The organism is Candidatus Electronema sp. JC, from assembly GCF_048287365.2.
Taxonomy (GTDB): domain Bacteria; phylum Desulfobacterota; class Desulfobulbia; order Desulfobulbales; family Desulfobulbaceae; genus Electronema.
In genome coordinates this window covers 1-54,969 of the sequence record NZ_JBLWEM020000044.1, presented here as the reverse complement: position 1 = coordinate 54,969, position 54,969 = coordinate 1, and the positions used below count along the sequence as shown (strand labels likewise).

53 protein-coding genes, 1 tRNA gene and 2 pseudogenes (1 of these 56 only partly in view) are annotated in these 54,969 nt (G+C 59.4%); 34 read left to right on the top strand and 22 right to left on the bottom strand.

Annotated features, from left to right (window positions below):
• Together ACNKH3_RS07445 and ACNKH3_RS07440 are read left to right on the top strand one after the other, a co-directional pair.
• Positions 1–2,112 carry the 3' portion of a PAS domain S-box protein gene (locus ACNKH3_RS07445; protein ID WP_420208770.1) on the top strand. Its footprint begins 1,545 nt before the window's first position, so only the last 2,112 of its 3,657 coding nucleotides appear in the window; the start codon falls outside the window, past its left edge; it ends in the stop codon at positions 2,110–2,112.
• Positions 2,109–4,415 carry a response regulator gene (locus ACNKH3_RS07440; protein ID WP_420208769.1) on the top strand — a complete coding sequence of 769 codons (2,307 nt, stop codon included), beginning with the start codon at positions 2,109–2,111 and terminating at the stop codon, positions 4,413–4,415. The genes ACNKH3_RS07445 and ACNKH3_RS07440 overlap by 4 nt, the downstream gene beginning before the upstream one ends.
• A 30-nt stretch (positions 4,416–4,445) precedes the next feature.
• Here ACNKH3_RS07440 and ACNKH3_RS07435 read toward each other — a convergent pair whose 3' ends face one another.
• The 3 genes from ACNKH3_RS07435 to ACNKH3_RS07425 are packed head-to-tail and all read right to left on the bottom strand — an operon-like array spanning position 4,446 to position 6,704.
• The gene (locus tag ACNKH3_RS07435; RefSeq protein ID WP_420208768.1) at positions 4,446–5,333 is read right to left on the bottom strand and encodes a damage-control phosphatase ARMT1 family protein; all 888 of its coding nucleotides are present in this window, start codon (positions 5,331–5,333) and stop codon (positions 4,446–4,448) included.
• A complete protein-coding gene (locus ACNKH3_RS07430) occupies positions 5,317–6,087 on the bottom strand; it encodes a tRNA lysidine(34) synthetase (protein ID WP_417915971.1) in 771 nt (256 codons plus the stop codon). The genes ACNKH3_RS07435 and ACNKH3_RS07430 overlap by 17 nt, the downstream gene beginning before the upstream one ends.
• Positions 6,088–6,092: 5 nt before the next feature.
• Positions 6,093–6,704 (bottom strand): hypothetical protein, encoded by a 612-nt coding sequence (locus ACNKH3_RS07425; RefSeq protein ID WP_417915972.1) that lies wholly within the window; start codon positions 6,702–6,704, stop codon positions 6,093–6,095.
• Between the two features lie 194 nt (positions 6,705–6,898).
• Between ACNKH3_RS07425 and ACNKH3_RS07420 the strand changes: the two genes are divergently transcribed.
• The 6 genes and pseudogenes from ACNKH3_RS07420 (at position 6,899) to ACNKH3_RS07395 (ending at position 12,083) form a co-directional block, all read left to right on the top strand.
• Positions 6,899–6,973, top strand: a tRNA-Gly gene (locus tag ACNKH3_RS07420).
• A 71-nt stretch (positions 6,974–7,044) separates the two neighbouring features.
• A complete protein-coding gene (rplM, locus tag ACNKH3_RS07415; protein ID WP_417916035.1) occupies positions 7,045–7,476 on the top strand; it encodes a 50S ribosomal protein L13 in 432 nt (143 codons plus the stop codon).
• 9 nt (positions 7,477–7,485) lie between these two features.
• Positions 7,486–7,878 (top strand): 30S ribosomal protein S9, encoded by a 393-nt coding sequence (gene rpsI, locus ACNKH3_RS07410; protein ID WP_417916034.1) that lies wholly within the window; start codon positions 7,486–7,488, stop codon positions 7,876–7,878.
• 103 nt (positions 7,879–7,981) lie between these two features.
• A complete protein-coding gene (gene argC / locus ACNKH3_RS07405; protein ID WP_417916033.1) occupies positions 7,982–9,022 on the top strand; it encodes an N-acetyl-gamma-glutamyl-phosphate reductase in 1,041 nt (346 codons plus the stop codon).
• A 112-nt stretch (positions 9,023–9,134) separates the two neighbouring features.
• Positions 9,135–9,311 (top strand): annotated as a pseudogene (locus tag ACNKH3_RS07400) (DUF4372 domain-containing protein); the annotation flags it as partial.
• An 87-nt stretch (positions 9,312–9,398) separates the two neighbouring features.
• Complete coding sequence (locus tag ACNKH3_RS07395) at positions 9,399–12,083, top strand: valine--tRNA ligase (RefSeq protein ID WP_417916032.1); 2,685 nt, start codon at positions 9,399–9,401, stop codon at positions 12,081–12,083.
• Positions 12,084–12,135: 52 nt separating this feature from the next.
• Here ACNKH3_RS07395 and ACNKH3_RS07390 read toward each other — a convergent pair whose 3' ends face one another.
• Positions 12,136–13,152, bottom strand: coding sequence for a S8 family peptidase (locus tag ACNKH3_RS07390; protein WP_417916037.1), 1,017 nt, complete (start codon positions 13,150–13,152; stop codon positions 12,136–12,138).
• A gap of 351 nt (positions 13,153–13,503) precedes the next feature.
• Between ACNKH3_RS07390 and ACNKH3_RS07385 the strand changes: the two genes are divergently transcribed.
• Complete coding sequence (locus ACNKH3_RS07385) at positions 13,504–13,749, top strand: hypothetical protein (protein WP_420208767.1); 246 nt, start codon at positions 13,504–13,506, stop codon at positions 13,747–13,749.
• Between the two features lie 41 nt (positions 13,750–13,790).
• On the opposite strand, the gene ACNKH3_RS07380 is transcribed toward ACNKH3_RS07385, so the two are convergent.
• Complete coding sequence (locus ACNKH3_RS07380) at positions 13,791–14,042, bottom strand: YkvA family protein (protein ID WP_417916030.1); 252 nt, start codon at positions 14,040–14,042, stop codon at positions 13,791–13,793.
• 122 nt (positions 14,043–14,164) lie between these two features.
• On the opposite strand from ACNKH3_RS07380, the gene ACNKH3_RS07375 reads away from it, so the two are divergent.
• Positions 14,165–14,494: a hypothetical protein gene (locus ACNKH3_RS07375; protein WP_417916029.1), complete on the top strand. Its 330-nt coding sequence runs from the start codon at positions 14,165–14,167 to the stop codon at positions 14,492–14,494.
• Positions 14,495–14,555: 61 nt separating this feature from the next.
• Here ACNKH3_RS07375 and ACNKH3_RS07370 read toward each other — a convergent pair whose 3' ends face one another.
• The 7 genes from ACNKH3_RS07370 to ACNKH3_RS07340 form a co-directional block, all read right to left on the bottom strand.
• Positions 14,556–15,362 (bottom strand): enoyl-ACP reductase FabI, encoded by an 807-nt coding sequence (locus ACNKH3_RS07370; protein ID WP_417916036.1) that lies wholly within the window; start codon positions 15,360–15,362, stop codon positions 14,556–14,558.
• Complete coding sequence (locus ACNKH3_RS07365) at positions 15,362–15,796, bottom strand: 3-hydroxyacyl-ACP dehydratase FabZ family protein (protein WP_417916028.1); 435 nt, start codon at positions 15,794–15,796, stop codon at positions 15,362–15,364. Before ACNKH3_RS07365 ends, ACNKH3_RS07370 begins: the two co-directional genes overlap by 1 nt.
• Positions 15,796–16,536 carry a 3-oxoacyl-ACP reductase FabG gene (gene fabG, locus ACNKH3_RS07360; RefSeq protein WP_417916027.1) on the bottom strand — a complete coding sequence of 247 codons (741 nt, stop codon included), beginning with the start codon at positions 16,534–16,536 and terminating at the stop codon, positions 15,796–15,798. Before fabG ends, ACNKH3_RS07365 begins: the two co-directional genes overlap by 1 nt.
• Positions 16,537–16,626: 90 nt before the next feature.
• Positions 16,627–17,790 (bottom strand): pyridoxine 5'-phosphate synthase, encoded by a 1,164-nt coding sequence (locus tag ACNKH3_RS07355; protein WP_420208766.1) that lies wholly within the window; start codon positions 17,788–17,790, stop codon positions 16,627–16,629.
• A 12-nt stretch (positions 17,791–17,802) separates the two neighbouring features.
• Complete coding sequence (locus ACNKH3_RS07350) at positions 17,803–18,804, bottom strand: PhoH family protein (protein ID WP_420208773.1); 1,002 nt, start codon at positions 18,802–18,804, stop codon at positions 17,803–17,805.
• A gap of 5 nt (positions 18,805–18,809) precedes the next feature.
• On the bottom strand, positions 18,810–19,685 hold the full coding sequence (locus ACNKH3_RS07345; RefSeq protein ID WP_417916635.1) for a thioredoxin domain-containing protein: 876 nt from the start codon (positions 19,683–19,685) through the stop codon (positions 18,810–18,812).
• Positions 19,686–19,801: 116 nt separating this feature from the next.
• Entirely contained in the window at positions 19,802–20,395 is a 594-nt protein-coding gene (locus ACNKH3_RS07340; protein ID WP_417916634.1) for a YncE family protein, read from the bottom strand.
• A gap of 323 nt (positions 20,396–20,718) precedes the next feature.
• Between ACNKH3_RS07340 and ACNKH3_RS07335 the strand changes: the two genes are divergently transcribed.
• From ACNKH3_RS07335 to ACNKH3_RS07305, 7 genes are all read left to right on the top strand, one after another.
• Positions 20,719–21,168, top strand: a complete 450-nt coding sequence (locus ACNKH3_RS07335; protein WP_417916633.1) for a hypothetical protein — start codon at positions 20,719–20,721, stop codon at positions 21,166–21,168.
• 174 nt (positions 21,169–21,342) lie between these two features.
• On the top strand, positions 21,343–21,765 hold the full coding sequence (locus ACNKH3_RS07330) for a hypothetical protein (RefSeq protein ID WP_417916632.1): 423 nt from the start codon (positions 21,343–21,345) through the stop codon (positions 21,763–21,765).
• A 145-nt stretch (positions 21,766–21,910) separates the two neighbouring features.
• Positions 21,911–22,132, top strand: a complete 222-nt coding sequence (locus ACNKH3_RS07325) for a hypothetical protein (RefSeq protein WP_417916631.1) — start codon at positions 21,911–21,913, stop codon at positions 22,130–22,132.
• Between the two features lie 84 nt (positions 22,133–22,216).
• A complete protein-coding gene (locus tag ACNKH3_RS07320; RefSeq protein WP_417916630.1) occupies positions 22,217–23,359 on the top strand; it encodes a hypothetical protein in 1,143 nt (380 codons plus the stop codon).
• 33 nt (positions 23,360–23,392) lie between these two features.
• Positions 23,393–24,559, top strand: coding sequence for an MBL fold metallo-hydrolase (locus ACNKH3_RS07315; RefSeq protein WP_417916629.1), 1,167 nt, complete (start codon positions 23,393–23,395; stop codon positions 24,557–24,559).
• Positions 24,560–24,584: 25 nt separating this feature from the next.
• Positions 24,585–25,397 (top strand): L,D-transpeptidase family protein, encoded by an 813-nt coding sequence (locus ACNKH3_RS07310; protein WP_417916628.1) that lies wholly within the window; start codon positions 24,585–24,587, stop codon positions 25,395–25,397.
• A 150-nt stretch (positions 25,398–25,547) separates the two neighbouring features.
• A complete protein-coding gene (locus ACNKH3_RS07305; RefSeq protein WP_420208765.1) occupies positions 25,548–26,324 on the top strand; it encodes a class I SAM-dependent methyltransferase in 777 nt (258 codons plus the stop codon).
• On the opposite strand, the gene ACNKH3_RS07300 is transcribed toward ACNKH3_RS07305, so the two are convergent.
• Positions 26,279–26,683, bottom strand: coding sequence for a hypothetical protein (locus tag ACNKH3_RS07300; RefSeq protein WP_420208764.1), 405 nt, complete (start codon positions 26,681–26,683; stop codon positions 26,279–26,281). The genes ACNKH3_RS07305 and ACNKH3_RS07300 overlap by 46 nt on opposite strands.
• Between ACNKH3_RS07300 and ACNKH3_RS07295 the strand changes: the two genes are divergently transcribed.
• Positions 26,682–27,629, top strand: a complete 948-nt coding sequence (locus ACNKH3_RS07295) for a hypothetical protein (RefSeq protein ID WP_420208763.1) — start codon at positions 26,682–26,684, stop codon at positions 27,627–27,629. The two genes, ACNKH3_RS07300 and ACNKH3_RS07295, sit on opposite strands and share 2 nt — an antisense overlap.
• On the opposite strand, the gene ACNKH3_RS07290 is transcribed toward ACNKH3_RS07295, so the two are convergent.
• Genes ACNKH3_RS07290 through ACNKH3_RS07280 form a run of 3 tightly spaced genes read right to left on the bottom strand, consistent with a single transcriptional unit; the run spans position 27,620 to position 29,206 of the window.
• A complete protein-coding gene (locus ACNKH3_RS07290; RefSeq protein ID WP_420208762.1) occupies positions 27,620–28,450 on the bottom strand; it encodes a M48 family metallopeptidase in 831 nt (276 codons plus the stop codon). The genes ACNKH3_RS07295 and ACNKH3_RS07290 overlap by 10 nt on opposite strands.
• Positions 28,447–28,881 carry a YbjQ family protein gene (locus tag ACNKH3_RS07285; protein WP_420208761.1) on the bottom strand — a complete coding sequence of 145 codons (435 nt, stop codon included), beginning with the start codon at positions 28,879–28,881 and terminating at the stop codon, positions 28,447–28,449. Before ACNKH3_RS07285 ends, ACNKH3_RS07290 begins: the two co-directional genes overlap by 4 nt.
• A gap of 10 nt (positions 28,882–28,891) precedes the next feature.
• Positions 28,892–29,206 (bottom strand): YbjQ family protein, encoded by a 315-nt coding sequence (locus ACNKH3_RS07280; protein WP_420208760.1) that lies wholly within the window; start codon positions 29,204–29,206, stop codon positions 28,892–28,894.
• A 230-nt stretch (positions 29,207–29,436) separates the two neighbouring features.
• Here ACNKH3_RS07280 and pilB point away from each other — a divergent pair, with 230 nt between their 5' ends.
• The 4 genes from pilB to ACNKH3_RS07260 all read left to right on the top strand — a co-directional run bounded on the left by pilB (position 29,437) and on the right by ACNKH3_RS07260 (position 34,925).
• On the top strand, positions 29,437–31,737 hold the full coding sequence (pilB, locus tag ACNKH3_RS07275; protein ID WP_420208759.1) for a type IV-A pilus assembly ATPase PilB: 2,301 nt from the start codon (positions 29,437–29,439) through the stop codon (positions 31,735–31,737).
• A complete protein-coding gene (locus ACNKH3_RS07270) occupies positions 31,734–32,528 on the top strand; it encodes a glycosyltransferase family 2 protein (RefSeq protein ID WP_420208758.1) in 795 nt (264 codons plus the stop codon). Before pilB ends, ACNKH3_RS07270 begins: the two co-directional genes overlap by 4 nt.
• Before the next feature lie 313 nt (positions 32,529–32,841).
• Positions 32,842–34,554, top strand: a complete 1,713-nt coding sequence (locus tag ACNKH3_RS07265) for a bifunctional sulfate adenylyltransferase/adenylylsulfate kinase (protein ID WP_420208757.1) — start codon at positions 32,842–32,844, stop codon at positions 34,552–34,554.
• 17 nt (positions 34,555–34,571) lie between these two features.
• On the top strand, positions 34,572–34,925 hold the full coding sequence (locus ACNKH3_RS07260) for a diacylglycerol kinase (protein ID WP_417916427.1): 354 nt from the start codon (positions 34,572–34,574) through the stop codon (positions 34,923–34,925).
• On the opposite strand, the gene ACNKH3_RS07255 is transcribed toward ACNKH3_RS07260, so the two are convergent.
• From ACNKH3_RS07255 to aroC, 4 genes are read right to left on the bottom strand one after another with little or no spacing between them, the layout of a single operon-like run.
• Positions 34,909–36,024, bottom strand: a complete 1,116-nt coding sequence (locus ACNKH3_RS07255; protein ID WP_417916428.1) for an adenylosuccinate synthetase — start codon at positions 36,022–36,024, stop codon at positions 34,909–34,911. The genes ACNKH3_RS07260 and ACNKH3_RS07255 overlap by 17 nt on opposite strands.
• A complete protein-coding gene (locus ACNKH3_RS07250) occupies positions 36,021–36,881 on the bottom strand; it encodes a hypothetical protein (RefSeq protein ID WP_420208756.1) in 861 nt (286 codons plus the stop codon). Before ACNKH3_RS07250 ends, ACNKH3_RS07255 begins: the two co-directional genes overlap by 4 nt.
• A 3-nt stretch (positions 36,882–36,884) precedes the next feature.
• Positions 36,885–37,223, bottom strand: a complete 339-nt coding sequence (locus ACNKH3_RS07245) for a hypothetical protein (RefSeq protein WP_417915725.1) — start codon at positions 37,221–37,223, stop codon at positions 36,885–36,887.
• A 21-nt stretch (positions 37,224–37,244) separates the two neighbouring features.
• Positions 37,245–38,318: a chorismate synthase gene (aroC, locus tag ACNKH3_RS07240; RefSeq protein WP_417915726.1), complete on the bottom strand. Its 1,074-nt coding sequence runs from the start codon at positions 38,316–38,318 to the stop codon at positions 37,245–37,247.
• A 230-nt stretch (positions 38,319–38,548) separates the two neighbouring features.
• Here aroC and ACNKH3_RS07235 point away from each other — a divergent pair, with 230 nt between their 5' ends.
• Positions 38,549–38,890, top strand: coding sequence for a hypothetical protein (locus tag ACNKH3_RS07235; protein ID WP_417915727.1), 342 nt, complete (start codon positions 38,549–38,551; stop codon positions 38,888–38,890).
• Positions 38,891–39,056: 166 nt separating this feature from the next.
• Positions 39,057–40,463 (top strand): protoporphyrinogen oxidase, encoded by a 1,407-nt coding sequence (gene hemG, locus ACNKH3_RS07230; RefSeq protein ID WP_420208755.1) that lies wholly within the window; start codon positions 39,057–39,059, stop codon positions 40,461–40,463.
• A gap of 69 nt (positions 40,464–40,532) precedes the next feature.
• Here hemG and ACNKH3_RS07225 read toward each other — a convergent pair whose 3' ends face one another.
• Positions 40,533–41,519, bottom strand: a complete 987-nt coding sequence (locus ACNKH3_RS07225) for a LysR substrate-binding domain-containing protein (RefSeq protein WP_420208754.1) — start codon at positions 41,517–41,519, stop codon at positions 40,533–40,535.
• 416 nt (positions 41,520–41,935) lie between these two features.
• Between ACNKH3_RS07225 and ACNKH3_RS07220 the strand changes: the two genes are divergently transcribed.
• The 10 genes from ACNKH3_RS07220 to ACNKH3_RS07175 all read left to right on the top strand — a co-directional run bounded on the left by ACNKH3_RS07220 (position 41,936) and on the right by ACNKH3_RS07175 (position 54,639).
• The gene (locus ACNKH3_RS07220; RefSeq protein WP_420208753.1) at positions 41,936–42,835 is read left to right on the top strand and encodes a sulfite exporter TauE/SafE family protein; all 900 of its coding nucleotides are present in this window, start codon (positions 41,936–41,938) and stop codon (positions 42,833–42,835) included.
• Positions 42,836–42,897: 62 nt separating this feature from the next.
• The gene (locus ACNKH3_RS07215) at positions 42,898–43,437 is read left to right on the top strand and encodes an FmdE family protein (RefSeq protein ID WP_420208752.1); all 540 of its coding nucleotides are present in this window, start codon (positions 42,898–42,900) and stop codon (positions 43,435–43,437) included.
• Positions 43,438–43,790: 353 nt separating this feature from the next.
• Positions 43,791–45,353, top strand: coding sequence for an ABC transporter substrate-binding protein (locus ACNKH3_RS07210; protein ID WP_420208751.1), 1,563 nt, complete (start codon positions 43,791–43,793; stop codon positions 45,351–45,353).
• Positions 45,353–46,339: an ABC transporter permease gene (locus ACNKH3_RS07205; RefSeq protein ID WP_420208750.1), complete on the top strand. Its 987-nt coding sequence runs from the start codon at positions 45,353–45,355 to the stop codon at positions 46,337–46,339. Before ACNKH3_RS07210 ends, ACNKH3_RS07205 begins: the two co-directional genes overlap by 1 nt.
• 134 nt (positions 46,340–46,473) lie before the next feature.
• Positions 46,474–47,325, top strand: a complete 852-nt coding sequence (locus ACNKH3_RS07200) for an ABC transporter permease (protein ID WP_420208749.1) — start codon at positions 46,474–46,476, stop codon at positions 47,323–47,325.
• Between the two features lie 405 nt (positions 47,326–47,730).
• Entirely contained in the window at positions 47,731–48,714 is a 984-nt protein-coding gene (locus tag ACNKH3_RS07195; RefSeq protein WP_420208748.1) for an NAD-dependent epimerase/dehydratase family protein, read from the top strand.
• Positions 48,715–48,977: 263 nt separating this feature from the next.
• Complete coding sequence (locus tag ACNKH3_RS07190; protein WP_420208747.1) at positions 48,978–49,889, top strand: ABC-three component system protein; 912 nt, start codon at positions 48,978–48,980, stop codon at positions 49,887–49,889.
• A complete protein-coding gene (locus ACNKH3_RS07185; RefSeq protein WP_420208746.1) occupies positions 49,886–50,131 on the top strand; it encodes an ABC-three component system middle component 6 in 246 nt (81 codons plus the stop codon). Before ACNKH3_RS07190 ends, ACNKH3_RS07185 begins: the two co-directional genes overlap by 4 nt.
• Positions 50,128–51,852 carry an ABC-three component system protein gene (locus tag ACNKH3_RS07180; protein WP_420208745.1) on the top strand — a complete coding sequence of 575 codons (1,725 nt, stop codon included), beginning with the start codon at positions 50,128–50,130 and terminating at the stop codon, positions 51,850–51,852. The genes ACNKH3_RS07185 and ACNKH3_RS07180 overlap by 4 nt, the downstream gene beginning before the upstream one ends.
• A 6-nt stretch (positions 51,853–51,858) precedes the next feature.
• Entirely contained in the window at positions 51,859–54,639 is a 2,781-nt protein-coding gene (locus tag ACNKH3_RS07175) for a DNA methyltransferase (RefSeq protein WP_420208744.1), read from the top strand.
• A gap of 173 nt (positions 54,640–54,812) precedes the next feature.
• Here ACNKH3_RS07175 and ACNKH3_RS07170 read toward each other — a convergent pair.
• Positions 54,813–54,969, bottom strand: a pseudogene (locus ACNKH3_RS07170) (transcriptional regulator); the annotation flags it as partial.

Genomic DNA, 54,969 nt, shown 5'->3' with positions numbered 1-54,969 from the left:
ATCATCGATCCCCTTGACGGGGCGATTGTCGAGGCCAACGAGGCCGCCTGCCGCTACTACGGCTACGAGCTGGAGGAGCTGACCGCGATGAGCATCACTGAAATCAACCAGCGGCCTTGGGAGGAGGTGCAGGCGGCCATGACCCGCGCGGCGGAGAAAAAGCAGCTCTGCTTCCACTTCCGCCACCGGCTGGCCAGCGGCGAGCTGCGCGACGTGGAGGTCTATTCCGGCCCGCTGCGCTGCGGCGGGCGGACATTGCTCTACTCCATCATCCATGATATAACGGACAGAAGAAGGGCGGAGGAAGCTCTGCGCGAAAGCACGGAGCGGCTGGAGCTGGCTGTCAGAGGCGCGAACCTCGGCACTTGGGACTGGAATATCGAAACTGGCGAGATGGTTTTCAATGAGCGCTGGGCGGAAATCCTCGGCTGCCAGCCGGATGAGGTCAAACCTCATGTCTCGTCGTGGGAGAATGCCGTGCATCCGCTGGAGAAGGCGCAGCTCATGGCCAAGCTGACCGAGCATCTGGAAGGCCGCTCGCCACTCTTCATGGCCGAGCAGTGTCTGCGCCACAAATCCGGCCAGTGGATTTGGGCGCTGGCCGCAGGCCGGGTCTCGCGCCGCGACGCGGCAGGCAGGCCGCTGCGGGCCTCCGGCATCATGCAGGACATCAACGCCCGCAAAATAGCCGAGCAGCAGCTTCTCAACGCCAAAGAGCTGGCCGAGTCGGCCAACCACGCCAAATCGGTCTTTCTCGCCAGCATGAGCCATGAGCTGCGCACCCCGCTCAATGCCGTGCTCGGCTACACCCAGATTCTCGCCAGCGAACCCGGCCTCAGCCCGCGCCAGCTCAACAGCGTCCGCACCATCCACAAATCGGGCGAGCACCTGCTGATGCTGATCAACGACATTCTCGATCTTTCGCGCATTGAGGCGGGCCGGATGGAGCTGGTGACACGGGAGTTCCGCCTGCCGCCCTTCCTCAACGGCATCGCTGAAATCTGCCGGGGCCGGGCGCAGCTCAAGGGCATCGAGCTGCTCTATGAGCCGGAGACTTGGCTGCCTGCGGTGATTGAGGCGGACGAGCTGCGCCTGCGCCAAGTGCTGCTCAACCTGCTTTCCAACGCGGTCAAATTCACCCGGCAGGGAAGCTGTCTGCTCAAAGTGCGGGCTGAGAAAAGCGGCAGGGACAAGGCCGTGCTTTCTGTCAGCATCGAGGATACCGGGCTTGGCATCGCGCCGGAGCTGCAGCAGAAAATTTTCGAGCCGTTCCGGCACAACGGCGAGCGGCTGCGGACGGACGGCGGCACCGGCCTCGGCTTGGCCATCAGCCGCACATTGATCCGCCTGATGGGCGGTGAGCTGCAAGTGGCCAGCCCGCTCCGCAGCGCGCCGCCGCCGGGCGAGGGGCCGGGCAGCCGCTTCTTCTTCAGCGTCGAGGTGAAGGTGCTGCGCGGCGATGACGGAGGCGGAATGCCGCCCCTGCTCGGCGACGGCAAAAAAATTCTCATCGCCGACGAAAAGGCTGTTCACCGCGAGGTGCTGCGGAAGATACTTGAAGACGCGGCTTTTCAGGTGCAGGAGCTGGACGACCTCAGCCTGCTGGCTGAAGCCTGCGCCAAACACCGGCCCGACGCGGTGCTGCTCGACTACCCGCCGCCGGAGGCGGAGGCCGCGCCGCTCACCGCCGCCCTGCGCGGACAGCCTGAGCTGGAAGCGATTCCGGTGATCGCTCTGGCCGCGCCGGAGGACGCGGAGCGCGGCCAGCACCGCGAAGGCTTCGCCGCCTGCGTCCTCCGGCCTTTTTCAGCTGTTGACCTGCTGGCGGTGCTGGCAAGTCAGCTTGGCATCCCCATGCCTTGGCCGGAGGAGGACGACCCGGACAGCTTCCCTGACTGGGCCTGCCCGCCGGAGCAGGAGCTGGAGGAGCTGGCCCGGCTGGCCCGCACCGGCGACATCGCCGGAGTGGCCCGCAAAGCCGCCGAGCTGGCGGCAGTCGACGCAGGCCGCTGCCGCCAGTTCGCCGCCCGGATCGAGGAGCTGGCGGACAATTTTCAGCTCGGTCAGATCGCCAGTCTGGCTGATCAACACAAGCCCCGCAGAGCATCATGAGCGACCGCGCCAAAGACCTCGTCCTGATAGTGGACGATCAGCCCGCCAGCCTGAAAGTGCTGCTTTCCTTTCTTCAGGAGCAGGACTTTGAACTCCGCATCCTGCAAAGCGGTCGTCAGACGCTGGAGATGATCGGGCAGATTCAGCCGGACATCATCCTGCTCGACGTGCTGATGCCGGATATGGACGGCTTGGAGACCTGCCGCCGGATCAAAGCCGATCCGGCCTGGGCGGAAATTCCGGTGATCTTCATGACCGCTTTGCACAGCGCGGAGGACAAGGTCGCGGGCTTTGCGGCGGGCGGGGTGGATTACATCACCAAGCCCTTCCAGCAGGACGAGGTGCTGGCGCGGATCAGCACGCAGCTCAGTCTGCGGCGGCAGACCCTCCGGCTCAAGGCGGCCAAGGAGGAGCTGCAATGCCGCCAGACCATGCTGGAAGCCCTGCTCGACTCCATCCCGGACTCGATCTATTTCAAGGACATGAGCAACCGCTACCTTGGCTGCAACCGGGCTTTCGAGCAGTTCAGCGGCAGAACGGCGGCGGAGCTGGTCGGCAGGACTGACGAGGAAGTGCTGCCGCCGGGCTTGGCCGCCGTTTTCAGCCGTCAAGATCAGGCTCTGCTGGCCGCCTGCGCGGCGGAGCGGCGCGAGGAACTGCTTGTCCGCCCGGACGGCGGCAGCGCGCTCTTCGATGTCCTGAAAAGCCCCTACATCGGCGAGGACGGCGCGCCGCTGGGCCTGATCGGCATCTGGCGGAACATCACCGGGGAGAAGGAGGCGGAGCGGCGGGCCGAGGCCGAGCGCGAGCGGCTGGCTGTCACCCTGCATTCCATTGGCGACGGGGTGATCGCCACAGACGTGGCGGGCCGGGTCAGCTATCTCAACAAAGTGGCCGAGCAGCTGACCGGCTGGACTGCCGCCGAGGCGGCGGGCAAGTCCTCGGCGGAGGTGTTCAAAATAGTGCATGAGGAGACCGGCGCAGCCTGCGCCGATCCGGTGCGGCGGGTGCTGGAGCTGGGCGAGCTGGTGCTGCTGGAAGCGCAGACCGCGCTGATCCGACGCGACAGCCGCCCCCTCAGCGTCGCTGACAGCTGCGCTCCGGTCCGCGACCGCGAGGGCCGGATCATCGGCACGGTGATTGTCTTCCGCGACGTGACGGTAGAGCGGCGGAAAACCGAGGAGCTGATCCGGGTGAAAAAACTGGAGTCGCTCAGTCTGCTGGCCGCAGGCATCGCCCACGATTTCAACAACATCCTTTTCGCCATTCTCGGCAACATTGAGCTGGCCGCCACCCTTGCCGGAGCGTCTCCGGCGGCCCCGCTGCTCGCTGATGCCCGCAAGGCCACGGAGCGGGCGGCCAAGCTCACGCAGCAGCTCCTGATTTTCGCCAAAGGAGGCGAGCCTATGAAGGAGATCACCTCGCTCGCCGACCTGATCCGGGACTCGGCGGAATTCGTCCTGCACGGCTCGCCGGTCTCCTGCGCCTTTGATTTCGCCGAAGACCTGCGCCTGATCAACGCGGACAGCGGCCAGATCAGCCAGGTGATTCAGAACATAATTCTCAACGCCAGGGACGCGATGCCTGGCGGCGGTTCGATCCGCATCGCCTGCGCCAACGCCGACGGAGAGGAGCGGAGCCTGCCGCCCGGCCTGCGCCGCCGCAGCTTGGTGCGGATCACCATTCAGGACAGCGGCCCCGGCATTGTCCCGGAGATCATGGACAAAATTTTTGATCCTTATTTCACCACCAAGCCGGAGGGCAACGGTCTCGGCCTGGCTATCTGCCACACTGTGGTGAAAAAGCATGACGGCCATATTGCCGTGCGGTCGGAGCCGGGGCAAGGCGCGGTCTTTTCAATCTGGCTGCCAGCCGAGGCCGCTGCGGCGCAGGCCGTCCTGACTGAGGAGCAGGAGACTGCCCCGCCGCTGCCCCGGCGAGTTTTAGTCATGGACGACGACGAGATGCTGCGCAAGCTGGTGCAGGCCCAGCTCCGCGCTCTTGGCCATGAGGCGGTGCTGGCGGCGGACGGCGAGGAGGCGGTGCGGCTTTTCCGCCAGCTGCGCGAGGAAGGCCGTCCGGCGGATTTTGTGATCATGGATTTGACCATTCCCGGCGGCATGGGCGGCAAGGAGACGGCCCGGCTGCTGCTGGCGGAAGACCCTGATGCCCGGCTGATCGTGGCCAGCGGCTATTCCAACGATCCGGTGCTGGCGGAATATCGGAACTACGGTTTCCGGGCGGCGGTGGCCAAACCTTTTAATTTGCAGGAGCTGCGCCAAGCCATTGCCGCCGCGCTTTAAGTCGGCAGAGTTTTTTCATGCTGACCGTTCTCACCTGCGCTGCCGCAGCAGCGCCATCTCGCCGCCGCCTTTCAGGCTGCCCGGCGCAAGGCCCAGCCGCTCGGTGAGATGCCGGGCCACCTGCCCGCATTTGACGGTGAAGAGGAAATAAATCGGCGCGGCGGTTTCGGACAAAGTCTCAAAGTTGCCCATGCCTTTGCTGATGATCAACTCCGCCGCCTGAAACTGCGCCCTGAATTCCTTGCTGCACAGGGCCAGCGGCGTGCCGGGGCAGGCGATGCCGCTGCTGATCACCGGGCAGAGCTGGTCCATGCCGCAGAGGCGAGCATCGTCCAGCGTCGCGTCGTTGATGATCGGGCCGCCGCGCACCGCCGCCGTGACCTGGCAGCCGAGCCGCCGCAGCTGCTCAATCAGCAGGCAGTCAAAAACGATTTCGCCGCAGTTGTCGCAGAGATAGAGCACCCTTTGCCCTGCTTTGCTCACTGCCTCGCGCAGGGCTGTATAGTCGTCAACCACGAAATCCCGCGCAAAGCAGTCCTGCATGGTCTGCGCTGCGTCAAAGCTGTGCTGGGCCGCGTAATCAATGATGTTGCCGCCGATGGCGGCCCGCACTGCCGCCCGCAGCGGATCGTCCGCCGCCTCGATTTTCCGCCTGATTTCCTCGCGCAGGGACAGGGCCAGCTCGTTGCTTTCTTGTTTGACCCGCGCAAAAGGATCGTCGCTGCCAAGCACTCGGCCAAAGGCGGCGTAGAGGGCGATGGCGTTTTCCGGCGGGGAAAGCTCGGCATCAACCGTTGCGACAAACCGCCCGGCCTCGTCGCAGAGCCGCCGCTGCGCCGCCGCGTCGGCCTCCGCCAAATGGCCGATGGAGCGGGCCTGCTTCATGTAACAGACCAAGCAGTCAAGGCTGGTGCGCATGATTGTTTTTCCTTTCCTGCAAAAGCAGATACTCGCTGCGCACATTGCCCAAGGCGGCGAATATCTGCTCGCGGCTGCCGGGAATCTGCCCGTAAATATGCTGCAATAAGTCTCTGATGTCTTTCCGGCGGGTCTGCTCGGCCAGCGGACAGGTCGCGGGCACAGGCTCCAGTCTCAGCCGCCGGCCAATAGCCCGGATTTCCTCTTTTTCTAAATACGCCAAAGGCCGGATCAGGGCTAGTCTGCCGGAGAACAGCTCCTGTTTGGGCCGCATGGTGCTGATGTTGCCGCCGGAAGTCAGGTTGATGAAAAAAGTTTCGACAATGTCGTCGCGGTGATGGCCAAAGGCCAGCTTGCCGCAGCCGCCCTGCCGCGCCCGCTCGAAGAGCTGCCGCCGCCGGTTGCGGGCGCAGCGGTGGCAGAGGCCCGTCGGATCTGCGCCTTCCTCCAGCACCACCGGCTGCTCGGCAGGAAAAATTTCGCAAACAATGCCCAGCGCGGCGAGCTGGGCTGCTGTTGCGACCGCTCTGCCGCCGGGCTGCCCGTTTTCAGGCTGCATGTCAATATGCACCGCCTGCACTTCGTAGCTGATCGGGGCTTTCCGCCGCCAATCATGCAGCAGCCACGCCAGCACCAAGGAGTCAATGCCGCCGGAGACAGCGATCAGCACCCGATCGCCCTCGGCCAGCATCCCGTAATCAAGCATGGCCTGAGCCACGCGCCGGTTCTCCGCCGCAGTGAGGACAGCTTGCACGCCCGCTATTTTTTGCCGCTCAGAAACGAGCAGCTGTCGAGCCGCTCATGCAGGCCCTGCTCCAAAAGCCGCTCCGCAGTCACCCAAGCAAAGCCGTTCTCCGCGCTTTGCCGGAACTTGAACAGATTGTTCATCAGCGGCTCCTGCTCCTCGTCAAAGCGGCCCCGGCAGAGCGCGGCACCGTCCGGCAGGGCCAGCAGGCGGTAGGAAAAACCGATCGCCGCAGGCTCCTTGGCCGTGTACTCGCCGCCGAGCCGCTCCTTGTAGCGGTGCAGCGTGGTCTCCAAGATGGCGTTGCAGCCGACTTTCTCCGCCGCCGCCTTGGCTGCGGCCAGCGATGTTCTCGGCCCGCCAGCGTCTCCCGCCTCGTCCGCGCTGATCAGGCGGATATCCGTTCTGTTGCCGAAGTAGCCCCGCAGCTGCTGGTTCAAGACCGCCGCGCCCTCGGCCAACGCTTGCTGGCCTGCTTCAGCGGCTTGCGCCACAGGCAGCACCGCCGCGCAGCTCAGACGGAAATCCGGCAGTTTTTCTTTGTCCGGCCCGCCGTTCTTTCCGGCGCAACCCCCTGCGGCCAAGGCCAGCAGCCCAGCAGCGGCAACACGTAGCATTCTCTTCATCCCCTTCCTCCTGTGCGGCGCAACTCCTTCTTCCTTCGCTTTTGCCGAAACATAATATTCCGGCAGCCCGCGCTTGGCAAGAACTGCCTGCCCGGTCAGCGTTTTTTCCGGCCCGGAACAAAAAAGAACAGCCCTGTTTTTTTCCGCTTGACAGCCAGTCCGCTTTTTTGCTATAGTGCCAGCGTTTCGCAAGAGCGGGAATAACTCAGTGGTAGAGTGCAACCTTGCCAAGGTTGAAGTCGCGAGTTCGAATCTCGTTTCCCGCTCCACTTCCAGAACAGATCAAGGTTCGGACCGTTCCTGTTCGAACCTTTTTTTATTACACACTGAGGCGCGTGCAATGAAAACGTATTATACGCCGGTCAACGAGATCAGCCGCAAATGGTATGTTGTGGACGCGGACGGCAAGGTGCTTGGCCGTCTCGCCACAGAGATAGCCGACCGGCTGCGCGGCAAGCATAAGCCGACCTTCTGCAATTTCCAAGACAACGGCGACTTCATCGTTGTTGTCAACGCCGAGCGGGTGCATCTGACCGGCAACAAGTGGAACGACAAGATCTACTGGCGCCACAGCGGCTGGCCAGGCGGCATCAAAAGCCGCACCGCCAAAGTGGTGCGTGAGAAGTCGCCGACGGATCTGATCATGATGGCGGTCAAAGGAATGCTGCCGCACAACAAGATCGGCGCGGCCCAGCTGACCAAGCTCAAAGTCTATGCAGGTGCCGAGCATCCGCATCAGGCCCAGCAGCCCGAACTCCTCGACATCAAATAAGAGAGCATCATGGCAAACGAGCAGACATACGCCACCGGCAAACGGAAAAGCGCGATCGCCAGAGTGTGGATCACACGCGGCACAGGCAGCGTGGCGGTCAACAAGATGACCCCGATGGAATATTTCGGCAACATCTTCTTTGAGCCGAAAGTAGCCCAGCCCTTCGCGGTCACGGAGACAGCGGAGCAGTTCGATGTCAAGGCCACCGTCCAAGGCGGCGGCAAGGCGGCTCAGGTGGACGCGCTGGTGCATGGCATCTCCAGAGCACTCCAGACCTTGAATCCTGAACTGCGCGACGCGCTGAAGAAGGCTGGTCTGCTGACCCGTGACTCACGAGTGAAAGAGCGGAAGAAGTACGGCCAGCGCGGCGCACGCGCACGCTTCCAGTTCTCCAAACGGTAACAGGCGGAACTGCGGCGCAGATTGCAGTAACTACACATTGCAGGGGAATAACGATCAGCTTCGTTATTCCCCTTTCTTTATTTGTTGAATAAGGAGCATCACCATGCTGAACGTTGGCATCATCGGGGCATCCGGCTACACCGGCGCGGAACTTGCCCGTATCCTCTCCACTCATCCTGAAGTCCGCCTGACCGTGGCCACCTCGCGCCAGTATGCGGGCAAGCCGCTTTCCGCCGTCTTTCCCAACCTGCGCAAGCGGGTGGACTTGCTCTGCGAGGACTTGACCCCAGAGCAGCTCGTTGACCGCGCCGATTTCTTCTTCGCCGCTGTGCCGCATAAGACGGCGATGGCCCTTGTGCCGACGCTTCTGGCTGCTGGCAAGAAGGTGGTTGACCTGAGCGCAGACTTTCGCATCCGCGACGCGGCAGTGTATGAGCAGTGGTATCAGCCGCACACATGCCCGGAGCTGATCGCCGAGGCTGCCTACGGCCTGCCGGAGCTGTACCGCGAGCAGGTGAAGCAGGCCCGGCTGGTCGCCAATCCTGGCTGCTATCCTACCTCGATCATCCTTGGTCTAGCCCCGCTGCTGCGCGAAAAGCTGATTGACCCATCCACGCTGATCATTGACTCCAAATCAGGCACGTCCGGCGCAGGACGCTCGGCCAGCGTGGACACCCTGTATTGTGAAGTGGCGGACGGCTTCCGGGCTTACAAGGTCGGCGGAACACATCGCCACATCCCGGAGATTGAGCAGGAGCTGTCCGTGCTGGCCGGAAGCGCGGTGACGATCTCCTTCACCCCGCATTTGCTGCCGATTTCACGCGGCATTCTCAGCACCATCTATGCCACGTTGAGCAGCGCAGTCAGCGAGCAGGATATTCAGGCGTTGTACGAAAGCACGTACAAGGACGAGAGCTTTGTCCGCGTCTGCCCTGCCGGAATCTTCCCGGCCACCCAGCATGTGCGCGGCAGCAACTGCTGCGACATCGGCGTGAAATGCGACCCAAGAACCGGGCGGGTGATTATCATGTCTGCGATTGACAACATCGCCAAGGGCGCGTCCGGGCAGGCAGTGCAGAATATGAACCTGATGAACGGCTTTGCCGAAGACTGCGCCATCCGGGGAGCCGCCTTTTTTCCGTGAGCCCAGTGCTGTCTCATAAAAAATGCCAATAAGCTCCTGCAAGTGAAGGCTCGGATGACTCCCTGTGTTATAATGAGGTTGAAAAAAATATATCCACAGGGAGTTCCGAGCCATGACGCATTATAACACAATTCTGCATCAGATCATCGCACTTATTCCGAGACATGTTTTCGACCGGCAAGCCGCTCTGCATCACTCAGGGCAGAAATTTCGCTCGTATAACCGCTGGAGCCAGTTCATGGCCATGCTGATCGGGCAGCTTTCCGAGAGAAAAAGTCTGCGCGACATCACTGCGCTCCCCCCCCATGCTGCGGTATAATAGCATCTCGATCTTCAACCGCCTTTCCTTCAATAAAGTTATCCCTTTTCCGCTGCCATGAACGACACAACCACGCCCGCCGCCGTCAAATACGACCTGCCCAAAGCCTATGAGTCCACCGAAGTCGAGCAGCGGTGGTATGAATACTGGCTCAATCACAAGACCTTCAGCGCGCAAATGGAGGAAGGCCGCCCGGCCTTTTCCATCGTCATTCCGCCGCCGAACGTGACCGGCGTACTGCATATCGGCCACGCCCTGAACAACACGCTTCAGGATTTGCTGACGCGCTATCACCGCATGAAGGGGGACAACACCCTCTGGGTGCCGGGCACCGATCACGCGGGCATTGCTACACAGAACGTGGTCGAGCGGCAGCTTGCCACTGAGAAGACCACCCGCCACGAGCTGGGGCGCGATAAGTTCATCGAGCGGGTCTGGCAGTGGCGGGCGGAAAAAGGCGGAACAATCATTCAGCAGCTCAAGCGCATGGGCGCGTCCTGCGATTGGGACCGGGAACGCTTCACGATGGATGAGGGCCTGTCCAAGGCGGTGCGCGAGGTCTTTGTCCGCCTCTACAACGAGGGCCTGATTTACAAGGGCGATTACATCGTCAACTGGTGCCCGCGTTGCCTGACAGCTTTGGCGGATGACGAGGTGGAGCACGACCCGACCGCTGGCAAGCTCTACCACATCCGCTACCATTATGCGGACGGCAGCGGCTCAGTGGTGATTGCCACCACTCGGCCCGAGACCCTGCTCGGCGACACGGCAGTAGCCGTTCACCCGGAGGACGAACGCTACGCCGGGCTGGACAAGATCGGCATCCGCCTGCCCATTGTTGACCGCATCATCCCGGTGGTGCTTGATCATCACGTGCAGCGCGACTTCGGCACGGGCGCGCTCAAGGTCACGCCGTCGCACGACCGCGACGACTACGAGATCGGCCTGCGCCATAATCTGGAGCGCGTCAAGGTGATGGATGAGCGCGGCTTCATGAACGAGAACGCTGGTAAATACGCTGGTCTTGACCGCTTCGCCTGCCGGACGCAGATCGTCAAGGACTTGGACAGCCTCGGTCTGCTGGTGAAGATTGACGACTACGAGCACGCAGTGGGCAAGTGCTACCGCTGCGCCACGGTCATCGAGCCGACGACCTCCAAGCAGTGGTTTGTCTCCGTGCGCCCGCTGGCAGACAAGGCGGTTGCGGCGGTGCGCGAAGGCCGCATTAAGCTCTATCCCGACACCTGGTACAACACCTTTTATGCTTGGATGGACAACATCCGCGACTGGTGCATATCGCGGCAGATTTGGTGGGGCCACCGCATCCCGGCGTGGAACTGCCTCGAATGCGGCCATCTCATCGTCGCCAGCGAGGATCCGGGTTTTTGCCCGCGCTGCGGCAAGATTCATCTGGCGCAAGAGCATGACGTGCTCGACACCTGGTTTAGCTCCGCCCTCTGGCCCTTCTCCACCCTTGGCTGGCCGGAGAATACCAAGGAATTGCAGACCTTTTACCCCACCTCGGTGCTGATCACCAGCTTCGACATCCTCTTCTTCTGGGTGGCGCGGATGATGATGATGGGCCTGCACTTCATGGACGAAGTGCCGTTCCGCGACGTGTATTTGCACGCCTTGGTGCGCGACAAGCAGGGCAAGAAGATGTCCAAGTCCACCGGCAACGTCATTGACCCGCTGGACATGATCAAGCAGTACGGCACCGATGCCTTCCGCTTCACGCTGACCGCCTTTGCCGCGCAAGGCCGCGAGATCAGGATGGATGAGGAGCGCATTGACGGCTACAGGCGTTTCATCAACAAGCTCTGGAACGCAGCCCGCTTTGCCCAGATGCACATCAAGGAGAGCAAGCCAAGCATTGTTGCGGTAGCCGATGCACCAGCTACGCTCGCCCTGCCCCATCGCTGGATATTGAGCCGCACCAACGCCACCATCCGCGACGTGCGCAAGGCACTCGACGGCTACGACTTTAACCTGATCGCCTCGGCCATCTACCAGTTTACGTGGCACGAGTTCTGCGATTGGTACGTGGAGTGGATCAAGGCTGATTTGTTCAGCGAGAACGCAGCGGCGCGGGAGCAGGCACGCGGCGTGCTCCTCTGTGTCATAGAGCATATTCTGAAGATGCTGCACCCGATCTGCCCCTTTGTCACGGAGGAAATCTGGAGCCAGCTGCCTGGCCAGCGCGGCACCATCATGCTGGAGCCGTTCCCGGTCGAGCAGCCGCTCTGGGAGAACGCGGAAGCAGAGCAGTCCATGCAGCTGCTGATGGAGGTCATCACCGCGATTCGCACCATCCGCAGCGAGGCCGATGTGCATCCGAGCGCGAAGGTGCAGGCTGTGCTGATCTGCCCCGACGCGGCCAAGCGCGAGCTGCTGCGCTCTTTCAGCGGATCCATCTGCGCCATGACCCGCGCCGAGAGCCTCGACATTGCCGAGTCCGGCGCGGTGCCTGATGATGCCGCTCATGCGCTGGTGAGCGGCGTTGAGGTGGTGGTGCCGCTCAAGGAGCTGATTGACGTGGAGGCAGAGTTGGACAAGCTGGCCCGCGAGCGCAGCAAGATCGAGCAGGACTTACAGCGGGTCAACGGTAAACTGGGCAATGAAAATTTCCTCAGCAATGCCCCGCCTGATGTGGTGGCCAAGGAGCAGGCCAAGCTGGAGGAGCTGGAGAGCAGGCTGGCAAAGAACGAGGAGTCGAGGGAGCGGTTGGGGAAGGGGAGGTAGAGTGCATTTTAAGGATGGGCGAGAATTATTCGCCCATCCTTGTCTATTTTCACTATGTTGGCGACTGCACCATTCCGGCACCTATTGAAACTGTATCTGTATTGGCAAGAGGATGCTTTGTAGCGTTTGCCATCAGTGCAGAATGCAAGGAACTTGGAATGGTCAGTTCTCCAGTGCCGCGCAGTTTTTCCACCCAAAGTGCCGCAACACCTGCAACGTGCGGCGTTGCCATGGATGTGCCGCTCATAGTTGCCCATCCTCCTCCAACCGCAGCGGATACGACATCAATGCCCGGCGCGACAAGCTGGGCGCGGGCGTTTGAGAATGATGCCACTTCCCATTTACCTGCTTTTAAACCGACTGCACCCACGGAAAATAACTCTGCCGCTGGCAATCCAGAGTCGAGTACGAATGCTGGACGCTCACTTTCGTTGCCGCTCGCTGCAACAAATAAGACATTCTTCCGTTGTGATTCAAGAAACGCGCGCAGTGTAGCTATGCCTTTTATGATGTCGTTCTGTTGACGCATAGCTTGCTGCGTGGCAAGGGCTGGACTCATGCCAGACCGGATCAGCCGTTCAGTGTTCCCTGGCAAGTCATAGCCAAGCGACATGGACACAACTGATGCTTTTTCGTCCATCACCGCCCAATACATACCTTTAAGCATCATTTCGAGTGTGCCGCCATCCTTCCCGATAACCTTGCCTATACAAAGTTTGGTGACACCTGGAGCAACCCCTACACGCACATCACCCACAACCGCGCCACATGCTGTTCCTGCGCAGTGCGTGCCATGTCCATCTTTATCTGTCACATCCTTTTCGTCAACACCATCGCCAGTGAAATCACGCACTGCGAGTCGCTTTCCTTTGAACGCAAGATGATTGATATCAATTCCTGTATCAAGCACCGCTACAGTGACTCCCTGTCCTGTAAATGGGCATGTGTCAGCATTCACGGCCAACAAACCTTCAGGCATGCGGAGAGTGCCTGCTGTTTTCAACGATATCGCATCTGATACACCACGTGCCTTAGGTTGAATGAGAGAGAAGACAGCCTCTGCATCCATCACCGCAACATTCTCTGGGGCGGCACGCAACTCCTCGGCATCAGTTTCATGTCCATCTATTGTTTTTATAGAAACGGTAGCAGACGCACCAGTATCGCCTCCTCATCCGTTACCCTCGACACTCTTTATCGCAGATCGCCACGAACTAGGCTGAGAGTAATAAGATGCTCTCCTGCTATAGTCAACGTGTTTAATATCCACATTGGTGCTAATAACTAAATATTTTGTTGCCATTGCGCTCCTCCTTTGGAGTAGGGATGATAGCCTCAGCCTCATTTCTATAGAGTATCACAATATAAAGAAAATAGAAGGAAAAAATTAGTTGGCCTTACCATCCGCAGCGAGGCGGACGTGCATCCGAGCGCGAAGGTGCATGCTGTGCTGATTTGTCCCGACGCAGACAAGCGCGAGCTGCTGCGCTCCTTCAGCGGCTCCCTCTGCGCCATGACCCGCGCCGAGAGCCTCGACATTGCCGAGTCCGGCTCAGTGCCGGATGATGCGGCTCACGCGATGGTGAACGGCATTGAGGTGGTCGTGCCGCTGAAGGAGCTTGAAGGCAGAGCTGGACAAGCTGGCCGCGCGGATGGCGAAGAATGAACTGTCCATTTAATCACAATAAGTTCGCCGATAATAATCGGTTAATGCGAACTGTTTATTTTGAACCCGCCCGCCCAAGAGATCAACAGCGCGGCCAAGGCGAAATCATCCAGCACGCCAATCACCGGCAGCCATTCCGGGACGAGGTCCCACGGCGAAACAATGTAGGCCAAGCCCAGCGCGAGAATCAGCTTGACATAACGCGGCGTTTCCTTGGCGCGGAAGACCGCCCAAGCATGTTTCGCCATCAGAACGGCGCGGGTGAAGGGATTCAGCTGCTTAGTCGCCATCATTGAACCGCCTTGGCAATGCTTGCCTGCTTAACTTTTTAATTGTTTGCGCTTGCTTTTTTTTTGGGGGGGGTATAATCATTTTTGTCAATCTGTTTTTCATTTTAACTGATACGGAGAAAAGTATGAATCAGATCTGCAAAAAATTTGTGTTCGCTGGTGCGTTTCTTACAGTTGGGCTGTCAAGCGTGGCATACGCAGACAGTATATTCATAAAAACCGAATTAGATGTTGTTGGCAATAAAATATCAGAGGTAAAAGAAGTTCATTTCACCCCAACGACAAATGTCCTTGTCGTTGATGTAGCAGGCAAGAAGTGCAGCTTTGGTTCATCCACGCAAGGCTCTGTCCCCAAGGGATGCAACTATACGATTACCATTGACGGTGCTGGGGTTATACCTTCTGCTCGTGAAGCTGATGACACCTGTATGAAGACACCTATGGTCTGCAAGTAAGCAGTTTCCACTGGTATTGAAAAAGGGCCGCAGCTTATGCTGTGGCCCTTTCTTTTTATAGTCATACACAACGCACCGCCTTGGCGATAATGTCCTTGTCGAAATAGTTGAAGCTCATGCCTGCGTCCACCACGAGGGTTTGGCCGTTGATGCCGGAGGAGCGCGGCGACAGCAGGAAGGCGGCGGCATCAGCCACCTCTTCGGTGCGCAAGGCTTGCTTGCGGGGAATCGCCTGTTCGGCGAAAATGTAGGAGTCAATGTAGCCGGGAATGCCTGCCGAAGCCGAGGTTTTTAGCAGACTGGCCCCGACCGCGTTAAAGCGCACCCGCGAGAAGGCGGAGAAGGATTTGGCGAGAAAGCAGAGCGAGGAATCCAAGGCCGCTTTGACCGGAGCCATGTAGCCGTAGTTCTCCGAAGCCATGCGTGTGGTGGAAATGGAGATCGTGACCATCGCGCCGTCCTGGTCAAGCAGCTCTTTGAAGTGATTGGCAATGGCGATGAAGGAGAAACAGGAGATGTCTATCGCTTGCAGGAAATCACGCTTCACCGTGCCGTGAAAAGGCTGCATTCCTTCAGAGTAATTGGCAAAGGCGATGGAATGCACAATGCCCGCAATCGGCCCGCCGATCTGCGCGGCGATCTCATCCCGCACCCGGATGATGTTTGCCTCGTCCTCCACGTCGCAGCAGAAAACCGGGCTGGCTGGAAAGAGCTTGCGGCAGGTCGCGGCCCGCTCTTCGCTGCGCACGACATGAATCACTTCGGCTCCGGCCTCGGCCAGCACCTTGGCAATGGCGCAGGCCACAGATTTTTTATTCGCCAAGCCGAAGATGACGACTTTCGTGCCCGCCAGCTTGAGAAAATCCATCATTCGCCTCCTTTTAAGGCGCAGGCGAATTCCACCTGCACCGCCGTCTTGCCGCCGACCTGCACACCGCCTTTGAGAAACCAAGCCGGGCCGACCTGCTCTTTCAAGGCCGCTGTGATTTCAATCAAATCGCCGGGCCGCACTTCCCGCTTGAACTTCGCGCCAAGAATGCGGGTCAGCACGGGCACACCCTGCACATCCTGCTTGCCGCGCCGCGTTTCGGCAATCAGCAAAGCTCCAGCTTGAAAAACCGCCTCGCAAAGCAGCACACCCGGCATGATGGGATAATCAGGATAATGGCCTTTGAAGATGTCCAACTCAGCAGATACCGTTGTTTCCGCCCGGATTGCGCTGTCCGTCAACTCCAGCACCCGGTCAAGCCAGAGAAAAGGCGGGCGGTGCGGAATACGCGCCATGATGAAATCCCTGTCCATCACAAGCCTCCGGTTATTTCCAACACCGAGCCGTTGATGTAAGCGGCGTTCTTTCCAGCTAAGAAAAGCACTGCGTCCGCCACTTCCTCCGGCGTGCCGAAACGGGCTGCTGGCACCAGCTTCTTGTATTCCTTCATCTGCTCTTCAGAAAGATCGCCGATGAAATCCGTGCTGATAAAGCCGGGCGAGACGCAGTTAACGGTGATCTTCCGCTTCGCCACTTCTTTCGAGAGCGATTTCATCAGCGCGACCTGCCCGGCCTTGGAAGCGGCGTAATTGGCCTGCCCGGCAAAGCCAAGGCGGCCCATCGGCGAGGTGATGAAGATGATCCGCCCGTATTTTTGTTTCAGCATCAGCGGGAGGACGAAGCGGCACATGTTATATCCGCCTGTGAGATTGACATCTAGGACGCGCTGCCAGTCCTCCTGCCGCATCATGGCCAGCACCGCGTCGCGGCGGATGCCCGCGTTGTTGACGAGAATGTCAATGGTGTCAAATTGCTCCTCGGTCTCGCGGCAGAAGGCTTCGACCGCTTTGCAGTCGCTGACATCAACCTTGTGCAGCCGCAGGTGGCCTTCCACTTCAGGATGCGCAGCAGCAAAGGCCGACGCTGCGGCCTCATCGCCGCTGTACAGGCCAAGCACGGTTGCGCCTTGGGCCAGCAATGCTTCAGCAACAGCCCGGCCTATGCCTTTGGTCGCGCCGGTGACAATGGCTTTTTGATTGATGAATGTGTTCAAGAGGGATTCTCGCAGTTGTTTTGAAACAGAAACGCTGAGGCAGGCGCGCTGAGGAAAAAAAGCGCGCCCAAGGTGAGCCGGAGACGGGTGTCAGACGGCCAGATCAATGCAGTTCTGCATCTCGCGCACGGCCTTATCCAAACCGACAAAGGCGGCGCGGGCGATGATGGCGTGGCCGATGCTCAGTTCTTCAATCACCGACAGACCGGCGACGCGGCCCACATTGAGATAATTGAGGCCGTGGCCCGCGTTGATCCACAGTCCGGCGGCATAGGCAATCTCCGCCGCCTGCTCGATCAGGCGGAACTCGCGTTCCTGCTCCTCGTGGTCTTTCGCATCAGCGTAGCGGCCCGTGTGCAGCTCAACATAGGCCGCGCCGACATCCGCCGCCGCCTTAATCTGCTCCTCGTCAGGATCAATGAAAATGGACACCGGAATGCCCGCTTCGGTCATCTTGCCAACGGTCTTCCTGATTTTTTTCTCGTTGCCGGGAATGTCCAAGCCGCCCTCGGTGGTCAGCTCCTTGCGTTTCTCCGGCACCAAGGTGATGAGGTCAGGCCGCACGTCCAAGGCGATCTCAACAATCTCTTTGACCGCCGCCATTTCCAGATTGAGGCGGGTCTTCACGGTCTGGCGCAAAACTCGCACATCGCGCTCCTGAATGTGGCGGCGGTCTTCGCGCAGATGAACGACGATCCCTCTGGCTCCGGCCAGCTCGCAGATGCCTGCGGCCAGCACCGGATCAGGCTCCGCGCCGCCTCTGGCCTCGCGGATAGTGGCGATGTGGTCAACATTGATGGCAAGCTGCGGCATGGTTCTTCCTCCTGAATGAATATGTTGAACAGCCTGATAAAGCGCGGCCTCCTTGTCCTGCATCCGCTCCGCCTCCGCCTCGGACAGCTCATGGTCGTAGCCGAGCAGGTGCAGCAGGCCGTGGATGATCAGCCACGTGAGGTGCTGATGCAGGGGGACTTCCTTCTCGACCGCCTCCCGCCACGCGGTGTCAACGGAGATGAGGATGTCGCCCAGCTCGTCGGCCACGTCCGCCGGGAAGGAGAGGACGTTGGTCGGCCCTTCCTTGTGGCGGTAGGTCTGGTTGTAGCGGGCCATTTCCTTGTCGTCGAGAAAGACAACACTGATCGTGCGCCCGCTTTGCTCCAGCAGGCGCAGCAGGCGGACAAGGCGCGCCCGCAGCAGGCTCTGATTGAGCTGGAACTGCTGCGGGTCGATTTCGCTGATGAAATTGATGGCCATGGGGAAAACGGCTCAGGACGCGGAACGCGGCGGCTCGCGGCGGCTGACAGTGTCGTAGGCGTGAATGATTTTCTGCACCAAGGGATGACGCACCACGTCGCTGCTGTCAAAGGGACAGAAGGCGATGCCCTCGATGTTCTGGAGCAGGGCCTGCGCCTCCACCAGCCCGGACGGCTGACTGCCGGGCAAATCAACTTGGGTGACATCGCCGGTGATCACCGCCTGCGAGTCAAAGCCGATGCGGGTGAGGAACATCTTCATCTGCTCGCGGGTGGTGTTCTGCGCCTCGTCCAAGATGATGAAGCCTTTGTTTAAGGTTCTGCCGCGCATGAAGGCCAGCGGCGCGACCTCGACCACTCCGCGCTCGACCAGATCCGCCGCCTTTTCCGCGCCCAGCATGTCGTTGAGCGCGTCGGTGAGCGGGCGCAGATACGGATCAACCTTCTGCGCCAGATCGCCGGGCAGAAAGCCGAGCTTCTCGCCCGCCTCCACCGCAGGCCGGGTGAGAATGATGCGCTGCACCTGCTCCGATGTCAGCGCGGCCACAGCCATGGCCACGGCCAAGTAGGTCTTGCCGGTGCCTGCCGGGCCGATGCCGAAAACGATGTCGTTGCGGCGGATGGCCTCGATGTAGTTCTTCTGATTGAGGGTCTTGGGCGAGATGATCCGCTTTTTGGAGGTGATGCAAACTTTCTCAAGGAAAATCTCCTCCAGCGAGGCATTGGGCGAGGCTTCCAAAATGCGCAGGCCAAAGGCCACATCTTGACTGAAGACCGGATAGCCCTTCCGCGCCAGCTCGTAGAGCTGCCGCAGGGCCGAGACAGCCAGCTCCACGGCGTGCGCCCGCCCTTGAACGCGCAGGCCGCCGCCCCGCTGATGAATGCGGACTCCGGCGGCCTGCTCGACGGTGTGCAGATTGCGGTTCAGCTCGCCGAAGAGCGTCTGCGTGGCGGCTGGGTCGGCAAAGTCAAGGCTCTGCTCGGTTTCGCCGCCGGTCGCCGCCGTTTTTTTCACCGAACTCACTTCTTTTTGCTCAACTCCTGCTCGATCATCTTCTGAATCACGTCCGGGCTTGGGGCGTTGACCCGGCGGCCATTGACGAAGATGGTCGGAGTGCCGTTGACCTCGGCCAGCCGCGCCGCGCTCATGTCCTTGGTCAGCTTCTCCTGCGTGGCCGGGCTGTTCCAAGCGGCCTTGAATTTTTCCATGTCCAGACCGATGCCTGCGGCGGCCTTTTCAATGTCCGCGTCGCTCAGACCGCTGTTGGCGGCGGCGAAGAGCGCGTCGTGCATCTGCCAAAACTTGCCCTGCTCCTGCGCGGCGATGGCGGCGCGGGCCGCAGGCTCGGCCTGCTGGTGCATGTTCAGCGGCATGTGCATGAAGACCACCTTGACCGTCTCAGGATTGCGCTTCATCACCTCTTCCAGCAGCGGATGCACCCGGCTGCAGAAGGGGCACTGAAAGTCGGAGAAGACGACAATGGCCACCGGCGCGGCCTCTTTGCCCAAAAACGGCGAGCCGGCAATGTCGATGTCCTTGGCGAAGGAAATGTCCAGCGCTTTGTAGGCGCCGTTGCCGTCCATCAGATAAAGCATCTCGCCGCGCGGAGCGATGTCAATCGCCACTGTGCCGGGTTCCACCGGAATTTCCCCCAATTTCTGGCCTTCAGCGGCGTGAAGGTGCACCTTGCTGTCCCCGCCGAGGACAAAGACCATCCTGCCGTCCAGCGACTGGACGAAATCCAGCGGCTTCGCCTCAGTTTTCCACGTCTGCAGCACGGTCCAAGACAGCGCGTCGGGCTTGGCCGCAGGCTGCTGGGCAGGTTCGGACGGCTGCGCCGAGACCGTCTGGCCGGCCAGGACGAGGAGACAGCAGAGCGCGAGAGTTTTTTTCATCTTCTTTCCTTTTTGCAAATAATTGATGATAGAAGGCCGCATGGACTGCGGCCCGCGTTCATTATACTGTTCCGCAGCCTGTCCGGCAAGCGGAACGCCCGGTCTGTCCGCTGATTTCAAAGATGCAGACGCACGGCGGTGTAGCGGCCATGCCTGCCCATGAGATAAAGCACTGCGCTGCGGGGAACAAGGTCAATGGCGGAGATGCCGGACGGCACCGGGATGAAGCCCAGCAATGCCCCGGTGTAGGAGTACATCCGCACAACGCTGTCCGCCTCCAGGACGAAGACGAGCTGCCGGTCGGGCAGGCTGGCCACGTCCACCGGCCTTGCCCGGGTTTTCCAGCGGCCCTGCGCCGACCAGCTGGGAAAGCCGCTGGCCATGTCAATGCGGAAGACGGCGCAGCTGCCGTTTTGTTCGGCGACATACAGCGTTCTGCCGCGTTGGTCGATATCCATCGCCGCCAGCGGCGCTTTGGTCGGCACGGTGGTCAGATGCTCGCCGACAGCGGAGTATATCTGCACCCCTCCCTCCCTGCCTGCGACAAAGACAAATTTTTTGTCCAGCGTTTGAGCGAATTCCGCCGCCTGGACTCCTGATTCCCAAGTGTTCATTTCCGACCAGGTGTCCAAAAGACGGGGGCCGTCTGCGGCGGGCGAGGTCATCGGCGGCAGGAGGAGCAGAGCGCATAACGCAAGAGTTTTTTTCATGTCTTTCCCTGTGCTGTTGTTGAAGCGGCCTGTGAGAGGATCGCATTGCTATGAAATATACCTGCTGGCGGGGCATTCGGCAAGCGGGGCTGTTTTTTTTGCTTTTTCATATTCCACTCTGATTTTTAAAAAGAAAAAGCCGCCTGAACCGGGACGGCCCTCTTTTCATTGATTTTTTGCCGACAGGCTGTTTTTGCGGCGCATCTTCTTATTTTTTTTATTTTTTCGCTTGATTTGCCGTGGTTGCTGATTTATACTTACAATAAGAAAAAAGGCAGAGTTTTTGCTTTTCACATGCTTTTTTCAGGCAGAAGGAGATCAAAATGTGGAAAAAAATTAATCTTGCACTGGTGCTGGGGCTGGCCCTCTCTCCTTCGGCGGCAATGGCTGAAGGCTTGTTTAATCCCTTTGCGGGCTTAGTGGATGGCATCGCGCAGGGCATGGCCCAAGGCTTGGCGGTCACAGAAGACATCAGCTTGTCCTCCTCCACGGACACAGGCGGCGTGACCGGCGGCAACGTGGTGATCGGCAACAGCTTTGCCGCAGATGAAGTGCGGCAGAGCGCGTACACTGACGGCAGCGTTGTCATGGCGATGGATTTGAACGGCAGCAACAACCTTCAGGCGGTCAACCTCGTTAAAAACGAGACGGCGGTGCTGGTCATGCAGGGGACAGCTGTCGCTGCGGGCCTGAACATCAGCTCCTCGGACAACGACTATTCGGTTCAGGCCGCCAACTTGATCACCACCTGCAATGGTGCGGAGTGCGAGTGATCGGTCAGCGGCAGGAGAAGCCGTGCGGCGGTCTGGCTCCGCATCCTCCTGCGCTGGCATGACGGCGGCAGGAGCTGCGTTTGGGATCTGATCAGAAGCAGGGGCCAAGCGGAGAGAACATGATGCCGCGCTGCGGACGCAGCAGGTGCGCCTGTCTGTCTGGAGGAGTCGGTGATGGTGAAAAAAACATGTTTGATCACATTGTTGGCGAAACTGCTGCTGCATTCATCAGCAGCTTTGTGCGCCGACTTCAGCGTGTTTGACCAGTTTGCCGATGCCTTTGACGCAGGTTTGTTTCAAGGGGCGCATGTCAGCAGCGAGCTGACGCTGGACTCCTATAACGACAGCGGCAGCACACAAGGAGTCAACGTGATTGTCAATCCGTCGTGCAACGGCAACGTGGTTCAGGTCGCGGCGGTCGAGTACGGTCTTTCCCTGAATTTGGATAACGGCGACAATGTGGTGCAGGGAGTCAACGTGTTCCGAGGCAGTGCCGAGTCTGTCACCCAGATGGCGGTCATCAATGGACCGGTCACTGTCAATTCTTTCAGCAGCGTCGGCAGCATTCAAGGCATCAACGTGATCACCAGCGACTGAGCGGCAGGGAGGCTGTGACATGCGAAATATTTTTTTCTCACTTCTTCTGCTGGGTTTGTTTTTCGGCGGCCAGGGAAAGGTTTTTGCCGAAATTAAAAAAGTTTCCATTCCTGACGTGCAAATCGCCCCCAGTTTGAAATCAGTGATGAGCCAGAGGGCCAGCGTGCTGCGGCAAAGCAGCGCGGCAGAAGAAACCGCTGCTGCCGCTTCAATCAGCACCAACGGCCAGTTTCTGACACCGGACGGCACGGTCATAGTGGACAGTCTCATTGAGCCGAAATGCGTTTTTTATGGAAATTACAATGAAGGCGGCGGTGATGCCTTTCAGTACATAGATGTGGACACCATTGTTTTTGAATGTCAGTGACCCGCTGAAATTTCAAAAATTTTCCTGAACAACGAGAGCTGTCTCCGCCCGCTATGCTGCGGGCTTTTTTCTTGCTGCATTCCGATGAACGCCTTTATCCGAACGGCATGGTTGAGCGGCGCAGTTTTTCTGCTGCCCAGCGGCTGCTCCAACATCAATTCCTCGATGTCCAACATCACGGCGGAAACTCCGCATCCTGCGCTGACCAACCTGACGGAAACCCTTAGATGCATGGGCCAAAAGGTCAATCAGACAGAGACCGGCGCTGTTCTGCTGCTGGTTGACGACTTTTTTGACGGAACTGTGCCGGTTCTGTCGGACAGTAAAATTTTAACCGGCAGATATGCGCGGGAAAACGGACCGTTAGCTGACGGCGGCAAATATGATTTCGAGGCTGTCATCCGGCGGAGCATCTCGCATAAAAAAATCATCATTCCCTATTCGCCGCCGCTCGGCTTGATGCAGGAGGATAAATTTGGCAGGCTGGACATAAGTTATGTGCGCGAGCTGGCCAAAAAATATGGCGCATCGGTGGTGCTGCGGGTCAAAGGGATCTACACCCAGAACGACACTGCCGACTACGTCAACAAGGGCCACAGCAGCGGCGCGGAGACCAGAGGCAGCAACGGCGAGGCGGACATTGAATATGGTGTCGCCAGAGCCTCGCGGAGCCTTTCGCTGACCATCTATCTGGGGGACGCGGTCAGCAACACTGTCGGCGCGGCCACCACGCTCACGCTCAACAGCTACACGGAATCAGAAAAATTCTCCATCGGCTTCGGCTACGGCGAAGGCAGCATGAGCTTCGCCCGGCAGTCCCGTACCAAGGAGGGCCTGCATGGCGCGCAGCGGACATTGGTTGAGGCCGCCGTGCTCTGGGCGCTCCGGGGCATCTATCAGCAGGTTGATTTTTCTTCCTGTTTCGCGTCAGGCGGCCCTTCGCCGGAGGCCACAGTCGCCGCTTACCAGAAATGGCTTGAGCTGGACGAGCATGAGCGGATAAAATATCTTAAAATCATGCTCCGGGAGCTGAAATATTACAACGGCAAAATCAACAAGCTTTATGATGCCGAGTTCCAGCAGGCGGTCAGCACCTATGAAGCCGGGCATGACATGCTGATCCCGCACACCAGAAACAATCTTGGCGATCTGTTCATTCAGCTGCACATGCAGGTCGATGCCGGGAAAATAGAAAAACTGGCGCGGCAGAACGACGGACTGCTCTGACCGCCTCCTTTTTTTGTATCGGAGATTTTTTTCATGACGATTTTCAGCTATGAGGCCGCCGAGCTGTTCGGCTGCCTGGAGCAGGGCCGCGAGGACATTCTGGTGCTTGATGTCCGCAATGAGAAGGATTTCAGCCGGTTCCGCGTGGAAAGCCCCAAGCCCTTCGCCCTGAGCAACATTTCCTACTACCGCTTCATGGAGCAGGAGCAGGAGTCGGCTGCTCAGGTGCCGAAAGACCGCAGCGTCCGCATCATCTGCGCCAAAGAGGGGTCAGCCAAATATGTGGCCGAAATTCTTGAAAAGCATGGATGGAAGGATGTCGGCTACATGGCGGGCGGGATCAAAAGCTGGGGCAACATGCTGGTGCCGAAGCTGGCCTTCCAAGGCCCGGATTACGAGCTGCATCAGTTCATCCGGCCCGGCAAGGCATCCTGCTCCTACGGCCTGATCTGCGGCAAGGAGATGATGCTCTTTGATCCTTCCCGCAACACTGAATTTTATCTTCAGTTCGCCGCGCAGAAAGGCTGCCGGATCAGCAAAACCTTTGAAACCCATCTTCAGGCCGACTACATTGCCGGCTCCAGAAGTGTCGCCGAGCAGACCGGCGCGGCCTTTCATGCCAACCCCGGCGATTTCGCCAGCTCAAAGATGCCGTACCTCCCGCTGCACGACGGCGGCATCCACCGTTTTTCCAGCGGCGGCCCAGAGGTGACGGCAATTTTCACCCCCGGCCACACGCCCGGCTCGACCTGCTATCTCATCGGCGGCAGCCATCTGCTCACCGGCGACACCGTCTTCCTTTCTTCGGTGGGACGACCGGACCTTGGCGGACAGGCTGAAGCATGGGCCGCGCAGCTTCACCGCAGCTTAGGCAGGCTTCAGCAGCTTGATCCAGACATCCGCGTGCTGCCCGGCCATTACATGGACTGGACAGAAGCAGACGCGCGGCTCATCTTCACCGCCCGGCTGAGTGAGATCATCGAGCGCAACAAAGCGATCTACAGTCTGCCCGGCGAGGCTGATTTCATTCAGTTCATCAAGGACAACCTGCGTCCGCAGCCGGAAGAGTACGCGCTGATCCGGCGGATCAACGCCGGGCTGGAACAGGTGGACCCGGACCGTGCCGAAGAGCTGGATCTGGGCAAAAACGAATGCGCCGCCACTGCCTACGCCAAGGCGAAAGCCGGGCAGACGGCCTGAACCGCAGACACTGGAGCCGCCGCCGATGGACATCGCCATGCCCCGCCTTGCCGCCGCCTTTCTGGGAGCCGCCCTGCTGCTGGCTCCCTTCCGCTCCTCCGCCCAGCTGCTGGAGGAATTTCTGCCCACCAGCCCGAAGGCTGAAACCTTCATGGCCAACGCCCGCCCCCGTGTGCTGCGGCAGCTCAAGGCCAAAGGAATGCAGCTGGGCGGCCCGGTTTTCATGAGGGTCTTCAAACAGCCGAAACAGCTTGAGGTATGGCTGCGGATAGGAGAAAAATTCGAGCTGTTCAAAACCTACCCGATCTGCACCTATTCCGGTTCCATCGGCCCCAAGCTGCGCGAAGGCGACCAGCAAAGCCCGGAAGGATTCTACACTGTCTCCGGCGGCCAGCTCAATCCGGCCAGCCGTTATCATCTCTCCTTTGACATCGGCTATCCCAACGCGGTTGACCGGGAGAACAAGCGCACCGGCGGCGCCATCATGGTGCATGGCAAGTGCATCTCTGAAGGCTGCTTCGCGATGGGCAACATGCAGATTGAAGAAATTTACCTGCTGGCCTATCAAGCCTTCCTGCAAGGGCAGAAGGAGTTCGGCATCCATGTTTTTCCCTTCCGCATGACCCAGGAAAATCTACGTGAGAACAAAAATTCCCGCTGGGCTGATTTCTGGGCGAACCTCAAGGAAGGCTACGACGCGTTTGAGCGGAGCCGTCAAGTCCCGCTGATCACCGCTGAGGGCGGCAGATACGCCGTGCGGCCAGGCCGCCTTCAGGACAGCGTGGTGATGGTCAATCCCCGGCTTGAGGTGCAGGACAGCTTTTCCCGCAGGTTCTGAGCTGAGAGCAACACATCCCATTCAGAAGAAAAAACAGCTGGTTCAGGTCAGGCGTTCCGCAGCGGTTTTCCAGCTTTTCGGGAACGCCGCCTGTCTTTTTATGCTTGCCCTGAACCTGTCACAGCATTATCAACACCATACGAGGAGCGCATGACCAAAGCGGAGAAGCAGAAAAAATTCTGGGAGAAGATGGCGGAGCGGTATCCTGCGCCTTTTTCAGAGGAGAGCTTGGAGAAAACCGGCAAAGTCATCAGCATGGCTGAGCAGCGCGGGGTGCGGATCGACGGCGCGGCGGTTTTGGACATCGGCTGCGGCACCGGCATCTACACCCTGCCTTTGGCCAAGCGGGCGGCCCGCGTGACCGGCCTTGACCTGTCGGAAGGAATGCTGCTGCGGCTGGAAGCCGAGCGGCAGCAGCACGGGCTGGAGAATGTCACCACCGTGCAGGGGCCGTGGTCGGATGAGGCGGTCGCCAAGCATGGTCTGGAAAAGGCGTTTGACATTGTCTGGGCCGCGATGACTCCGGCAGTGCGCACGGTCGAGGATGTCGCCCGCATGAACCGCTGTTCCCGTCGCTGGTGCGTTTATTCTGGCTGGGGCGAGCTGCGGCGCAATCCGCTCATGGAGGCGGCGTTCCAAGCGCATGGGCTGAATTTTGGCCCGCCGCCCGGCGCGAAGGCGGTGCAGGCCGCGCTGGCCGGAATGGGCATCCGCGTTGCAATTGAGACTGTGCGGCGGACTTGGGACTGGGAAGGCACGGTCGAGGAGGCGTTCGAGCATGTCGAAGGTTTCATCGAATCCCAGAGCGATGTTGAGCCGCAGCCGGAGCTGATCCGTGAGGTCATCGCCCGCTTCACCGCTGAAGACGGCAAAGTCCGCCATCAGACCGAAATGGAGATGGGCATGATGGTCTGGGAGACGGCGTAGCAGCCTCTTTGTCCGGCGGCCTGTGGCAGTGTCCGCGCAGGCTGCCGCTGCTCCAGCCGGAGCCGCTCCTGCTCCGTCTGTTCGGCGTGTTCATACAGGCCGAAGAAAAAACCGAAAAAAATGCCGGCTGCCAGGAAAATCCGGGCGACGCGGTCCCAGGCCAGCTTCTTCCCGTGATGCAGCCAGCTGATCATGCGGGTTAAAATCCACGTAAAGCCGATGCAGTAGGGCGCAGTGGTCAGCAGCTGCAAAAACGTCCCGGCCAGCATCTCTCCCGCCGTCCTGCCGCCCCGCAGATGAAAAAACAGATAAATGACAGCGGCAAGGGCGAAGGTGAATTTCTCATACAATGTGTTCATGATGATGCCTCAAAGTTTCTGCGTGTTCCCGGACACTCTGCCCAAAGATGAGATGCTGTTCCCCCTTGTACAATGTTTTGCTGAAGCTGTCTATCTCGCAGCGGCGGAAAACGATTTGCCGGACGTGAATGACATCCCGCCGCTGGCTGGACAGCTGCTGGCGCAGGGGCTGCTCCGCTTTCACTGCCCGGCACCGCTCGGCGCGGATCAGGAGCGTTTTCTTCGTTTGATTAAGGAACTGCGCCAGCGTCCCGGCGATTATATCGGGCTTTCCTTGGCCGGAAACAGCGGCAGCGGGATGGAAAGCCAAGATGCCATCGTCAGCGCGCTGCGGCGGCAGAGCGGCGGCGCGGCGGCAGAGGACAAGGAGCGGGCCGCTCTACTCTGGCAGGCCCGGCTGGTGCTGAAGCTGGGCGAAAGCGCGGACCGGCAGGAGGAGGAAATCCGGCAGAGCCTGCGCCGGATTACGCTGCGTGAGCAAAGGCTGCTGCGAACTCTGCGCGATGAGGAGGCCGCGCTGTCGGCTGTCACGGAACTTCCGGCATCGGAGAGCCGCCGCGCCCGCCTGCGGCTCAAGGCATGGCGGCAGCTGCTGGTCGGTGGCAGCCAGCCCCTGCCTGCCTGCGCTTTTGTCACCGCCGACCGTGACGCTTTTGACGGGATTATGGAAGAAAACGGCACGGCGGCTCAGACTCTTCTTGAGCTGCCGCTGCCTGCATGGCTTGCGGGCGGCAATTTTGCTGAAAAAAGAGCACGTTTCCAGCATGAAGCTGCGGCATTGATCAGCGGGCTGCCGCATTCTTTCGACCTGAAGGCATGGAAGACGCTGCTTGAACAGGTCTATCCGAAAGCGAAACACGGCAGATGCCTGCTCGCATTCCATCAAAAGCAGGATGAAAATGGTGAGCAGGAACTCTTCGGCATGATAGAGCAGCATCATGCTTGAGGGCTGACTTCTTCGGCAAAAGGCAGTTTGGCCGGAAGCGGCTGCACCGTCTTTTGCGGCCAGCCTTCCCGGCTGATGCGGTCGGCCAAATTCTGCCGCCGCCAGCGGCTGTCCGGGTGGGTGGAGAAGAGCGCGGGCGTGTTCCGCTCCTGCTCCTCAAACATGGCGAACAGATCAAGCGCGCCGCCTGCGTGGCCATAGCTGCGGACAACAAGGTCAAGGGCGAAGATGTCCGCAGCCGCTTCCTGCTCGCGGGAATATTTCAGGCTGAAGGTCTGCACGGACGGAGCGATGAAGCCGGGCAAATCGCCGGAGAAACCCAGCGCGGCGGTGATGGAGAGCAGCACCAGCCCACGGCCCAGCCCGCGCAGATGGTCGCGATGGGCGTAATGCCCCAGCTCATGGGCCAGCACCATCGCCAGCTCGTTTTCAGAACGCAGCTTGTCCAACAGGCCGCTGAAAACGACGATTCTTCCTGCGGGCAGGGCCAAGGCATTGATTTCCTCCTGCTCCTGCACCGTGATCTTGTATTGAAAATCAGGCAGATCAGCGGTCTTGACAAGACGGTCAAGCACCTGCTGGAGATAGTCGCGGCTGGCCGGAAAGGCGGAATCGTCAAGTTTGCCGGTGAAATGCGCGGCAATGGCCGCTTCAAAGCGGGGCGGCAGCCGCTCGGCGATTTTTTCAGCGGCAAAGCCCAGCACTATGTACAGCCCGAAGACTATTCCCAGCAGATATAGGCTGAGGCGGAAGAAATCCCGCAGCTCGTGCTGCTCCGGGACGTTGAAATTTTCTTCCGTGTAACGCGGCTCGAACTTCATTGCCGGTAATACACCGCTGTGCCGAAGGCCAGCACCTCCACCCCGGCGACTTTCTCCCGCGCCCCGATTTTCATCGATTCAAAGCGGACGTTGAGAATCGCGTCCGCTCCGGCTGCCTGGGCCTTCATGCGGAGCAGAGCCTCCCGCCGCGCCCTGTCCATCATGCTTTCGGCAACCGTGATTCTCATGCCGAACAAGCTGGCTAACTGGGCCATGACCTGCTTGAAAAAATCTCCGGCAATCACCACGCTGCCTGTGACCAGCTCGGCTTTGGCCACAGGCCGGTCTTCAGCCCGCTTCATGGTCAGGGCGGGCAGCAGGAGCAGTTCTTTCTCCCGCCGGATGATGTCGGCGAAATGCTTTCTTTCCTTATATCTGCCGATCAGATAGGAGCCGCAGAAGAGCAGGGCGAAAAATATCAGATCTGTCATGCTTCTGCCCTCACTCGACCCGTACTGCGGTGCCGTAGGCGTAGATCTCCGCCGCGCCAGCCGCCACGTCCGAAGTGGCGAAGCGGACATTGACCACCGCGTTCGCGCCGAGCGCCTTGGCCTGCTCAAGCATCCGGCTGACCGCCTCCTGCCGCGTCTCGTCCAGCAGCTTGGTGTAATTTTTCAGCTCGCCGCCGAAGATGTTCTTCAAGGACGCGCCGATGTCCCTGAAGGCGTTCTTTGAGCGCACAGTGCTGCCGGAAACCAGCCCGTAGTGGGCGATGATGGTCTTGCCGGGAATGGTCTCAATGTTGGTGATGTCCATGTTGTCTCCTGCGGATTGATTTACGCGCCTGAACAGGCTGTTGAACTGCTTCTTTCTCTTTACTGCGCGGGCCGGGGATGTCAACAGAAATTTCATCCGGCCCTGACTGAGGCCGCGTAAAAAGCGGGCTGACGGGAAAAAACCTTTTGGCCGGTTTTCTTTTGCGGTAAGATACAGCAGGCTTCTGGCCACGGCGCATTTTTCATTTCATTTGATCGGGTTCGGAGATTATGGATAAAAAAACAGCAGCGGAGGCACCGCCGTCCAGAAGAGCGGCGGCAGATCCGAAGGCGGCGTTGAAACGGACCGTCAAAGATCAGACCGGAGCAGGCAAGCTGAAAATCGGCGAGCTGCTGCAGAAAGCGGGCTATGTCACCGCTGCCGAGTTCACCAACGCGCAGGCCATCCACAAGAAAAACGGCGAGCGGCTGGGCAAGATACTGCTCGACGGCGGCATTATTGAGGAAGACACCATTGCCAACTTCCTCAGCAGGCAGCATGGCTACGTTTTGGTCAACATCGCCGAGGAGGCGCCGAATCCTGAGGCGCTCAAGCTGCTGCCCTACGAGACGGCCAAGCAGTACATGGCCTTCCCGCTCCGGCTGGCCGGCGACACCCTCCAGATCACGATGGCCGAGCCGACTGACGCGCTGGAGGTCGAGGAGCTGCAGAACACCCTCAAGCTGGCCCTCAACGTCTGCGTCTCCACCACCAGAAACATTGTCGAGGCGTATAAAACTTATTACAAAATCAGCGACGAGGAATACAAATCTTTTTTCGCCACCGGTGAGGAGGAGCAGGTTGAGCAGGTCGAGCAGGTCGAGGACTGGGGCGCATTGGTTTCCGACGCGGCGGAGGACTTCGAGATTGAGGACTCCGGCAATGAGGAGGACGACAAATTCAGCCAGTTCTCCGCCAATGACGCGCCGATCATCAAATTAGTGAACGGCATTCTGGTCAAAGCCGTGCAGGAAGGGGTCAGCGACATCCATATCGAGCCGTTTGAAAAGACCATGCAGGTGCGCTACCGCAAGGACGGCTCCCTCTACAAGTCGATGAACCTGCCGCTGACGATCAAGAACGCGCTCTCGGCGCGCATGAAGATCCTCGCTGGCCTGAACATCACAGAGCGGCGGGTGCCGCAGGACGGCCGCATCAGCATCCGGCTGGGCCGCAACAAAGCGGTGGATTTCCGTGTTTCCACCCTGCCGCTGCTGCACGGCGAAGGCATCGTTCTCCGTATTTTGGACAAAGGCTCGCTGAATGTTGACCTGACCAAGCTCGGCTTTGAGGTGGAGACATTTGCAGCCCTCAGGCGCTGTCTTGAACGTCCCCAAGGTCTGCTCTTAGTCACCGGGCCGACCGGCTCCGGCAAAACCGTAACGCTGTATTCAGCCCTTAACTCCCTCAACAGCGAGGACATCAAAATCCTCACCGCTGAAGACCCGGTCGAGTTCAACTTCAAGGGCATCAATCAGGTCAACGTCAACGTCGAGGTCGGCATGACCTTCCCTGCCGCCCTGAAAGCCTTCCTCCGCCAAGACCCTGACATCATCATGGTCGGCGAGATCCGCGACATCAGCACCGCCGAGATCGCCATGAAGGCGGCCATGACCGGCCACTTGGTTTTCTCGACCCTGCACACCAACGACGCGGTGGCCACTGTCAGCCGTATGGTGGACATCGGCATTCCCGCCTATATTCTGGCCGGCTCGCTGACCATGGTTCTGGCCCAGCGGCTGGGCCGCCGCCTCTGCGCCAAGTGCAAGCAGCCGGTCACTGTGGAGCGGCAGCGGCTTATAGAGATCGGCTTCACTGAGGAGCAGATCGACAAGCCGGGCTTCCAGCTCTACGGCCCGAAAGGCTGCCCGGTCTGCAACGGGCGCGGCTACAAGGGCCGCGTCGGTTTTTTTGAGCTGCTGGAAGTCACCAGCGAGGTGGCGCAGGCCATCCAAGCGCAGGTTTCGGAAGAGCAGCTGCGCAAAGTCGCTGTCCAGTCCGGCATGTACACCCTGCGCCACGCGGCCATCCTGAAAGCGCTTCAGGGTGTAACCAGCCTTGAAGAGGTGGAGGGCAACACGGTCATTCAGCAGGACACTCTGCCGCCGTATCTGGTCAGCCCGCCGGTGGAGGAATACGAGGACGGCGACATCATCATCCAGGAAGGCAACCAGGACGACCGCAATTTTTACAAATTGGTGCGCGGCAAGGTGGCGGTGCTCAAGCAGGGCAAGAAGATTGCCGAGATCACCGAGCCGGGCGAATATTTCGGCGAAATGGCCTGCATTCTCAGCGAGCCGCGCTACGCCTCGATTGTCTCGGTGGGCCGTACCAAGGTGAAGAAGTATCCAGGCGACAAACTGCCGGAGCTGCTGGAGAAATATCCGGACATAGCCCGCCATCTCTTCAAAACTTTGGCCAAGCGGCTGCGCAAGACCGACAACATCGTCATTCAGCTGGCAGGCGGCGGTGCGGCCAAGCGGCCTCCCGGCACCGGACCGGCCATGCCGCCGCCCCGTCCTGTGCGATGAGCAAAATTTCTGTTTACATCATCGCGTGGAACGAGGCGGACAAAATCCGCCAGGCGGTCAATTCCGTGCTCTGGGCGGACGAGATTGTGCTGGCCGATTCCTTCAGCACCGACGGCACCGCCGAGATCGCCGCTGAACTGGGCGCACGGGTGGTGCAGATTGCGTTCAAGGGCTTTGGCGACCTGCGCAACCGGGCAATGGCCGCCTGCGCGCACGACTGGATTTTTTCCTTAGATGCCGACGAGCGCTGCACCCCGGAGGCGCGGGACGAAATGCTGGCGACGGTTGCTCTGTCAGACGCGGCGGATGCCTATTACATCCCCCGGCGCAACTTTTTCATGGGCCGCTGGATCAGGCATTCCGGTTTTTATCCCGACTACCGCCAGCCGCAGCTCTTCCGCAAGGGCGCGCTGCGCTTCAAGAAAACCGACCCGGTGCATGAGGAATACGAGATTGTCTCCAGCAGGCCAGCCGGTTATCTTCAGCAGCCCATCTGGCAGTTTCCCTACAAAAATCTGGAGGAAGTGGCACGCAAGGCCAACCGCTACTCCACGCTCGGCGCGGAGAAGCTCCGCCAGCGCGGACGGCGGACAGGAATGCTCACCGCCCTCAGCCGGGGCCTCTGGTCCTTCTTCCATATGTACATCCTGAAAAAAGGCATTCTCGACGGCTGGCCCGGCTTGGTCATCGCGGTCGGCAATTTCGAGGGGACGTGGTACAAGTACGCCAAACTGCACGAGCTGAACGCTGACTGGCAGCCGCCGGACAGCCCGCCGCTGCGGCGCGGCTGAGAGGCTTCAGCGGCGGAAGCTGTTGGCGGCCAGACAGTACTCCTTGGCCAGCAGCAGGCGCTGCGGCACCGGCAGGTAGAAGTAGATCGGACTCAGCATCAGGATATGGACGGCATCACGGAGACTCATTTTTCTCAGCAGCTCTGCGGTTTCTGTTGCGCAGGCCAAAACGCCTGCATTGCTCCTCAACCCTGATAAGCTGACTCCCTCCCTATAGAATAGGTATAATGTATCCGCGCAAAAAGTTCAATATTTTTACCGCTATTCAGGATTTTGCTGGCAACGTTCTGAGCATCCTTGAAATTTCATTCCGATGTCTGAAAACAATCCTTCATCCACGCCCTATTCCGAAAGCCTGCTGGTCCATTTCTGCCGGGCCGAGCAGCTCCGGGCCGAAGCCCTGCGCCTGCCCGCGCTGGATCTGAACCGCCGTCAACTCTGCGACTTGGAGGGCCTGCTCAGCCGGGCCTTTTATCCCCTGAACGGCTTTCTCTGCCAAGCGGATTACGAACGGGTTCTGCAAGAAATGCGTCTGACTGACGGCTCGGTCTGGCCGCTGCCGATCTGTCTGGATGTCAGCGAAGCCTTTGCCGCCAAGCTGGAGCCAGGCAGCCGCGTGGCCCTCAACGACGGCGAAGGTTTTCTTTTAGCTGTGCTGACGGTGAGCGACATCTGGCAGCCGGACAAAAAGGCCGAGGCTGAGGCGGTTTACGGAACCAGCGAGCCGGAGCGGCATCCCGGCGTGCAGGTCCTGTTCACGCAGGTGAAGGACTGGTATCTCGGCGGGACGCTGGAAGGTCTGACTCTGCCCATTCACTATGATTTTCAAGAATTTCGCCTGACTCCGGCGGAGACAAGCCGCCGTTTCATGCAGCAGGGCTGGCGCAGGGTGCTGGGCTTTCACACCAAGGAGTATCTGCACTGCGCCCACCGCGAGATGGTGCTGGCCGCCGCCCGCACAGCAGGCAGCGCGATTTTCCTCCAGCCTGCGGTGGGGCTGGATCATCCCGGCAGCCGCGAGCATTACACCCACGTGCACTGCTATCAGGAGTTTGTCCGCCAGTTTCCGGCCAGCATGATCCAGCTCGGCATCATTCCCTTAGCCGAACGCCTTGCCGGGCCAAGGGAAGCCCTTTGGCACGCTCTGATCCGCAAAAATTACGGATGCAGTCATTTCATGGTCGCGGCAGACCACGGCGATCCCTTTGCCGACAGCGATGCGGAGCTGTTTTATCCGCGCGGCGCGGCCCAGCGGCTGGCAGCCTCGCTGGCTGAGGAAATTGGCATTGAGATGGTGCCGGAGCAGGCAATGGGCTATGCCGAAGACCGGGCCTGCTATGTCCGCCTTGACAAGGCCGACGGCGAGGCAGTGAAGAGCATCAGCTCCAAGGAGCTGAAACGGCGGCTGGAATGGGGCTTGGAGATTCCTGAATGGTTCTCTTTTCCCGGCGTGGTCGCCGAGCTGCGCCGCTCCTTTCCGCCGCGCTCCCGGCAGGGCTTCACCGTGTTTTTCACCGGACTGTCCGGCTCCGGCAAATCAACCATCGCCAAGGCCCTGATGGTGCGCCTCATGGAAATGCGCAGCCGTCCGGTGACACTTTTGGACGGCGACATCGTGCGGAAGAATCTCTCCTCAGAGCTGACGTTCTCCAAGGAGCACCGCAATCTGAACATCACCCGCATCGGCTATGTGGCCAGCGAGATCACCAAAAACGGCGGCATCGCCCTCTGCGCGCCTATCGCACCCTATGAGGAGCCGCGCCAAGAGAACCGGCGGCTGATCAGCCGCTACGGCGGTTACATCGAAGTCTATGTGGCCACGCCGCTGGAGATCTGCGAGCAGCGCGACCGCAAGGGCCTTTACGCTAAGGCGCGGGCCGGATTAGTCAAGGGAGTGACCGGCGTTTCCGACCCCTACATTCCGCCGTCTCATCCTGAAATCGTGATCGACACCTCAACAATGACCCCGGCTGAGGCGGTGCAGGACATACTGCTTTATCTGGAAGAGCAGGGATATGTTCGCTGAAGAAGACGGCAAAAAGCATGGCTGAGAAACAAAACACCTCGCATCTCCGCAAAGCCTTGGGCTGGTCTCTGGCCGGGCTGGCCTCCGCTTGGCGGGAGACCGCTTTCCGCCAAGAGATTTACTGCCTCTGCGTCCTTGCTCCGCTGGCCTTTTGTCTGGGCAAGAGCGGGCTGGAGCGGGCCATGTTGCTCGCCAGCCTGCTGCTGGTACTGATTGTGGAGCTGATGAATACCGCCGTGGAAGCGGCCATTGACCGCATCGGCCCGGAGCGGCATCCGCTCTCCGGCAGGGCCAAAGACATCGCATCGGCAGCGGTCTTCATCGCCTTGATCAACGCAGTGCTGGTCTGGCTGCTTATCCTGCTGGGCTGAAGGGCCGCACCGCTCCCGCCTCGTCGCCTGCGCTGACAAAGACGCTGCTGAAGCCGAGCCGTCCGGCAATGCGGGCGATGAAGTCGTCCGCGCTGTCGCAGCAGACGATCCTCCCGTGCTGCGTGAAGCGCAGCTCCTTTTCAACATGATCCAAGCAGGTGACGACCAGATGCCGGTGCGTGCTTGAACGCAGCAGCTCGTCCCGGCTTACCGCGTATTCAAGCAGGTCAAGGTCAAGCAGGCTGCGTCGGAACGTGCCTTGATAAGTGTTGCGGACGTTGGTCTCGTCGGGATTGGCCTTGATGTTGTGCGGCAGCAGCTCGTTGCTCATCGGGCCATCGCCGTGCCGGGTCTGGTAGGCGCGGGTGACGAGGTAGATGTCCAGCTCCTCGCTGCCGTGCAGGGCTACGGCATTGGCAGTGCCGGTGTTTGAGCGGGTGACATGGGGAAAAAAGCCGAAATGCTGATCCAAGAGCAGCCCTTGTGCGCCCTCGTAGATGAGATCGCTCCAGCCACCTTCCGGCAAGCCGCGTGTGAGGCGGACGTGCGGCGAGCCGATCAATGCGGCGCAGCAGTCGAGGAAGTCCTCCACATCCACCGCATTCGCCCAGTCGCCGTAGAAGCGGCAGATCAGATCCAGCTTGGTGCGCAGCACCCACGGATAAAAGAGGTCGCCGAAGGTGAGCGAGTAGAACTGCTCTTCGCGGCGGAGTGTGTCGCCAAAGCCCACACCGCAGCTGCCGTGCGGATGATGCTGGCGGTTGCGGGCGATGTCATACGGCGTGGTGACTGGACAGGCCGCGTCAATGTAGAGCAGCGGCTGCGCGCCTTTGCCCAGCAGAGCGCACAGCTCGGTGATCAGGCCCACAGGCTCAACTGTGCAGAAGCGGGAGAACCAGCTTGGCGCGCCAAGCAGCGTGCCGGAGCCGAAGTTGGAGAAGACATGCCGGACACCGTCTGCAACCACGGTATGCCCGGCCTGCTGACCACCGGAAAAGCGGATCACCAAGGGTTTGGCACAGCTCCGGCAGAGCCAGTCCGTGACCAGCCCCTTGCCTTCGTCGCCGAAGCCTGCGCCGATGACGACCTTCCCCTTCACAAGATGACTTCAGTCTGCGACCGCGTCCCGGCAGCAGCCGTCTTGCCTGCCGCGTCCTTGCGCAGCGTGGCGGCGATGATTTCAGGAATCACCAGCGAGACCTCCTCGTGCCGCTCAAGAACGATCAGCTTATCGCCCATGAGCTGCTTCCAGCCGTCCATGACCTCCCGTCTGCTGCCTGAGCTGGTTTCGCGGATGTGCAGGTGGAAGACGTGGTAGCTTTTCCTTGCTTTGTCCAGAAGCTCCACCGCTGACCAGGTCTGCTGCTGGCCCCGGCCCATCAGGCGTTCCAAGCTGACTGCCGGGACTTCCGGCAGAGTCGGCTCATCACCGATGGTGAAGAGAAATCCCTTCTGCTTCCGCTTCTCAACGCAGTCAACTGAGGTATGGAATCCTGCGAAATACCAAGCCAGCAGGTAGCTCTCGCCCGCGTTACCGCCACCACCGCCCTCCAGATAGACCGAGGTCAACCACTTGTCGAGCAGCTCGTCGCTGGATTCAAACTGACCGACCTGCAAAGGGCTGCTGTCGCACTCGTGGTCTCCAACTGCAAGGAAGAGCAGCTGCGGATCAGGCGTGCCGCTTTGGATGATCCGGCCCATGATCTTTGGCAGGCCGTCTTTGACAAGGTGATGTGGAATTGAACCCATCGAGCCGGTCACATCCAAGGCGAGGATGATAGCCACCGAGTTGGGATGTTCGACTGAGTCACGGGACTCACGCACAGTGATGCCGTGCGGGTTCATGGCGTTGTTGATGTTCCGCTGCGTGAAGATCTCGCGGGCAGACTTGGTGTCATAGCCAACAGAGGCAGCCCGCGCCGCCCGGTCATCCACTGAATAATATCCCCAGCCCATGATTCATTTCCCTCCGAAGAGATAGTTGTAGCGTTCTCTGGCGATTTCCAAGGTGATCTCCGCCTGCCGGATGCGGATGCCAAGATCAATGTCCTTGCTCACGAAGTCCTCGCAGTTGAAGTTGCTGGCAAGAATCAGGCTCTGGGCGTTGTCCGGCGAGAGGTCGAGCATATTGTCCCGCTCCCGCTTCAGCTTCTTGACGCTCAGTTCCAAATCTTCCATCCGCCGCCGGTAGACAAGCTGCGCGTCCTCGGCGAGGGCCGCCGCCCGGTCGGCCTTGATCTCCTTGTTGTTGCGCTTCAAGGAGCTTACAAAGGCACCGCTCAGTTCTTTCTCATCCATATTCTGTCCTCTTTCGGTTCGTTAACTGAGCCGGGCTGCCTGCTGCCGCAGCAGCTGATCCGCCAGCACCAGCCGGACCATCGCCTCGCAGACCGGAATGATGCGCGGAATGGCGGAGATGTCGTGGCGGCCCCCAACTTTGATTGTCACCGGCTCGTTGCGCAGGTTGACGGTCTGCTGCTCCTTGCGGATGGACGGAATCGGCTTAACCGCGACCCGCATGACTAATTCCTGGCCGCTGCTGACTCCGGCGAGTATGCCGCCCGCGTTGTTGCTGCGAAAGCCATCCGGCGTGAGCGGGTCGTTGTTCTCCGAGCCGAGCATTGCCGCTGCCCGGAAGCCTGCGCCGATCTCCACGCCCTTGACCGCGCCGATGGACATCAGAGCGCGGGCCAGCTCCGCATCTAACTTGTCAAAGACCGGCTCGCCCAGCCCGGCAGGACAGGTTGCGCGAATCTCAACAATGCCGCCCAGCGTGTCGCCCTGCTCGCGCACCTCGGCGATGCGCGCTTCCATCCTTGCCGCCGCCGCACTGTCCGGGCAGAAGAGGCTGTTCTCGCTGATCACCGCAAGATTGCGCTCTTCCGCCCAAATGCCGCCAAGGGCCACGGTGTACGCCACGACGCTGATATCATGCCGGTTGAGCAGCTGCTTGGCCACCGCGCCCGCCGCCACCCGCGCCGCCGTCTCCCGCGCCGAAGCCCGCCCGCCGCCCCGGTGGTCGCGGATGCCGTACTTGGCCTGATAGCTGAAATCGCCGTGGCCGGGCCGGAAGATGTCCTGCAAGTCGCTGTAGGATTTGGAATGCGCGTCCTTGTTGAAGATCACCAGCGAGATCGGCGTGCCGGTGGTTTTCGGGCACGCCGCGCCTTCCGGCTGAAAAATGCCGGACATGATTTCGACCTTGTCCGGCTCCTGCCGGGGCGAGGTCGCGCCGCCCTTGCCGGGCCGCCTGCGCTCCAGCTCTTGCTGAATCATTTCCGGGGTCAGGTCGATGCCCGGAGGACAGCCGTCAATGACCGCGCCGAGCGCGGTACCGTGGGACTCGCCCCACGTTGTCACCCTGAACAGGGCGCCGAAGGTGTTGCCTGCCATATATAATTACTGAACAATGGAGGGGCAGGCTGTTGCGCCCGCCCTGATTTTGATATGCTGAGGACAGCCGCAGAGGGCTGCCTCCGTCTGATCTTCTGCGCAATGCAAAGGCTTTTTCATAGCGAAACAAGCTGGCAGGCTTTAAACTCAAGCAGTGCCGGGAGCGAAGTCCGCTGAAGCAGAAGTGCAGCATAGCATAAGATTCACGAAAAAATCAAGCAGGAACGCCAATGGAACTCAGAGAGTTTGTTGAAATAGCCTTGCGAGATATATTCAGCGGAACAAAGGATGCGCAGAAGCATATCCTCTACGGCGAGATCATTCCGAATAAAGATGGGAAAACCGGCGAAGCCGACATTGAATTTGAGATAGCTGTGATGCCTGAGGACAACAGATTGATTGTGGTCATGCCTCCAGCTCCTCCGGCACCGCAGTTGAGCAAGGTGAAATTCAAGATACCAATCCGGCTGCCCAAGAAACGGGGCGCTTTTCTCAGTCATGCCATTGAATACTACTGCAACAAGCGGCAGGACAGAAAAAAGAACATCGCGCCAGGCAAAACTCAGCCTTAGCAGCCCGTCCCGCAAGCGGCGGCAGCAGTCGGGAAGGCTTTTTCCGCGCCGACTTGGCTGGCCGCTGATTTGCTGTTGACTTTCAGGTGCCACCGTGTTTGTTTAGATTGACATCATCGAATGCCGTCAGTCGCAGTTCCGCAACCTCTCAGCCAGCCCCTCAGCCATGAAATCTTCCTCAGATGTCTTGATCATCGGAGCCGGTTTGTCCGGCCTTGCCGCCGCCACCTTCCTCAAGCACAAGCAGCCGGATATTTCACTTTTGGTGATTGAGAAGGAGGAGCAGCCCGGCGGGGCTGTGCGCTCGCATTTGGAGGAAGGCTATTTGGCTGAGGGCGGGCCGCATGGCTTTTTGGACAACTGCCTCGAAAGCCGGGTGCTGATTCATGAGGCTGGCTTGGCCAACGAAGTGGAAAAGGCCCCGCTGTCGGAGTTTGTCCGCTATATTTGTTTAGACGGCAAGCTCAATCTGATCCCGCAAAGCCCTGGCAAGATCATCAAGGCGCCGCTGATGTCGTGGCCTGCCAAATTCCGCGTCATGGCTGATTTATGGAAAAAGCCTTTGCCGGACGAGCCGACGGTTGCCCAGTGGATTGAACACCGTTTCGGCAAGGCGATGCTGCCTTTTGCCGATGCCGTCTTCACCGGCACCTATGCGGGCGATATTGAGCGGCTGAAAATAGAAGGCGTGATGCCCGGTCTGCGCAAATTGGAGCTGGAGCATGGCTCAGTGCTGCGCGGCGGTATCGCCAAAATGCTCGCGGCGAGAAAGGAAAAGAAGGACAAGAAGCGGAAAGGGCTGCCCGCGATGACCAGCTTCCGCACCGGCATGGCCCGCCTGCCGCAGGCGATGGCCGCCAAGCTGATTCCCAATCAGGAAATCATGTATCGCACCGCTGCCCGCAGTGTTGAACAGACCGGCAACGGCTGGCTCGTCCGCACCGGCCAGCTTGAATTGCACGCCCGGCATTTAATCATCGCCCTGCCGGTCAACCGCTGCCTTGAATTGCTGGTCGGCGCAGGTTTGCCGGAACCGCCGATGCAGTCCATCCCGGAGGCCAAACTTGCCACGGTAGCAATGGGCTTTGCCGCTGACAAGGCCAAGGTGCCGTTCGGCTTTGGCTATCTTGCCCCGGAGCAGGAACAGCGTTTCGCCCTTGGCACCCTCTTTTCTTCGCACATGTTCCCTGGCCGCGCCCCAGAAGGCCATCTCTTAGTGGAAACGCTGGTCGGCGGGCGCAGACACCCAGAGCGGCTGGAGCTGCCGGATGAGGAAATCGTGGCGCGGGCTTATGAGGACATCAAGCAGCTGATGGAGCTGCCGGAGCCGCCGGTCTTCAGCCGGGTATTGCGGCCCAAATGGGGCATCCCGCAGATGGAGGAAGGCTATCCGGCTCTGCTCGCTTGGCGGAATCAATTGCATGAAATGCTCGACAGCCTGCACATTTGCGGCTTTGGCTGGCAGGGCATCGGCATCAACGACATGCACAAGGAGGCGTGGAAGGTCGCCAAGCGGATACTGAGCGGCCAGCAGGACGGCGGCGGCGCGGAGATCAAAAGCGTGTATTTTTAACTTGTTCCATCCTGATGCCGCATGATTTCGTCAGCAGCGGGCTGAAAAGTTCATAGCAAGCTCTGAGCCTCAGGGGCGGCAGCCGCCTGCCGCGCCGCCTGCGGCCTGCCGGAGCAGCTCGTCTAAACGGCGGGGCGAGGAGAGATATTCCCGGCTCAGGCCCCATTCGGTCATCATCCCGCAGAAGCTGAGGAACTCGTCCATCAGGCGGGTGCTCTGCTTGTCGCGGTGCTGGATGATCGAAAGCTGCCGCCGGGTGCTGATGCCCTCGATGGCCAAGCTCTTCAGCCAGCCGTGCTCGGTCTCGCGGCAGATGGTCAGCTCGGACAGGCAGGACGCGCCCACGCCCGCCTCGACCGCCTTTTTGATCGCCTCAGTGTGGCCCATGCGGGTGACGACGTTGAGCAAGGCGGCGTGATTGCCCAGCCGGTTCTTGAAAATCTCCACGGTGCCGGAGCCTTCCTCGCGCAGCACCCAGACCGTTTTCTCCAAGTCTTCAGGAACGCGGAAGACATCCTGCGCCGCCAAGGGATGCGAGGGGCTGACAATCACCCGCATCTCGTCAACAAACCACGGAGTCCGCCGCACAGACTCGTCCGTCACCGCGCCCTCGACAAAACCCAGATCCATTGTCCCCTGCGCCACCAGCCGCTCGGCCTGGCGGGTGTTGGCCACCAGCATGTTGATCCGTGCGTCCGGGTGCATCCGCATGAACAGGCCGATCGGATAGGGCAGAACGTAATTGCCGATGGACGAGCTGGCGACAATTTCCAGCAAGCCGGCCACTGAATTTTTCTGCTCCGTCAGCAGGGCCTCGATGTTTTTGATCTGAAAAACGACCTTTTTCGCCAAGGGCAGCAGGTAGCGGCCCCGGTCGTTGAGGAGGAGGCTGCGGCCATGCCGGTCGAACAGAGGACCGCCAAGCTGGTTTTCCAGTTCGGCCAAGGCCATGCTGACCGCTGACTGCGTCAGGAACAGCTTTTTGCTGGCCTTGGTCACTTGGGTGGTCTCCGCCACCGCGATGAAAATTTCAAACTGCCTGAGGGTGATGGCCATGCCTGCTCCTTCCGTCCGGCAAGGACGGAGCGTTTTCCTGCGCTGCCCGCGCATCTGCTTCTTGTTTCCGCCTGTGCTATGTAGTTGAAACGCGCCTTTTTTGTCAAGACAAAAAACAGACCGGCTTTTTCCCTTGACAGACGAAACCGGGCCTGCTTATTATGAACTTAAAAAATGTATTACCAAAGCGGCCAGCCCCCACACCCTAAGCCGCCTCACCTCTCTCCTCGGCCAGCGGCTGTCCTTGGTGCCTCTTCTCCTCTTCCGCCAAGGACAGCCGCTGTCTTTTGCCCGGCTCATAGGTCATTCACCCTAGAAAAATGAGGCGGAAAACCCATTGCGCGGGCGGGCGTGAATATGTTTTAAAGTCATGAAGAGCAGTCCTCATTCATCTGAACGAAGAACGGAGCACCTTCATGACCAGCCTTTTCGCCTTGTATTCCACCGCCATCTTCCTTGGCGCGCTGCACGCTTTTGAACCCGGCCACGGCAAAACCCTGATCGCGGCCTACATGGTCGGCACCAGAGGCCGCGCCTGGGACGGCGTGCTGCTCGGTGCCATCGTCACGGTCACGCACACCTTCAGCGTCATCCTGCTCGGCCTCGTGGCGGCGATGCTCTCCAAGAAGTATTCTGATCAGACCCTGCACAACTGGCTCGGCCTGGCCTCCGCCGCCATGATTCTGATCGTCGGCATCTGGATGCTGCGGCAGCGGCTCTCCGGCGCAGGCCACGGCCATTTCCATCTTTTCGGCGGCCACCATCATCATCCGCACGACAGCCACAGCCACGAGCATCATCACCCGCACGCCCATCCTCATGCGCATGATCATGGCCATGACCACGGCCACAGCCACCAGCAGCCGCATCCTGCGGATCACAGCCACGAGCACCTGCATCCCCATGTCCATCCTCATGCGCATGAGGGCTATCACGAGCATCCGCACCCGCATGACGAGCCGCACAGCCATCATCAGCCCGCCGCTGCGGCGGCCAAGCCGACCAGCAAGCTGGAGCTGCTCCTGCTCGGCATGTCCGGCGGCATCATTCCCTGCCCGGCGGCCATCGCCACATTGCTGATCGCCATCGGCGCGGGCAAAATCGCTCAAGGGCTGACCGTCACCCTCTTCTTCAGCCTTGGGCTGGGCTTGGTGATGATCAGCATCGGCGTGCTGCTCTCGCAGAGCCGCCACCTGACCGGCAAGATCAGCGAGAACATGGACTTCGCCCGGAAAATGGGCATCGCCAGCGCGGCGTTGATCATCATTGTCGGCGCCTACACCATGTTCATTTCGGTCAGGAACATTTTGCTCTGAACATTGTCCGGGCAGAGGCGCAAGCAGTCTGCCCTTGCTTTTTTTTCATCAAGGAGAACAAGATGTCAGCAGCACAAAACAGCGACTGGGAGCAGTGCATAGCCTTTCACGGGCATGAATGTCCCGGCCTGGCGATGGGCTACCGGGCCGCCAAAGCGGCGCAGAGCAAATTGGGCGTGAAGTTTTCGCCGGACGAAGACGTGGTCTGCGTGACCGAAAACGACGCGTGCGGCTTGGACGCGGTGCAGTATCTCACCGGCTGCACCTTGGGCAAAGGCAACCTGATCTACCGCGACCGGGGCAAGCAGGCGTTCAGCTTTTTCGTCCGCTCGCAGAACAAAAAACTGCGCGTGGTGATGAAGAAGAAGTTCGACCGCGACACAATGGACCGCGAAGCCTTCAAGAAGGAGCTGCTCAGTCTGCCGGACGAGGAGCTGTTCGCCTTCAGCGAGCCGTCCTATGATCTGCCCGCCCGCGCCCGCCTTTTCAAAAGCGTGACCTGCGAGCAGTGCGGCGAGACTTGCTCCGAGCGCAACGTCCGCCTGCACGAGGGCAAGCAGTTCTGCATGGACTGCGCGCCGGATTACTCGCGCGGCTGGTGAGCGCAGCATTTTTTTGATTCATGGCCGCCGAATAAAAAAAGAGGCGGCCATTTTTTAAAACTGAGGTCTCAGTGTAAGAAAATGGATGATCATAGAAAGAAACTGCGCTGTCAGTTTTTTCCTATGGCCGCCCAGAGAAAAACTATGAGCATCCATTTTTTAAAAATGGGTCGTCATAGAAAGAAACTGGGCGGCCATTTTCTTTCACTGGACGCTCAGTGCAAAACTATGGGCCTTCAGTTTTTAAAAATGGACGGCCAGTGCTGAAAACTGGGCAGTCATAGGAACGAAACAGGCTCTGCTGGAAAAAAGAGCAGGGCGCATGAGTTAAAAACATCACAAGGCGGCAGACAATGAAGCGAACACTGCGGGCGGCGGCCCTGCTGGCGGCATGTCTTCTCTGGATCACTCCTGCCACGGCGGCGCAGGTCAAGGAAATCCGCATTGCGGACAGCGGCGGCGGCGACTGGGGCTATCCCACACCCTACCGGCATTATCCGCGCGGGCCGGGCTATGTCCGCATGAGCATGGTTTTTGACAGCCTGATCTGGCGGGACGCGAGCGGCTTGGTTCCGGCCTTGGCCACAGCGTGGGAATACAAGCCGGAGAGCGCAAGCTGGGTCTTCACCCTGCGCGAGGGCGTGCAATGGCATGACGGCAAACCCTTCCGCCCGGAGGATGTTGTCTTCACTGTCAGCTACATGCAGAAGCATCCCTACAGCTGGATTCGCTTGGACAAAATCGAGTCCTGCGCGGTCAGCGGGCCGCAGCAGGTGACCTTCAAGCTGAAGGAGCCATACGCGCCCTTCCTCTCCTTCATGGAGACCATGCCCATTCTGCCGGAGCATGTCTGGAGCAAGGTCGAGGATCCGAAGAACTACGAGGCCCCGGACAGTTTCACCGGCACCGGGCCGTACAAGTTCGTCAACTTTGACAAGGTCAAAGGCAGCTATCTTTTCGAGGCCTTTCCCGGCTATTATCAGGGCCGCCCCAAGGTGGACCGCCTGATCTACGTCCGGGCCGAAGATCCGCTCTTTGCTCTGATGACGGACAAGGCCGATCTGGTCGGCATCGAGCCGAACATGGCTGAGACGCTGCGGCAGAAGGGCATGATCATCATTGAGGACAAGCGCGGCTGGAACAAGAAGCTGATGATCAACCACCGCAAGGCGCCGTTCAGCAGCAAGGAGTTCCGCCACGCCTTAGCTCACGCTGTCAACCGGCAGGAGCTGATTGACAAGGGCCATCAGGGCTTCGGCACGCCCGGCTCCTGCGGCCTGCTCTCGCCGGATCATGAGTTCTACAACCCGAACACCCCGGATTACGAATACAGCCCGGAAAAGGCCGGACAGCTGCTCGGCCAGCTCGGCTATAAAAAAGATGCGGACGGCTTCTTCAGCAAGGACGGCAAAAAGCTGACTGTCAGCCTGCTCAACTCGTCCATGGCCGGGCCTGACCGCGACGGCGAGATCATCCGCCAGCAGTTGGAGAAGGCGGGGATCAAGGTGGACTTGCAGAATCAGGAGAAGACCACGGCGGACAGCAGGATCATAAACTGGGACTTTGATCTGGCCATTTCCGGCCACGGCGGCCTGCTCGGCGATCCGATCCTGCTCAACCGCCTGCTCAGTGATGAGCAGTCCACCGGCTCAATCAACTCCGCCCGCGCACAAGTCAGCCCGGAGCTGAAAAAACTTTTCGCCGCCCAAGTCAGGGAGATGGACAAGGAGAAGCGGCGGCAGCTGGTCTGGGAGATTCAGCGGATAGCTGCTGACGAGCTGCCCGCCCTGCCGCTGTACTATCCGCGCTCCATGTCCGCCTATAACCCGGCCAAGGGCGTGCAGTGGCAGTACACGCCGGGCGGCGTGGGCAACGGCGTGCCGACCGCGCAGAACAAGCTCTTCCTCATCCGCTGATGCTGCGCCGCGCTGTCCGCCAAGGGAGAACACGGGCTGACCTGCTGCTCACCGGCGGCATCTCGGCCCTGCTGATGATCTATCTCAGCTACGCCCTGCCCGCGCTGCTGCCCGGCGACTTCGTCACCGCGATGCACGCCAGCTCGGAGGATGTCGTTCTCAGCGCGGAGCAGCTGGCGGAGCTGCAAACCTACTACAGCCGCAATGCGGGCTTCGGCCAGTACCTGCTCCGTTTGGCCCGCTTGGACTGGGGCTATTCCCACGCCTTCATGGCCCCGGTCTCGGAGCTGTTCTTCAACGCCCTGCCGTGGACGCTGTTCCTCTTGGTCACTGCCAATGTCATCGCCGCCAGCGCAGGCTTCATCGCCGGGGTCGAGGCCGCCTCGCGCCGCAACAGCAGGCTGGAGAAAGGCTTGGTCGCCTTCAGCACCATGCTCGACGGCATCCCGGAAATCTGCACCGGCGTGCTGCTGCTGGCGGTCTTCTCGCTCCAGCTGGGCTGGTTTCCCTCCTCCGGTGCAGAGACCGCCTACGCCGATCTGCCTCTGCACCGTTGGCTGCTGGACGTGGCCCATCATTCCTTCCTGCCGCTGCTCTCGCTGCTCATAGCCTATTTTCCCGGCAATTTCCTCCTCACCCGCACCAGCATGGTGATGATCATCCGGCAGCCGCACATCCGCACCGCCCAGGCCAAGGGGCTGTCAGCGGCCCGCATCCGCTACGTCCACGCCGCCCGCTGCTGCCTGCTGCCCTTGGTCACCCGCTTTGGGATGCGGCTGGCCTTCATGGTCACCGGCGCGCTGGTGGTCGAGCGCATCCACTCTTATCCCGGCGTGGGCACGCTGCTTTTCAACGCCATCCGCCTGCGCGACCTGCCGCTGATCCAAAGCGTGGTACTCTTTTCCTCGCTTTTGGTGCTCGCGGCGATGATCTGCCTGGAATTCGTCTATGCCTGGCTTGATCCGAGAGTGAAAGGCGGACGCTGAGACACTGTCATCAAAGCTGCCTGAGCGGAAGCAGTCGCCTGAGCGAAGCCGAAGGCGGCGGCGGTTTCGGCTCCGCTCAACCGCCTTGTCTGGCTCCGCGCAACCACCTTGTGACGCAATTCATCCGATAAAAAATGCACGACAAAGTCCTGAAACATCTGCGCCGAGACCCGTGGTTCATGGTCGGCGGCAGCCTGTTCCTGCTCTTCGCCGCCGCCGCCCTGCTCGGCCCGCCGCTGTCGCCGCACAGTCCCTTTGCCATGGACTACACGCCCTTTGCCCGGCCTTCCGCCGCGCATCTCTTAGGCGTGAACGACTGCGGCCAAGACATTTTCTCCGAGCTGCTGCACGCTGTCCGCAACACCGTGATTTTCGGGCTGGTCTGCGCGGCGGTCGGGCTGGCCATTGGCGTGCTGATCGGCCTTGTCTCCGGCTGGTTCGGCGGCATTCTTGACCTCGCTCTGATGCGCCTCGGCGACGTGCTGATGGCCGTGCCCTCGGTCATGGTGCTGATCTTGGTCGCCGCCGTCTTCCGGCCGCACCCGCTGACGCTGGCCCTGATTCTCGCCCTGATGACCTGGCCCGGCACAAGCAAATCCATCCGGGCGCAAACGCTGATAGTCCGGCAGAGCCTGCATGTCCGGGCCGCAGCCCAGTTCGGCGGCGGCAGCTGGCATATCATCAGCCGCCACCTTTTGCCGGAGCTGTTCCCGCTCTACTTGATCGGCTTTTCCGCCAAATGCCGGATGGCGATCTTCATGGAAGCCTCGCTGGCCTTTATGGGCCTGATTGATCCGGGCCGCAAATCGCTGGGCATGATGATTCAGTACGCGATGAAGTACTACTATATGAACATCTGGTGGAACTGGCTCCTGCCGCCGGTGGCCGCCCTCACCCTCCTCCTGCTGACCATCACCCTCGTGGTCATCAGCATGGAGAAGGTGCTTGATCCGCGCCTGCGGGAAGGCAGCGGCGGAGCGGGGTGAGAAAAGACGCATTGCCGTCCAGCTTTTTTCTTGACGGAAAGCCGCATGGGTGTTAATTCCTATGCTGAATTATCCGCACTTGTCTTTTTCCATTTGATTTTTCTCGGCGACTCTTCTCTGCGGCGGCGGCAGAATTGATCATTTTGAATTTTTTCAAAAAATCGGTTCTTCCTTGCAGCCGCTGTTTTTATTTCTGCAGATTCTGGTTGCCAAGAAATTGAAAAAACTGAAATGAAATCGCGACAACACGCAAAAGGAAGCAGAAAGCTGAAGGCATAACTATTTAAAAAAATATCCTCACGCTCAACCGTCCTGCCGACTGCTGAAATATTGCAGTCGCATTATCTTGACAGGCGTTTATGCCAAGATGCCTGCTCAACAACAAATTTCAACAGGATTGAAAAGATGAAAGTGCTTGTCACAGGCGGGACCGGCTTCACCGGCAAAGCCTTGGTGAAACGGCTGGTGGACGAAGGCCACGAAGTGGTCAGTCTCGATTATCAGGAAGGACTGAAAACAGATGAGATCCGCTCCTGGGGGGCGAAGGTGATCATCGGCAGCGTCACTGACCGGGCAGTGGTTGACCGCTGCATGGAGGGCGTGGACGTGGTGCAGCATTTGGCCGCCGCCTTCCGCGAATTAGATGTGCCGAACAGCTATTACGACGAAGTGAACGTCGGCGGCACGCGGAACGTGCTGGAGTCTGCCTTCGCCCATAAGGTGAAGAAGTTTGTCTACTGCTCCACCTGCGGCGTGCACGGCAATGTGGACAACCCGCCTGCGGACGAGAACGCGCCCATTCAGCCCGGCGACTATTATCAGCAGACCAAATATGACGCAGAGCCGTTTGTCCTCGAATACTGCGCCAAGGGCATGGACGCGCTCATTCTCCGGCCTGCGGCGATCTACGGCCCCGGCGACCCGGAGCGTTTCCAGATGATCTTCCGGCGGGTGAGCAAGGGCACGTTCCCGATGTTCGGCGGCGGCCAGACCTTCTACCACCCGCTCTATATCGACAATCTGATTGACGCGTTCATGCTGGCGATGGAGCCGGGCAAAGGGCGCGGCCAAGCCTATCTCATCGCTGACGAGGACTACGTGACCATCGAGACCTTGGTGCGCAAGACCGCCAAGGCCCTCGGCGTGGAGGTGAAGATCCCCAATTATCCGATTCTGCCGCTGATCATCGCCGGGCATATCTGCGAGAAGGTTTGCAAGCCCTTCAAAATCACGCCGCCGATCTTCCCCCGCCGCGTGGACTGGTTCCGCCAGAACCGGGCCTTCAACATCGGCAAGGCCAAGCGCGAGCTGGGCTATCAGCCGAAAATTGACCTTGACGAGGGCCTGAAGCGCACCGGCGCGTGGTACCGGCAGGAGGGGTATATCTAAAGCCGCAGAGGCTGACAAGCGCATTCGCTGCCGGCGTAAGCCGGCAGCTTCGGTTTACGGCTGAACGTGGCGGGAACACTCTTGGCTTTTCTCAGAAAACAGGCAATAAGCAGGCGACATCGAAAACCTTCTGGAACGAGTTCTTTCAGATCTCCGGCAGAGACCGGAGACGGGTGGCCAGCCTTGAGACGCGGGCGAAACTCTTGTTTGCGCAAATTTTCTGTTGTATCATAAACAGACAAACCGCTCCGACAGCTATTGTCATGAACCTGCAACAAGCCTATTACGAGCAAAAGTTTGAAAATGCCTTTCTGCGGGCAAAAGGGGATGAATTCCAAACCTTCTTTGAACGCCTGATGGGCTTGGCGTATAAGGCTGATTTCATGGCCTGCCGCCCTTGGGGCAATATTGGCGACCGCAAGAACGACGGTTTTCTGAAGTCAGAGCGGCGGCTGTTTCAAGTCTATGCGCCTAACGAGATGAAGGCAAAAGATGCCATTGATAAGATCACAGAGGATTTCGAGGGCGCGAAGATTCATTGGGGTAAACATTTTGACAAGTGGGTTTTCGTTCACAACGCTTATGACGGATTGCCACCACAGGTCATAGAACTGCTTCTTAATCTCAAGAATATCCATCCGGGCATTGTTTTTGAACATTGGAACCTTGAAGAACTGCAGAAAATTTTCCGCAGTCTGTCTGAAGAAGACTGCATTTCTTGGTTTGGCTTCGCTCCCACCGAAGAAACAAAAGCCAAGCTCGGTTTCAAAGAACTCCAAGTTGTCTTTGAAACCTTGGCCAGCAAGGCGGCTCCTCCCAGTTCAACTGTTCAGCCAGTTCCGCAAGGCAAGATTGAGGCCAATGCGCTGTCTGAAAGCGTGAGAGATTTAATCAAAAGTGGCATGTCGAAAAGCCCTTTAGTTTCTGCATTTCTTGAAACATGGTATGATGAAACCTTAGGTGAACGGCTGGCTGTCGCCTTCCGCAATGAATACGGACGGCTGCGGGGAACAATGCCGCCTATGTCGCCTAATGAGATGTTTTCAGAACTTCAGGCATGGGCGGGCGGCAAGGAGCGCGGAACTTCAGAGCATGAAATGGCGGTGCTGACCGTGCTTGCCTACTATTTTGAGCGATGCGATATTTTTGAAGAACCCAAAGCGGTGCGGCCATGATTCTACCTTCTAAACATCTCTCTCAAGAACGCGCCCTACTCACCGTCGGAGCAAGGCTGCTCCTTCTTCTGTCCAAACCTAAGACAGCTTCCGCACTCTGGGAAGAACTCTCTCGTTCTGCTGAAAAGCACGAAAGGAAACTTACCTTGCGGTATGATGCCTATGTTCTCACCCTTGATCTTCTGTTTCTCATAGGGGCGATTGAACTTCACAGTGGACTACTGAGGCGCAGAACACCATGATTCACCGGATTTTCAGCAGCCTGTCAACGTTCAAGGAACTGGAGTTTCATTCTGGTTTGAACATTCTCATTGCGCAGAAGGAAGCCGGAGCAACAGACAAGCAGACCAGAAACCGGGCAGGCAAGACCAGTCTGATTGAGATTATTCATTTCCTCTGCGGTGCGACAGCGGATAAGGATTCCATCTTCCGTTCCGAAACGCTCTGCAATGAATCCTTCGGAATGACTTTTGATCTCGGCGGCGAGACGATAACAGCAACACGTTCCAGCAAGACTATGTCGAAGCTGCATGTGGAGGAAGGGGCGAGTTTCCTCAACGGAAAAACGCAGTGCTCCAATACTGAGTGGACAACTCTGCTCGGTGAAAAGATGTTCGGCCTGCATAATCTTTCTGGCAACGAAGGCCGTTCGCCAACCTTCCGACTGCTGTTCCCGTACTTTGTCCGCCGTCAAAACAGCGGAGCCTTCGCCACGCCCGAACAGCAAGCCACCAAACAGCAGACAGGCGATGTGCAGACAACTCTGCTGTATCTGCTTGATCTTGACTGGCAGATTGCCAGCGAATGGCAGAAAGTCCGCGACCGGGAAAAGACACTGAAAGAGCTGAAGAAAGCAGCAGGAAGCGGTGCCTTCGGCAGTCTTATCGGTAAAGCCTCTGAGCTGCGCACCCAAGTGACCGTTGCCGAGGCCAAGCTCAAAGACATGCAGGCGCAGTTAGCCAAGTTCCACGTTCTGCCGCAGTATGCCGAGCTGGAGGCCGAGGCTGATCAGCTTACCTATCAGATCAGTAAACTGGCAAATGCTAATGTTGCGGATGATGCCGCCATCCGCGATTTAGAAGCAGCCATGTGTTCTGAAGCTCCGCCGCCTCTTGATGCGCTGGAAAGCATCTACGCCGAGGCGGGCATTTCTCTGCCTGGACTTGCCATCAGGCGTTATGATGAGGTGCGGGCTTTTCATGAATCCGTTATCCGCAACCGCCGCGATTACCTTGGCGGTGAACTGGAAGCAGCCAGACAACGTGTTGCAAAGCGGGAACAAGAAAAGCAGACTCTTGATCAACGTCGAGCGGTAGTGATGAATCTTCTCAAAAGTCATGGTGCGCTGGAGCAGTTCTCCATGCTCCAAACGGAGACTGCCCGCAAAACGGCAGAGGTAGAGGCTCTGCGGCAGCGTTTTGCTGCTGCCGAGCAGTTGGAAGGCACAAAGAATGAACTCGACATAGAGCGAATCAGTCTTGTTCTTCGTCTCCGCCGGGATTTTGACGAACAGAAAGACCGTCTTGATGAAGCTATTCTTGCCTTTGAGGCAACTTCCAAGCGTCTTTATGAATCCGCAGGCAGCATAAATTTGGAGGAAAGCTCCAACGGCCCTAAGTTTCATTTTCCAATGCAGGGTGCCCGCAGCAAGGGCATCAAGAACATGCAGATATTCTGCTTTGACATGATGCTCATGCGGCTCTGTGCCAAGCGCGGCATCGGCCCCGGTTTCCTTGTCCATGACAGCCATCTCTTTGATGGCGTGGACGGCAGGCAAGTTGTCAGCGCCCTCAAAGCTGGAGCAGAGACAGCAGAGGAATTGGGCTTCCAATACATTGTCACTATGAATGAAGACGATGCCTTTAAGGAAACCACGGACGGTTTTAATGTTCGCCAGCATATTCTCCCGGTTGTTCTCACAGACGCAAAGGAAGACGGCGGTCTTTTTGGCTGCCGCTTCTAACCCCCCATGCCCCCACTGAGCTGGAACGAAATCAAGTCCCGCGCTGTCGCCTTCTCACGGAGGTGGGCGGACGAGGCTTCAGAGCAGGCCGAGGCGAAGACCTTCTGGAACGAGTTCTTCCAGATCTTCGGCATAGACCGCCGCAGAGTAGCCAGCTTTGAGCAGCGGGTGAAGAAGCTCGACGGGCGCGACGGCTGCATCGACTTGCTCTGGAAGGGCAAGCTGCTGATCGAGCACAAGTCGCGGGGCAAAGACCTTGACCGCGCCCATCAGCAGGCCCTCGGCTATTTCCCCGGCCTGAAGGAACGCGAGCTGCCGCGCTGCATCCTTGTTTCCGACTTCGCCCGCTTCCGCCTCTATGATCTGGAGGAGGACAGCCGCCATGACTTTGAGCTGAAGGACTTGCACAAGCACCTGCGCCTCTTCGGCTTCATTGCGGGCTATCAGAGCCACGCGGTGCGCGAGCAGGATCCGGTCAACATCAAGGCGGCGGAGCGCATGGGCCGTCTGCACGACCTGATGCAGGAGACCGGTTACAGCGGCCACGCGCTGGAGGTCTATCTGGTCCGGCTGCTCTTCTGTCTCTTTGCCGAGGACACCGGCATCTTCCAGCCGCAGCAGTTTCAGGACTTCATCGAGCAGCGCACGCACGAGGACGGCAGCGATCTTGGCCCGCAGCTGGCGGCCTTCTTCCAAGCACTCAACACGCCAGAAGACCGTCGCCTGAGGCATCTCGACGAGCAGCTTGCCGCCTTTCCCTTCATCAACGGCAAGCTCTTTGAGGAGCCGCTGCCCATTGCTGCCTTTGATGCGGCCATGCGCCAGAGCCTGCTGGACTGCTGCGGCTTGGACTGGTCGCGCATCTCGCCTGCCATTTTCGGCTCGCTCTTCCAGTCGATCATGGACAAGCAGGCCCGCCGCAACCTCGGTGCGCACTACACCAGCGAGCAGAACATCCTCAAGCTGATCAGGCCGCTCTTTCTCGACAGTCTGCGGGAGGACTTCGTCAAGGTGAAGGGCAATCGCAGGAAACTGGAGGAGCTGCACAAGAAGCTGCGCGGTCTGACCTTCCTTGATCCGGCCTGCGGCTGCGGCAACTTCTTGGTGATCGCCTACCGTGAGCTGCGTCTGCTCGAACTGGACATCCTGCGCGAGCTGCACAAGAGCGGCCAGCAGAATTTAGATGTGCGTGGCCTCATCCGCCTGAACGTGGATCAGTTCTTCGGCATTGAGCTGGAGGAGTTTCCGGCGCAGATCGCGCAGGTGGCGCTGTGGCTGACCGATCATCAGATGAACCAGCAGGTTTCCGAGGAGTTCGGTCTCTACTTCGCCCGCATTCCGCTCAAGACCAGCCCGAACATCGTCTGTGCCAACGCCTTGCGCATGGACTGGAACGAACTGGTTCCGGCGGAGCGGCTCAGTTTCAGTTTCATCATGGGCAATCCGCCGTTTGTGGGGCATCAGTGGCGGAATGCGGAGCAGGTGGCGGACATGAACGCCATTTGGGGGAAAGAAGGACGTTTTGGCCGCCTTGATTATGTGGCCTGCTGGCACAAAAAGGCTGTCAGCATGATGCGGGACAATGATTCGACAGCCGCCGCGTTTGTTTCAACAAATTCCATCTCGCAAGGCGAGCAGGTCGGCATCTTGTGGCCAGAGCTGATGTCCGCTCAGGTGAAGATCAACTTTGCGCACCGCACGTTTCAATGGAACTCGGAGGCGCGGGGGAAGGCAGCGGTGCATTGCGTCATCATCGGCTTCTCTTTGCGCGATCAGCCGGAGAAGTGGCTTTTTGAGTACGAAACGCCCAGCTCCGAACCTCAAGCGCGCAAAGTCAGTCAGCTCAATCCGTACTTGATTGATGCGGCCAACGTTGTCCTGCCGTCAAGATCAGGCCCGTTTCCCGGCATTCCGCCGATGAAAAAGGGAAGTCAGCCGACCGACGGAGGCAATCTGATCATGACGCAGGAGGAGAAAGAGGAGTTTCTGCGACTTGAACCAGAAGGAAGCTGCTATCTCCGTCCGTATGTCGGCGGAGAAGATTTCATTTCAGGCCGCCGCCGCTGGTGTTTGTGGCTGAAAGATGCCGATCCGGGCAGGCTGCGCCAGCTTGATCACGTTATGAACCGAGTCAAAGCGGTCAAAGAGTTCCGGCTGAAAAGCCCGACAGCCAGCGTCCGGGAATTCGCCAATAAGCCGACCCTGTTCACGCAAGACAGGCAGCCTGATTCCCCGTATCTCGCTCTTTCAGAGGTTTCTTCGGAGAACAGACGGTATATTCCCATCGGTTTCATGGAACCCGACATCATTGCCAGCAACACCTTGCAGATTGTTGTCGGGGCAACGCTGTACTGCTTCGGCGTGATGAACTCCGTCATGCACATGGCGTGGGTTCACACCGTCTGCGGTCGCCTTGAAAGCCGCATCCGCTACACGCCGTCCGTTTACAACAACTTCCCGTGGCCTGAGAATCCCTCCGCCAAACAGCGGCAGGCGGTGGAAGCTGCGGCGCAGGCCGTGCTTGATGCCCGCGCTCAGTTTCCTGCCGCCTCGCTCGCTGATCTCTACGATCCGCTGACCATGCCGCCCGTGCTGCTCAAGGCGCATCAGACCCTTGACCGGGCTGCGGACGCTGCCTACGGCAAAAGCGGCTTCAAATCCGAGGCCGAGCGGGTGGCCTTCCTCTTTGATCTCCACCAGAAATACACCGCCAGCCTGCTGCCGCTCGCGGCTCAGGAGAAAAAGACGGGAAGGAGGAAGAAGGCGGCGGCAGGGCAGGGGCACTAAAGCGGAGACACTATGGTGACTCTTATCGAGACACCATAGTGACTCCCTATGAGTCAGCGTAGTGACTCTACAGGAGTCAGCATAGTGACTCGCAGGGAGTCAGCATAGTGACTCCGCACGAGACACTATGCTGACTCCGATAAAGAGGCGTAAGGGCAATTCATGAATTGCCCTTACTGCTTCCTCTTTGGCAGGACAATTTTCAGGCAGTCCTCGCTGGCCGCAAAGACCGGCTCCGCGCCGTTGTGCTGCCGCATCAAAGGAATGACCTTGGTGCGCACACCCATTCCTCTCGCGTCAACATAGCCGTAATCGCGCAGAATCTCCATG

What these genes read in the sequence shown, in the direction of transcription:
- ACNKH3_RS07440 (WP_420208769.1), top strand. Translation starts at nt 2,109, where the DNA reads ATGAGCGACCGCGCCAAAGACCTCGTCCTGATAGTGGACGATCAGCCC.
- ACNKH3_RS07435 (WP_420208768.1), bottom strand. Translation starts at nt 5,333, where the DNA reads ATGCGCACCAGCCTTGACTGCTTGGTCTGTTACATGAAGCAGGCCCGC.
- ACNKH3_RS07425 (WP_417915972.1), bottom strand. Translation starts at nt 6,704, where the DNA reads ATGAAGAGAATGCTACGTGTTGCCGCTGCTGGGCTGCTGGCCTTGGCC.
- rplM (WP_417916035.1), top strand. Translation starts at nt 7,045, where the DNA reads ATGAAAACGTATTATACGCCGGTCAACGAGATCAGCCGCAAATGGTAT.
- rpsI (WP_417916034.1), top strand. Translation starts at nt 7,486, where the DNA reads ATGGCAAACGAGCAGACATACGCCACCGGCAAACGGAAAAGCGCGATC.
- argC (WP_417916033.1), top strand. Translation starts at nt 7,982, where the DNA reads ATGCTGAACGTTGGCATCATCGGGGCATCCGGCTACACCGGCGCGGAA.
- ACNKH3_RS07395 (WP_417916032.1), top strand. Translation starts at nt 9,399, where the DNA reads ATGAACGACACAACCACGCCCGCCGCCGTCAAATACGACCTGCCCAAA.
- ACNKH3_RS07390 (WP_417916037.1), bottom strand. Translation starts at nt 13,152, where the DNA reads ATGGATGCAGAGGCTGTCTTCTCTCTCATTCAACCTAAGGCACGTGGT.
- ACNKH3_RS07380 (WP_417916030.1), bottom strand. Translation starts at nt 14,042, where the DNA reads ATGATGGCGACTAAGCAGCTGAATCCCTTCACCCGCGCCGTTCTGATG.
- ACNKH3_RS07375 (WP_417916029.1), top strand. Translation starts at nt 14,165, where the DNA reads ATGAATCAGATCTGCAAAAAATTTGTGTTCGCTGGTGCGTTTCTTACA.
- ACNKH3_RS07370 (WP_417916036.1), bottom strand. Translation starts at nt 15,362, where the DNA reads ATGGATTTTCTCAAGCTGGCGGGCACGAAAGTCGTCATCTTCGGCTTG.
- ACNKH3_RS07365 (WP_417916028.1), bottom strand. Translation starts at nt 15,796, where the DNA reads ATGGACAGGGATTTCATCATGGCGCGTATTCCGCACCGCCCGCCTTTT.
- ACNKH3_RS07355 (WP_420208766.1), bottom strand. Translation starts at nt 17,790, where the DNA reads ATGGCCATCAATTTCATCAGCGAAATCGACCCGCAGCAGTTCCAGCTC.
- ACNKH3_RS07345 (WP_417916635.1), bottom strand. Translation starts at nt 19,685, where the DNA reads ATGAAAAAAACTCTCGCGCTCTGCTGTCTCCTCGTCCTGGCCGGCCAG.
- ACNKH3_RS07340 (WP_417916634.1), bottom strand. Translation starts at nt 20,395, where the DNA reads ATGAAAAAAACTCTTGCGTTATGCGCTCTGCTCCTCCTGCCGCCGATG.
- ACNKH3_RS07335 (WP_417916633.1), top strand. Translation starts at nt 20,719, where the DNA reads ATGTGGAAAAAAATTAATCTTGCACTGGTGCTGGGGCTGGCCCTCTCT.
- ACNKH3_RS07330 (WP_417916632.1), top strand. Translation starts at nt 21,343, where the DNA reads ATGGTGAAAAAAACATGTTTGATCACATTGTTGGCGAAACTGCTGCTG.
- ACNKH3_RS07325 (WP_417916631.1), top strand. Translation starts at nt 21,911, where the DNA reads ATGAGCCAGAGGGCCAGCGTGCTGCGGCAAAGCAGCGCGGCAGAAGAA.
- ACNKH3_RS07320 (WP_417916630.1), top strand. Translation starts at nt 22,217, where the DNA reads ATGAACGCCTTTATCCGAACGGCATGGTTGAGCGGCGCAGTTTTTCTG.
- ACNKH3_RS07315 (WP_417916629.1), top strand. Translation starts at nt 23,393, where the DNA reads ATGACGATTTTCAGCTATGAGGCCGCCGAGCTGTTCGGCTGCCTGGAG.
- ACNKH3_RS07310 (WP_417916628.1), top strand. Translation starts at nt 24,585, where the DNA reads ATGGACATCGCCATGCCCCGCCTTGCCGCCGCCTTTCTGGGAGCCGCC.
- ACNKH3_RS07305 (WP_420208765.1), top strand. Translation starts at nt 25,548, where the DNA reads ATGACCAAAGCGGAGAAGCAGAAAAAATTCTGGGAGAAGATGGCGGAG.
- ACNKH3_RS07295 (WP_420208763.1), top strand. Translation starts at nt 26,682, where the DNA reads ATGATGATGCCTCAAAGTTTCTGCGTGTTCCCGGACACTCTGCCCAAA.
- ACNKH3_RS07300 (WP_420208764.1), bottom strand. Translation starts at nt 26,683, where the DNA reads ATGAACACATTGTATGAGAAATTCACCTTCGCCCTTGCCGCTGTCATT.
- ACNKH3_RS07290 (WP_420208762.1), bottom strand. Translation starts at nt 28,450, where the DNA reads ATGAAGTTCGAGCCGCGTTACACGGAAGAAAATTTCAACGTCCCGGAG.
- ACNKH3_RS07285 (WP_420208761.1), bottom strand. Translation starts at nt 28,881, where the DNA reads ATGACAGATCTGATATTTTTCGCCCTGCTCTTCTGCGGCTCCTATCTG.
- ACNKH3_RS07280 (WP_420208760.1), bottom strand. Translation starts at nt 29,206, where the DNA reads ATGGACATCACCAACATTGAGACCATTCCCGGCAAGACCATCATCGCC.
- pilB (WP_420208759.1), top strand. Translation starts at nt 29,437, where the DNA reads ATGGATAAAAAAACAGCAGCGGAGGCACCGCCGTCCAGAAGAGCGGCG.
- ACNKH3_RS07270 (WP_420208758.1), top strand. Translation starts at nt 31,734, where the DNA reads ATGAGCAAAATTTCTGTTTACATCATCGCGTGGAACGAGGCGGACAAA.
- ACNKH3_RS07265 (WP_420208757.1), top strand. Translation starts at nt 32,842, where the DNA reads ATGTCTGAAAACAATCCTTCATCCACGCCCTATTCCGAAAGCCTGCTG.
- ACNKH3_RS07260 (WP_417916427.1), top strand. Translation starts at nt 34,572, where the DNA reads ATGGCTGAGAAACAAAACACCTCGCATCTCCGCAAAGCCTTGGGCTGG.
- ACNKH3_RS07250 (WP_420208756.1), bottom strand. Translation starts at nt 36,881, where the DNA reads ATGGGCTGGGGATATTATTCAGTGGATGACCGGGCGGCGCGGGCTGCC.
- ACNKH3_RS07245 (WP_417915725.1), bottom strand. Translation starts at nt 37,223, where the DNA reads ATGGATGAGAAAGAACTGAGCGGTGCCTTTGTAAGCTCCTTGAAGCGC.
- aroC (WP_417915726.1), bottom strand. Translation starts at nt 38,318, where the DNA reads ATGGCAGGCAACACCTTCGGCGCCCTGTTCAGGGTGACAACGTGGGGC.
- ACNKH3_RS07235 (WP_417915727.1), top strand. Translation starts at nt 38,549, where the DNA reads ATGGAACTCAGAGAGTTTGTTGAAATAGCCTTGCGAGATATATTCAGC.
- hemG (WP_420208755.1), top strand. Translation starts at nt 39,057, where the DNA reads ATGAAATCTTCCTCAGATGTCTTGATCATCGGAGCCGGTTTGTCCGGC.
- ACNKH3_RS07225 (WP_420208754.1), bottom strand. Translation starts at nt 41,519, where the DNA reads ATGGCCATCACCCTCAGGCAGTTTGAAATTTTCATCGCGGTGGCGGAG.
- ACNKH3_RS07220 (WP_420208753.1), top strand. Translation starts at nt 41,936, where the DNA reads ATGACCAGCCTTTTCGCCTTGTATTCCACCGCCATCTTCCTTGGCGCG.
- ACNKH3_RS07215 (WP_420208752.1), top strand. Translation starts at nt 42,898, where the DNA reads ATGTCAGCAGCACAAAACAGCGACTGGGAGCAGTGCATAGCCTTTCAC.
- ACNKH3_RS07210 (WP_420208751.1), top strand. Translation starts at nt 43,791, where the DNA reads ATGAAGCGAACACTGCGGGCGGCGGCCCTGCTGGCGGCATGTCTTCTC.
- ACNKH3_RS07205 (WP_420208750.1), top strand. Translation starts at nt 45,353, where the DNA reads ATGCTGCGCCGCGCTGTCCGCCAAGGGAGAACACGGGCTGACCTGCTG.
- ACNKH3_RS07200 (WP_420208749.1), top strand. Translation starts at nt 46,474, where the DNA reads ATGCACGACAAAGTCCTGAAACATCTGCGCCGAGACCCGTGGTTCATG.
- ACNKH3_RS07195 (WP_420208748.1), top strand. Translation starts at nt 47,731, where the DNA reads ATGAAAGTGCTTGTCACAGGCGGGACCGGCTTCACCGGCAAAGCCTTG.
- ACNKH3_RS07190 (WP_420208747.1), top strand. Translation starts at nt 48,978, where the DNA reads ATGAACCTGCAACAAGCCTATTACGAGCAAAAGTTTGAAAATGCCTTT.
- ACNKH3_RS07185 (WP_420208746.1), top strand. Translation starts at nt 49,886, where the DNA reads ATGATTCTACCTTCTAAACATCTCTCTCAAGAACGCGCCCTACTCACC.
- ACNKH3_RS07180 (WP_420208745.1), top strand. Translation starts at nt 50,128, where the DNA reads ATGATTCACCGGATTTTCAGCAGCCTGTCAACGTTCAAGGAACTGGAG.
- ACNKH3_RS07175 (WP_420208744.1), top strand. Translation starts at nt 51,859, where the DNA reads ATGCCCCCACTGAGCTGGAACGAAATCAAGTCCCGCGCTGTCGCCTTC.